54 protein-coding genes, 6 tRNA genes, 1 other RNA gene and 3 pseudogenes (1 of these 64 running past the window's edge) are annotated in these 57,671 nt (G+C 29.6%); 33 read left to right on the top strand and 31 right to left on the bottom strand.

The window, feature by feature from the left end; all coding sequences use genetic code 11:
• On the top strand, positions 1-523 hold the final stretch of the coding sequence (locus E2O22_RS02175; RefSeq protein WP_133319034.1) for an HD domain-containing protein. It extends 701 nt beyond the left edge of the window; the window shows 523 of its 1,224 coding nt (coding positions 702-1,224); its start codon lies off the left edge, out of view; the stop codon is at positions 521-523.
• 3 nt (positions 524-526) lie between these two features.
• On the opposite strand, the gene ffs is transcribed toward E2O22_RS02175, so the two are convergent.
• Positions 527-624, bottom strand: an RNA gene (gene ffs, locus E2O22_RS02170) — signal recognition particle sRNA small type.
• Positions 625-676: 52 nt separating this feature from the next.
• Between ffs and E2O22_RS02165 the strand changes: the two genes are divergently transcribed.
• Entirely contained in the window at positions 677-1,120 is a 444-nt protein-coding gene (locus tag E2O22_RS02165) for a hypothetical protein (protein ID WP_133319033.1), read from the top strand.
• A 10-nt stretch (positions 1,121-1,130) separates the two neighbouring features.
• Here E2O22_RS02165 and E2O22_RS02160 read toward each other — a convergent pair whose 3' ends face one another.
• The 4 genes from E2O22_RS02160 to E2O22_RS02145 are packed head-to-tail and all read right to left on the bottom strand — an operon-like array spanning position 1,131 to position 5,834.
• A complete protein-coding gene (locus E2O22_RS02160) occupies positions 1,131-2,756 on the bottom strand; it encodes a flagellar hook protein FlgE (RefSeq protein WP_133319032.1) in 1,626 nt (541 codons plus the stop codon).
• A 4-nt stretch (positions 2,757-2,760) separates the two neighbouring features.
• Positions 2,761-3,768, bottom strand: a complete 1,008-nt coding sequence (locus E2O22_RS08180; protein ID WP_165955262.1) for a flagellar hook capping FlgD N-terminal domain-containing protein — start codon at positions 3,766-3,768, stop codon at positions 2,761-2,763.
• A gap of 50 nt (positions 3,769-3,818) precedes the next feature.
• Positions 3,819-5,492 (bottom strand): flagellar hook-length control protein FliK, encoded by a 1,674-nt coding sequence (fliK, locus tag E2O22_RS02150; protein WP_133319031.1) that lies wholly within the window; start codon positions 5,490-5,492, stop codon positions 3,819-3,821.
• Between the two features lie 3 nt (positions 5,493-5,495).
• Positions 5,496-5,834, bottom strand: coding sequence for a hypothetical protein (locus tag E2O22_RS02145; protein ID WP_133319030.1), 339 nt, complete (start codon positions 5,832-5,834; stop codon positions 5,496-5,498).
• Between the two features lie 127 nt (positions 5,835-5,961).
• Between E2O22_RS02145 and typA the strand changes: the two genes are divergently transcribed.
• Positions 5,962-7,770, top strand: coding sequence for a translational GTPase TypA (typA, locus tag E2O22_RS02140; RefSeq protein ID WP_133319029.1), 1,809 nt, complete (start codon positions 5,962-5,964; stop codon positions 7,768-7,770).
• Entirely contained in the window at positions 7,770-8,402 is a 633-nt protein-coding gene (locus E2O22_RS02135) for a poly(A) polymerase (RefSeq protein ID WP_133319028.1), read from the top strand. The genes typA and E2O22_RS02135 overlap by 1 nt, the downstream gene beginning before the upstream one ends.
• Before the next feature lie 11 nt (positions 8,403-8,413).
• On the opposite strand, the gene E2O22_RS08115 is transcribed toward E2O22_RS02135, so the two are convergent.
• Together E2O22_RS08115 and E2O22_RS08110 are read right to left on the bottom strand one after the other, a co-directional pair.
• Complete coding sequence (locus tag E2O22_RS08115) at positions 8,414-8,725, bottom strand: carbonic anhydrase family protein (RefSeq protein ID WP_133319027.1); 312 nt, start codon at positions 8,723-8,725, stop codon at positions 8,414-8,416.
• Positions 8,658-9,155, bottom strand: coding sequence for a carbonic anhydrase family protein (locus tag E2O22_RS08110; RefSeq protein ID WP_133319026.1), 498 nt, complete (start codon positions 9,153-9,155; stop codon positions 8,658-8,660). Before E2O22_RS08110 ends, E2O22_RS08115 begins: the two co-directional genes overlap by 68 nt.
• Before the next feature lie 141 nt (positions 9,156-9,296).
• On the opposite strand from E2O22_RS08110, the gene E2O22_RS02120 reads away from it, so the two are divergent.
• Entirely contained in the window at positions 9,297-9,611 is a 315-nt protein-coding gene (locus tag E2O22_RS02120) for a GNAT family protein (RefSeq protein WP_165955261.1), read from the top strand.
• A gap of 46 nt (positions 9,612-9,657) precedes the next feature.
• Here E2O22_RS02120 and E2O22_RS02115 read toward each other — a convergent pair whose 3' ends face one another.
• From E2O22_RS02115 to E2O22_RS02075, 9 genes are all read right to left on the bottom strand, one after another.
• Complete coding sequence (locus E2O22_RS02115) at positions 9,658-10,287, bottom strand: protein-L-isoaspartate(D-aspartate) O-methyltransferase (protein WP_133319188.1); 630 nt, start codon at positions 10,285-10,287, stop codon at positions 9,658-9,660.
• 91 nt (positions 10,288-10,378) lie between these two features.
• A complete protein-coding gene (gene dsbI / locus E2O22_RS02110; protein ID WP_133319024.1) occupies positions 10,379-11,896 on the bottom strand; it encodes a disulfide bond formation protein DsbI in 1,518 nt (505 codons plus the stop codon).
• Positions 11,897-11,906: 10 nt separating this feature from the next.
• Positions 11,907-12,074 (bottom strand): disulfide bond formation protein Dba, encoded by a 168-nt coding sequence (gene dba, locus E2O22_RS02105; RefSeq protein ID WP_133319023.1) that lies wholly within the window; start codon positions 12,072-12,074, stop codon positions 11,907-11,909.
• Positions 12,075-12,198: 124 nt separating this feature from the next.
• On the bottom strand, positions 12,199-13,221 hold the full coding sequence (locus E2O22_RS02100; RefSeq protein WP_133319022.1) for a ribonucleotide-diphosphate reductase subunit beta: 1,023 nt from the start codon (positions 13,219-13,221) through the stop codon (positions 12,199-12,201).
• A complete protein-coding gene (locus E2O22_RS02095) occupies positions 13,218-13,634 on the bottom strand; it encodes an RDD family protein (protein WP_133319021.1) in 417 nt (138 codons plus the stop codon). Before E2O22_RS02095 ends, E2O22_RS02100 begins: the two co-directional genes overlap by 4 nt.
• Positions 13,634-14,242, bottom strand: coding sequence for an orotate phosphoribosyltransferase (gene pyrE / locus E2O22_RS02090; protein ID WP_133319020.1), 609 nt, complete (start codon positions 14,240-14,242; stop codon positions 13,634-13,636). Before pyrE ends, E2O22_RS02095 begins: the two co-directional genes overlap by 1 nt.
• Before the next feature lie 2 nt (positions 14,243-14,244).
• Positions 14,245-14,802: a ribosome recycling factor gene (gene frr, locus E2O22_RS02085; RefSeq protein ID WP_039668941.1), complete on the bottom strand. Its 558-nt coding sequence runs from the start codon at positions 14,800-14,802 to the stop codon at positions 14,245-14,247.
• Positions 14,803-14,816: 14 nt separating this feature from the next.
• Positions 14,817-15,161 (bottom strand): preprotein translocase subunit SecG, encoded by a 345-nt coding sequence (secG, locus tag E2O22_RS02080; protein WP_133319019.1) that lies wholly within the window; start codon positions 15,159-15,161, stop codon positions 14,817-14,819.
• A 102-nt stretch (positions 15,162-15,263) separates the two neighbouring features.
• Complete coding sequence (locus E2O22_RS02075) at positions 15,264-15,965, bottom strand: Bax inhibitor-1/YccA family protein (RefSeq protein WP_133319018.1); 702 nt, start codon at positions 15,963-15,965, stop codon at positions 15,264-15,266.
• Between the two features lie 160 nt (positions 15,966-16,125).
• Between E2O22_RS02075 and E2O22_RS02070 the strand changes: the two genes are divergently transcribed.
• Positions 16,126-16,764 (top strand): carbonic anhydrase, encoded by a 639-nt coding sequence (locus E2O22_RS02070; RefSeq protein WP_133319017.1) that lies wholly within the window; start codon positions 16,126-16,128, stop codon positions 16,762-16,764.
• Positions 16,761-18,632 carry a mechanosensitive ion channel family protein gene (locus E2O22_RS02065; protein WP_133319016.1) on the top strand — a complete coding sequence of 624 codons (1,872 nt, stop codon included), beginning with the start codon at positions 16,761-16,763 and terminating at the stop codon, positions 18,630-18,632. The genes E2O22_RS02070 and E2O22_RS02065 overlap by 4 nt, the downstream gene beginning before the upstream one ends.
• Here the strand turns inward: E2O22_RS02065 and E2O22_RS02060 are convergent.
• Complete coding sequence (locus tag E2O22_RS02060) at positions 18,629-18,943, bottom strand: hypothetical protein (RefSeq protein WP_133319015.1); 315 nt, start codon at positions 18,941-18,943, stop codon at positions 18,629-18,631. The two genes, E2O22_RS02065 and E2O22_RS02060, sit on opposite strands and share 4 nt — an antisense overlap.
• 31 nt (positions 18,944-18,974) lie before the next feature.
• Positions 18,975-19,337, bottom strand: a complete 363-nt coding sequence (locus E2O22_RS02055; protein WP_133319014.1) for a hypothetical protein — start codon at positions 19,335-19,337, stop codon at positions 18,975-18,977.
• A gap of 101 nt (positions 19,338-19,438) precedes the next feature.
• Between E2O22_RS02055 and E2O22_RS02050 the strand changes: the two genes are divergently transcribed.
• Both E2O22_RS02050 and pbpC read left to right on the top strand, forming a co-directional pair.
• Positions 19,439-24,724 (top strand): Ig-like domain-containing alpha-2-macroglobulin family protein, encoded by a 5,286-nt coding sequence (locus E2O22_RS02050; RefSeq protein WP_133319013.1) that lies wholly within the window; start codon positions 19,439-19,441, stop codon positions 24,722-24,724.
• Positions 24,721-26,925 carry a penicillin-binding protein 1C gene (pbpC, locus tag E2O22_RS02045; protein ID WP_133319012.1) on the top strand — a complete coding sequence of 735 codons (2,205 nt, stop codon included), beginning with the start codon at positions 24,721-24,723 and terminating at the stop codon, positions 26,923-26,925. Before E2O22_RS02050 ends, pbpC begins: the two co-directional genes overlap by 4 nt.
• A 16-nt stretch (positions 26,926-26,941) precedes the next feature.
• On the opposite strand, the pseudogene E2O22_RS02040 reads toward pbpC, so the two are convergent.
• Positions 26,942-27,394: pseudogene (locus E2O22_RS02040) on the bottom strand (Cj0814-related protein); the annotation flags it as partial.
• 141 nt (positions 27,395-27,535) lie between these two features.
• On the opposite strand from E2O22_RS02040, the gene E2O22_RS02035 reads away from it, so the two are divergent.
• Positions 27,536-28,039, top strand: coding sequence for a hypothetical protein (locus E2O22_RS02035; RefSeq protein WP_133319011.1), 504 nt, complete (start codon positions 27,536-27,538; stop codon positions 28,037-28,039).
• A 1,195-nt stretch (positions 28,040-29,234) separates the two neighbouring features.
• Positions 29,235-29,615: pseudogene (locus E2O22_RS08175) on the top strand (methyl-accepting chemotaxis protein); the annotation flags it as partial.
• 25 nt (positions 29,616-29,640) lie between these two features.
• Here E2O22_RS08175 and E2O22_RS02025 read toward each other — a convergent pair.
• Positions 29,641-30,624: an MnmA/TRMU family protein gene (locus tag E2O22_RS02025; RefSeq protein ID WP_133319009.1), complete on the bottom strand. Its 984-nt coding sequence runs from the start codon at positions 30,622-30,624 to the stop codon at positions 29,641-29,643.
• Positions 30,625-30,689: 65 nt separating this feature from the next.
• Positions 30,690-32,477 (bottom strand): DNA primase, encoded by a 1,788-nt coding sequence (dnaG, locus tag E2O22_RS02020; protein WP_133319008.1) that lies wholly within the window; start codon positions 32,475-32,477, stop codon positions 30,690-30,692.
• Positions 32,478-32,551: 74 nt separating this feature from the next.
• Between dnaG and E2O22_RS02015 the strand changes: the two genes are divergently transcribed.
• From E2O22_RS02015 to E2O22_RS01990, 6 genes are read left to right on the top strand one after another with little or no spacing between them, the layout of a single operon-like run.
• Positions 32,552-33,514: a hypothetical protein gene (locus E2O22_RS02015; RefSeq protein WP_133319007.1), complete on the top strand. Its 963-nt coding sequence runs from the start codon at positions 32,552-32,554 to the stop codon at positions 33,512-33,514.
• Positions 33,511-33,951, top strand: a complete 441-nt coding sequence (rnhA, locus tag E2O22_RS02010; RefSeq protein WP_133319006.1) for a ribonuclease HI — start codon at positions 33,511-33,513, stop codon at positions 33,949-33,951. The genes E2O22_RS02015 and rnhA overlap by 4 nt, the downstream gene beginning before the upstream one ends.
• A complete protein-coding gene (gene rnc / locus E2O22_RS02005) occupies positions 33,944-34,612 on the top strand; it encodes a ribonuclease III (RefSeq protein ID WP_133319005.1) in 669 nt (222 codons plus the stop codon). The genes rnhA and rnc overlap by 8 nt, the downstream gene beginning before the upstream one ends.
• Positions 34,609-35,697 carry a chorismate synthase gene (gene aroC, locus E2O22_RS02000; RefSeq protein WP_133319004.1) on the top strand — a complete coding sequence of 363 codons (1,089 nt, stop codon included), beginning with the start codon at positions 34,609-34,611 and terminating at the stop codon, positions 35,695-35,697. Before rnc ends, aroC begins: the two co-directional genes overlap by 4 nt.
• Before the next feature lie 54 nt (positions 35,698-35,751).
• Complete coding sequence (locus E2O22_RS01995) at positions 35,752-36,795, top strand: Cj0069 family protein (RefSeq protein ID WP_133319003.1); 1,044 nt, start codon at positions 35,752-35,754, stop codon at positions 36,793-36,795.
• 29 nt (positions 36,796-36,824) lie between these two features.
• Positions 36,825-37,451, top strand: a complete 627-nt coding sequence (locus E2O22_RS01990) for a trimeric intracellular cation channel family protein (RefSeq protein ID WP_133319002.1) — start codon at positions 36,825-36,827, stop codon at positions 37,449-37,451.
• Between the two features lie 190 nt (positions 37,452-37,641).
• Here the strand turns inward: E2O22_RS01990 and E2O22_RS01985 are convergent.
• From E2O22_RS01985 to folE, 10 genes and pseudogenes are all read right to left on the bottom strand, one after another.
• Positions 37,642-37,716, bottom strand: a tRNA-Glu gene (locus E2O22_RS01985).
• Positions 37,717-37,770: 54 nt separating this feature from the next.
• Complete coding sequence (nhaA, locus tag E2O22_RS01980) at positions 37,771-38,925, bottom strand: Na+/H+ antiporter NhaA (protein ID WP_133319001.1); 1,155 nt, start codon at positions 38,923-38,925, stop codon at positions 37,771-37,773.
• Positions 38,922-40,082 carry a Na+/H+ antiporter NhaA gene (nhaA, locus tag E2O22_RS01975; RefSeq protein WP_133319000.1) on the bottom strand — a complete coding sequence of 387 codons (1,161 nt, stop codon included), beginning with the start codon at positions 40,080-40,082 and terminating at the stop codon, positions 38,922-38,924. Before nhaA (E2O22_RS01975) ends, nhaA (E2O22_RS01980) begins: the two co-directional genes overlap by 4 nt.
• An 85-nt stretch (positions 40,083-40,167) precedes the next feature.
• Complete coding sequence (locus E2O22_RS01970; protein WP_133318999.1) at positions 40,168-41,139, bottom strand: iron-sulfur cluster assembly scaffold protein; 972 nt, start codon at positions 41,137-41,139, stop codon at positions 40,168-40,170.
• 10 nt (positions 41,140-41,149) lie between these two features.
• A complete protein-coding gene (locus E2O22_RS01965) occupies positions 41,150-42,328 on the bottom strand; it encodes a NifS family cysteine desulfurase (protein ID WP_133318998.1) in 1,179 nt (392 codons plus the stop codon).
• Positions 42,329-42,454: 126 nt separating this feature from the next.
• Positions 42,455-43,600: a Cj0814-related protein gene (locus E2O22_RS01960; RefSeq protein ID WP_133319187.1), complete on the bottom strand. Its 1,146-nt coding sequence runs from the start codon at positions 43,598-43,600 to the stop codon at positions 42,455-42,457.
• Positions 43,601-43,679: 79 nt separating this feature from the next.
• Entirely contained in the window at positions 43,680-43,859 is a 180-nt protein-coding gene (locus E2O22_RS01955; RefSeq protein ID WP_133318997.1) for a putative motility protein, read from the bottom strand.
• Positions 43,860-43,912: 53 nt separating this feature from the next.
• Entirely contained in the window at positions 43,913-44,401 is a 489-nt protein-coding gene (locus E2O22_RS01950; RefSeq protein WP_133318996.1) for a hypothetical protein, read from the bottom strand.
• Positions 44,402-44,457: 56 nt separating this feature from the next.
• A pseudogene (gene fliI, locus E2O22_RS01945) lies at positions 44,458-45,764 on the bottom strand (flagellar protein export ATPase FliI).
• Positions 45,764-46,336, bottom strand: coding sequence for a GTP cyclohydrolase I FolE (gene folE, locus E2O22_RS01940; protein WP_133318995.1), 573 nt, complete (start codon positions 46,334-46,336; stop codon positions 45,764-45,766). The pseudogene fliI and the gene folE overlap by 1 nt, the downstream one beginning before the upstream one ends.
• A gap of 109 nt (positions 46,337-46,445) precedes the next feature.
• On the opposite strand from folE, the gene tig reads away from it, so the two are divergent.
• From tig to E2O22_RS01860, 16 genes are all read left to right on the top strand, one after another.
• Entirely contained in the window at positions 46,446-47,765 is a 1,320-nt protein-coding gene (gene tig / locus E2O22_RS01935; RefSeq protein ID WP_133318994.1) for a trigger factor, read from the top strand.
• Complete coding sequence (gene clpP, locus E2O22_RS01930) at positions 47,765-48,355, top strand: ATP-dependent Clp endopeptidase proteolytic subunit ClpP (RefSeq protein ID WP_133318993.1); 591 nt, start codon at positions 47,765-47,767, stop codon at positions 48,353-48,355. The genes tig and clpP overlap by 1 nt, the downstream gene beginning before the upstream one ends.
• 12 nt (positions 48,356-48,367) lie before the next feature.
• Entirely contained in the window at positions 48,368-49,408 is a 1,041-nt protein-coding gene (locus E2O22_RS01925; RefSeq protein ID WP_133318992.1) for a GGDEF domain-containing protein, read from the top strand.
• Positions 49,405-49,929: a peptide deformylase gene (def, locus tag E2O22_RS01920; RefSeq protein WP_133318991.1), complete on the top strand. Its 525-nt coding sequence runs from the start codon at positions 49,405-49,407 to the stop codon at positions 49,927-49,929. The genes E2O22_RS01925 and def overlap by 4 nt, the downstream gene beginning before the upstream one ends.
• Entirely contained in the window at positions 49,926-51,434 is a 1,509-nt protein-coding gene (locus E2O22_RS01915) for a YifB family Mg chelatase-like AAA ATPase (protein ID WP_133318990.1), read from the top strand. The genes def and E2O22_RS01915 overlap by 4 nt, the downstream gene beginning before the upstream one ends.
• An 8-nt stretch (positions 51,435-51,442) precedes the next feature.
• Entirely contained in the window at positions 51,443-52,129 is a 687-nt protein-coding gene (locus E2O22_RS01910) for an NYN domain-containing protein (protein WP_133318989.1), read from the top strand.
• A 2-nt stretch (positions 52,130-52,131) separates the two neighbouring features.
• On the top strand, positions 52,132-53,472 hold the full coding sequence (locus E2O22_RS01905) for a DNA recombination protein RmuC (protein ID WP_133318988.1): 1,341 nt from the start codon (positions 52,132-52,134) through the stop codon (positions 53,470-53,472).
• On the top strand, positions 53,456-54,802 hold the full coding sequence (locus E2O22_RS01900) for an NAD(P)H-hydrate dehydratase (RefSeq protein ID WP_133318987.1): 1,347 nt from the start codon (positions 53,456-53,458) through the stop codon (positions 54,800-54,802). Before E2O22_RS01905 ends, E2O22_RS01900 begins: the two co-directional genes overlap by 17 nt.
• The gene (gene purN, locus E2O22_RS01895; RefSeq protein ID WP_133318986.1) at positions 54,793-55,365 is read left to right on the top strand and encodes a phosphoribosylglycinamide formyltransferase; all 573 of its coding nucleotides are present in this window, start codon (positions 54,793-54,795) and stop codon (positions 55,363-55,365) included. The genes E2O22_RS01900 and purN overlap by 10 nt, the downstream gene beginning before the upstream one ends.
• A gap of 42 nt (positions 55,366-55,407) precedes the next feature.
• A complete protein-coding gene (locus E2O22_RS01890; protein WP_133318985.1) occupies positions 55,408-56,130 on the top strand; it encodes a TerC family protein in 723 nt (240 codons plus the stop codon).
• A 90-nt stretch (positions 56,131-56,220) separates the two neighbouring features.
• Positions 56,221-56,298, top strand: a tRNA-Pro gene (locus E2O22_RS01885).
• 12 nt (positions 56,299-56,310) lie between these two features.
• Positions 56,311-56,387, top strand: a tRNA-His gene (locus E2O22_RS01880).
• A 3-nt stretch (positions 56,388-56,390) separates the two neighbouring features.
• Positions 56,391-56,467: transfer RNA gene (locus tag E2O22_RS01875), tRNA-Arg, on the top strand.
• A 27-nt stretch (positions 56,468-56,494) separates the two neighbouring features.
• Positions 56,495-56,571, top strand: a tRNA-Arg gene (locus E2O22_RS01870).
• A gap of 5 nt (positions 56,572-56,576) precedes the next feature.
• Positions 56,577-56,661: transfer RNA gene (locus E2O22_RS01865), tRNA-Leu, on the top strand.
• A gap of 195 nt (positions 56,662-56,856) precedes the next feature.
• Entirely contained in the window at positions 56,857-57,540 is a 684-nt protein-coding gene (locus tag E2O22_RS01860) for a hypothetical protein (protein WP_133318984.1), read from the top strand.
• Positions 57,541-57,671: the final 131 nt, after the last annotated feature.

The raw sequence follows: 57,671 nt of genomic DNA, 5'->3' as shown, positions 1-57,671 counted from the left end.
GATAGAAAGCAATTTTTATTGTGCTTTGTTTCATGATTTACCCGAAAGTTTAACTAGAGATATTATCTCTCCGGTAAAATATGGCATAGATGGTTTAAATGAAATCATCAATGAGTATGAAATGAAACTTATTAATGAGAAAATTTTACCTTTTATACCACTATCTTTTAGAGAAGAATTTAGTTATATACTTGGTATTAGAGAAGGACAAAATGAAGAAAGTGCCTTTGTAAAAAATGAATTTGAAAATCGTATTTTTAATAACAAGCCAAGTGTTTATAGTGGTAGTTTAGATGCGGTTAATGAGGATCGTTTTAAGGCTATTGATGGAAAGGCTTTGAAGTATTGTGATAAGCTAGCAGCTTTTATAGAAGCGGCTTTATCGATTAGCTATGGAGTAAAGTCTAAAGAGCTTGAAAGTGGTTTTGTGGGAATGTATGAGTATTTTAAAACAAATCCGACTATTAATGGGGTAAATTTCTTTAGAATTTGTGAGGATATTAAAGGGTATTTTAAACTTTAAAACCCTCTCCCAGATGACTGCGGCACACACTAAGTCTAAGTGCTCTGCTGTGTTCCCACCCTGAAGCGGTGCTTAAAAATAGCATTGCACAGGTCTAAGAGAAGGCAGTTGAAATAATATCTTAAAATATCTTAAAAAACATTGAGGTGAAGTATGTTGAGTATATTTGCAAATTTTTTATCTAAATTTAGAGAATTTTTTGTTCCTAGTCATCTGTCTTTAGAATTTAGAGCAAAATCTTTTGCGGCTATTATTGTGGCAAATAAAAATATAAAAGCAGAAATTTGGCAAGTTTTGGCTGATATTGCTAGTGAAATTTATCCAAAAGATAAAAGCAGGCAAGCAATTTTGGTGCAAACTTCTAAAGAATATGTAGATAGAGTTTTAAAAAGTGAGCTTAGTTTGGATACTTTACTTAAAAATATTGCTTTGCTTTTGAAAAAAAATCCAAGATATATACAAAAGATAAAATTTGATAAACTTGAGCGTTTAATAGATAAAAATGAAGAAGAATCTTTGGTTCAGCTTAGGGTGTATGAATTTTTTGAGCAAGAGGTAAAATATATCTTAGAGCAAAAAAATATAAATAAAACATGAAAAGCTAAAATTAGCGTTTCATGTTGATTGCTTTTTGTATCATTTGATCGGCTGTTGTGATACTTTTACTACTTGAATCATAAGCTTTTTGTAGAGTGATTAAGTTAGTAAAAGCTACCGATAAATCTACATTAGATTGCTCTAAATAAGAACCTTTAAAAGTTGCTGTGCTGAAATTTCCATTAGCATCAAGTAAAAAAGTTGGATTACCGCTATTTCCTGTTTGCCCATAAAGATTTTCCCCTAGCTTTTCCAAACCTTGTTCGTTTGTAAAATTAAACAAAGCAAGTTTTGCCATAGCTATTTGATCTCCATTGGTAAAAGTGGCGATGATAGTACCATCTGTGTTAATAGAATAATTATTTAAAAACCCCTCGCCCTTACCATCTGTTTGTGTATGCACTGAAGGTTGTTTGTTTTGTAAAGCATGAAGCCCATCATAGCCTGAATTTGGTATATTTGGATCATAATAAGAACCAAGATTTATATTAACCCTTGTGCCATTATTATCTACTGAATTTAAGGTGTTAGATACTAAAGCTCCAGATTCGTTAAAAGTGATTAAACCTTCAGTTGTTCCACCTATTTTATTGCCATCATTATCATACACTTGTGCAACAGCTTTGTATTCTAAATCTGTACCATTTTGCGGTAAAACTCTATCTAATTTAACTTTTACCCAACTAATAGATCCATCAGGATTTATTAATTTTGCAGAAAGTTCTGTGCTATCAGCTACTTCTTTTTCAACACTTAAGTGAGATGATTCTAATTTGGCTGTTTCTAAATCGACTTTATCTAGTTTTTGATTGTCGATACTAAAAGCTAAATTTTCATCTAAAGTAGCTTGTAATGTTTGACTAGCACCCTTTTCATCAGTGATTTTAAAATATATAGTATCGCCAGGTTTTATACCATAAATTTGTTCATCTTTTACACTACCTGAAATTTTTACACTACCATCTTCATTTTTACTAAATTCAAATTTAGAAGCATCTACATCTACATTTACTGCTTCTGTTTTGGTGCTTGTGTCTAAATTTCCACTCCAAGTTATATTTTGCGTTGGTTGAGGTGGTAAGTAAAGATTTTTAGGTACAGAAATAGGTCCTTGAGTATTAACTCCACCCATTTGTAAATTCTGTCCAGGTGTTCCACTCCAAGCTGTAGTGACTTTTTGTCCCATAATCTGACCAAACATATTAGAAACTCTATCACTTAGTTGAATTTCTTGTAATGATGGATTCATAGTTCCAAGTACATAATTTCCATTTGAATCTACTAAAAATCCATTTGCATCAGGTTTAAAAGCACCATTTCTAGTATAATAAACCCCATTGGCATTACTTACACCAAAAAAGCCTTTTCCAGCAATTGCTACATCAAATTCATTATCAGTAGAAACTAACGGACCTTGTTCAAAAATATCATTAGTAGCTCCTGCTACACTACCATAACCAGTTTGACCTTTGTTATATGATTGTGTTGTTATGGTGCTATAAAATACATCTTTAAATGCCACATCAGAGTATTTAAAACCGACTGTATTGACATTGCTTATATTATGAGCGGTATTGTCTATACCATAACTTTGGGATTTTACTCCATTTACTCCATTGTAAAATGCTGTAAACATGACTTTATCCTGTAATCTCTTTAATATCTTCCCATTTAACCCAACTACCGCCCATACCAACTAGAGCTTCACCTTCTTCAAATTTAACTCCAGTGATAGGATAAGCACCATAAGTTGAATTAACGGTTGTGCCATCTTCACCTATATAGCTTGCTCTTACATAGTATTTTCCAGATGGTACAGGACTTCCACTATCATCTGTTCTATCCCAAACGATTTGTTTCATACCAGCACTCATATCTTTAACACTCATTGTTCTTACAGGATCTCCTGCTTCATTATAAATAGTAAATGTTACAGGTGTGCTGTCTGATTTATAAGCTGAATCAATTTTTGCTGTTTTGATATCAACACTTGGGGTATGTCCTACTATTTTAAATGTTTGATCTTCTCCAACTACTGCTTGAACCGTTTCTTCTTGACCTTTGTCATCTTTTAATTTTATATGTATAGTTTCTCCAGGTTCAGCTATTTCTTTATCTACCTTACCTGTTATATCTAGTTTATCTTCGCCATTTTTCTTAAGCTCAAAACCTTCAATATCAATATCAGTCTTTTTACCTTTTTGTGGTTCTTGTGGTAAATACATATTAATTTGAAATTGTATATCATCATCTGCCACTACAAGGTAATTATCTTTAACTGTTGCAAGCTTTCCAACTGCAGCTAGTGCGCTCATACCTGTGCTTGCTGCAATAGAATTTTGTAGTTTTGTCATCGCAGCTACAAGTTGAGTCATGGTTTTATTAGTATTATCTTGCATTTCAAGTGCTGAAAGTTGTGCTGTTTGGGTAAGCATTTTTTCAGTATCCATAGGATCTGTTGGATCTTGATGTTGGAGTTCTATTAAAAGAAGCTTTAAAAACGCATCCTTGTCAAGTTCTGCCCCAGGGTTGTAAATCAACCCGCTATCACCTTCACCGGCTCTAGTGCTTCCTTTAGCATTTGGCATATCTTTAGCATTAAGCGTTGCTAAAGGACCTTGAAGGGTTTGTGTGTTTATATTTGACATAAAAATCCTTTTTTATATATTTTTAAAGCTCAAAGCAAAAAATATTCCATTTAAAAATATTTTGCTAAAACCATTTCTAAGCTTGGTTTTTCTTGAATTTCTTTTTCAAAATTCACCTTATCTTCTTTACTATTGTTGTTTTTTTGTCTTTGCGGATTGCTTTGTTCTTTTCTTTCTTGATTACTAAAATTCATTTCTAAATTTGTAAATCCCATATTTACAAGAGCATTTTTAAACTCAGCTTGATGTTGTATAAAAAGATTTAGGGTATTTTGATTAGAGTTAAAGCTAATATTTAAATTTGAACCCCTTTGGACTAAAGTTACTTCTACTTCTCCAAGATTATGTGGATTAAGAGTTATACTAAAGCGAGTTATAGGTGCTTTGTAGCTTTCTAGTTTTTCTTTAAATTCTTGGGCAAAATCATTGAAAGTTTCTTTTATAGGAATATTTTGATTTTTTATAAAATTATTAGAAACCCTATTCATTTCCCTTACATAAGAATTTAAATTCTCTTCACTATGATCATTTTCATCTTTTGAAAACTCTTTTGTGTGTTTAAAAATATCACTAAAATTATCTATATTTTGATTATTTTTATCTATTTTTAAATGTTTATCTTGAGGGGCTAATAGATTTTCTAAGTTAATTTTTAAATCTTGATTTTGATTTTGTATATTTTGAGTATTTTTTATATTTGTTAATTCAGTTTTTAAATCTTTTGAATTTTCTAAAACAGAACTTATTTTTTTACTAAAGCTATCTTCGCTAGTAGTTAGTTTTTCATTCTTTAATATTTCTTTAAAATCTAGCTTTTCTTTTTCTTTAATATCTTTTTTTAGGTTTGTGTTTTGAGTAAGATTAATTAACTCAATATCACTTAGTTTTTCATTGAATTTTGTTGTTGTATTTTGGATATTTTTTGCGTTTTTTATTTCTTTTTCATCTTGAATTTGAATTTTTTCTACTAATTTTTCTTTAAAATCTATATTTTGAATGTTTTCTTTTGCTTGTGTTTTTATATCTTTTTTTGGAAGTTCTATATTTTTTAAAGCAGAAGAAAGCAAAGACACACCTTCGTTTTCTTTGCTTTTTATATTTTTGCTTGTATTTGGTTCTTCTTTTAAAAGCTTGGTAATTTTTTGATTGATTAAATCTTGAAAAACATTAGTATTATTATTTTGTTTTGGTATTTCAAAAAAACCTTTTTTATCAAGATTTGGAAAAGCTTCTTTTAAATCTTTAATTTGTTCAAATTTTATATTTTTGATGTTTAATCCAAGCTCTTTTGCCACATTAAAAAGCTCATTAATATTTTTTATATTTTTTAGCTTGTGTAGGTTTTTTTCAAGAGCTAAAATAGCAGTATTATCTTGGACAAGTTTGTTTAGTTTTATATCCTTGCTATCGCTTTGTAAAACCTCCAATAAAGAAAGAATTTGCATAAAATTTGCACCCTCAAAAAGCTTCAAAGCATCTTTTTCATCCAGCGGTATTTTATCTTTGACATCATCTTTTAAAATTTTATCATTAACTTTATCATCTTTTTGTGGAGTCTTGAAATCTTTTGGTAAACTTCCATCTTTTTCATTTATTGCTTGCAATAAGGAATTTAAAAATTCCTCGCCATCACTTTGTGAGCTAGTGTTTTCTTTACTTGGGTTTTCATTCTGTGGAGTGATGCTTAGTAAGTTTAAAGCATCACTAGCTTGGATATTAGACATTAATTAACCTACTAAAAAATTATTTTTTGCTAAATTTGGAAATAAATTTTGTAATTGTGCTGCACAATCAAGTTTTAAATTTTCATGAGTAAGATTAAAATTTTTAAATATCACTAATAATTCTTCTATGTTTTTAGCATTTAAAACCGCATTTTCATTTTGCGCATCATCTAAAATTTCACTTACTTTGCTTGAAAGTTTTGCATAATTTAATTCTTTTTCTTCATTTGAATTTATAACTTCTAAATAATTTAAAAGTTCCATAAAATGCTTACTATTTAAAACTGAAGTTCCTTGTTTTTCTAAGTTAGCGTTAAAGATTTGAGTATTTAGGTTTGACATATTTTTCTCCTTAAAAATAATTCTTACTCAAGACAAAAGCAACAAGTGTTCCAATTTTTAAATCTTAATTTTTAAGCATTTTTTTTATATAATATTAGATTTTAAATTTAAGACTTTGGAGAAAAACTTGGATAATATTAGAAATATAGCTGTTATAGCTCATGTTGATCATGGTAAAACAACAATGGTAGATGAGCTTTTAAAACAATCAGGAACTTTTAATGAGCGTGAACAAATAGCAGAGCGTGTAATGGATAGTAATGATATAGAAAAAGAAAGAGGTATCACTATACTTTCTAAAAATACTGCTATTAATTATAAAGGCACAAAAATAAATATCATAGACACTCCAGGCCATGCTGATTTTGGTGGTGAAGTTGAGCGTGTGTTAAAAATGGTTGATGGGGTTTTGCTTTTAGTTGATGCACAAGAAGGGGTTATGCCTCAAACTAAATTTGTGGTAAAAAAGGCTTTATCTTTAGGGCTTAAACCTATTGTTGTTATTAATAAAATCGACAAGCCAGCTGCTGATCCTGAAAGAGTGATCAATGAAATTTTTGATCTTTTTGTGGCTTTAGAGGCAAATGATGAACAACTTGATTTTGCAGTAGTATATGCGGCTGCTAAAAATGGTTATGCAAAACTTGCACTTGAAGATGAAAGCACTAACATGGAACCATTGTTTAAGACTATACTTGAGCGTGTGCCTGCTCCAAGTGGTAGTGATGAAAATCCTTTACAGCTTCAAGTTTTTACTCTAGGTTATGATAATTTCGTTGGTAAGATAGGGATTGCAAGAATTTTTAATGGTAAAGTAAAGAAAAATCAAAATGTTATGCTTGCTAAAGCAGATGGCTCTAAAATCAATGGAAGAATTTCAAAACTTATTGGTTTTATGGGTCTAGAAAAAATGGATATTGAAGAAGCAGGGACAGGCGATATTGTAGCGATTGCAGGTTTTGAAGCTTTAGATGTAGGAGATAGCGTTGTAGATCCAAACAACCCTATGCCACTTGATCCTTTACATATAGAAGAACCAACTTTAAGTATAGTATTTTCAGTAAATGATGGCCCTTTAGCGGGTACTGAAGGCAAGCATGTAACTTCAAATAAAATCGCAGAACGCTTAGAAGCTGAAATGAAAACTAATATTGCTATGAAATATGAAAGCACAGGTGAGGGTAAATTTAAAGTAAGTGGAAGAGGTGAACTTCAAATAACTATTTTAGCCGAAAATATGCGTAGAGAAGGTTTTGAGTTTTGTATGGGTAGACCTGAAGTTATCGTTAAGGTAGAAGATGGAATTAAAACAGAGCCGTTTGAGCATTTAGTAATTGATGTGCCTGATGATTTTACAGGAGTAGTGATTGAAAAACTAGGTAAAAGAAAAGCTGAAATGAAAACTATGACACCAACTGGAGATGGTCAAACAAGACTTGAGTTTGAAATTCCTGCGCGCGGGCTTATAGGATTTAGATCACAATTTTTAACAGATACTAAAGGCGAGGGTGTTATGAACCATAGCTTTTTAGAGTTTCGTCCATTTAGCGGGGCAGTTGAAAAAAGAAATAATGGCGCGTTAATTTCTATGGAAAATGGTGTTGCACTAGGATATTCTTTATTTAACTTACAAGATAGAGGGGTATTATTCATTGATCCTCAAACAAAAGTATATACAGGTATGATTATAGGTGAGCATTCACGCCCAAATGATTTAGATGTTAATCCTATTAAAGGTAAAAATTTAACTAATGTTAGAGCAAGTGGTAGTGATGATGCGATTAAGCTTGTACCACCTAGAAAATTAAGCCTTGAAAGAGCGTTAGAGTGGATAGAAGAAGATGAACTTGTAGAGGTTACTCCACAAAATATTAGAGTTAGAAAAAGATATCTTGATCCTACTCAAAGAAAAAGAATGGAAAAGGCTAAGTCTTAATGGATTTTGAAGCCATAAGACAAGCTTTAAATAAAAGACTCAAAGCTTTACAAATTTTAGCATTTGCTGAAGCTTTGGTTATATTTTTTCTTGCTTTTCAATTTAGCAAGGATGTGATTATAGCTTTGTTTTTTGCTGTTTTAGCAGGAGTTTTGTTTTTTAGAATTTTAGGAAGAAAGCTTATGTGGGGACGCAATGAGCTTGTATTTAAAATGTGTGAAGAATTTTTAAAGCAAAACAATGCTAAATTTGACAAACAAGGCTTTTATCAGAAAGATTTTGAAAAAATTGCTTTTGACTTTTCTTTAAAAACTTATCATTCTCAAAATTCTTTTATTTTTGATGATTTTATTCTTTATGATGTGAAATTTAAAGATGAATTTGGGAATTTCTTTTGTGGAATTTTGCTTTATAGTAAGAAATTAAAAGAAGATATTAGCTCAAGTGAAAGTATTTTTGAAAAAGTAAAGGATAAAGAATTTTCTACACAAAGAGTTTTGAAAAAAGATGATTATTTACTCATAGCAAGTTTGAAAAATCCTTTTTTTGCTGATTTAAAAATTTCAAGTGAGTTAAATTTTAAACTTTTTAGAGCTAATTTAGAAAAAATTCAAACTTTTATACATGATTAAGTTTAGCTTACTTAATCATTTTGTTCTAAATTATTAATTTCTTGTATTTTCAAATTCTCATTTTTTCCCATTAAATTTTGTATGATTTGAATTTGCTCTTTAGAGGCATAGCTCATATCTTTTAAAACTATCCAAGTGATTTTTTGATTACAAGGCTTGTTGAGTTTATTTTTAAAGATATAAAAAGATTGAAGATTGTTTGGCAATAACTCATTAGCACTTAAGCTTTGAACATAAAGCTTATCGCCTTCTTTTTTAGGAAAAGCACGGATGATTTTTTTTAATAAAAGGATTTTCCGCGCCTTCTTGTAAAAACAGCACAACCACTACTATATCGCCTTTTTGACTTACATGGCTAAAATGAATTTCTAAAGGATAAGATTTTTTATCAATAGAAATCTTTGATGGGCTATGAAAGTGAAAATGCGATAAATTATAAGCTGTATTATCTAGCACGATATGGCTTCCATTGCTTGCAAAATACATTTTTATGGTATAACCATCATTTATTAAACCAAAAGAATCATTTGAGTAGTTAAATTCTAAAGAATGATTTTTGTTTGTAGCCTTTTTACTATTTATATTGATAAAATCTTGATTTAAACCACTTTCACAATAAATCCAGTTTTTATCTAAATTTTTCCATTTGTCTTTGTCTATGAAATTTCCATGTGAGGCATTTTGAGGCATTTGCTCATAGGCAAAAAGCATGCTAGTAGTAAATAAACCAAAAAGTATTCTTTTAAAACTCATAATATTCCTTTTTTAATATAATTATAAAAAAATAAATCCTACAAGAAGCTTATGTTTAAAAATAATTATATTAAAATTAAATATTTTTAAGAAATTACAGATAATATTAAGGATAAATTGATCGATATATGGGAGGATAGTGTGAAACATTCCCATGATTTTTTATCTGATTTTGATAGAGAAAAGATTAAAAATGATCTTTTAAATTCTCAAGTATTCTTTAGTTTAAATTATTTGATTTGTTATAATAAAGACAAAATGATTGGATTTTTAGCATTTGTGGATGATAAAATTGAAATGTTGTTTTTAAGTTCAAAATATTTTAACAAAGGTATAGACACTACTTTAATATCTAAAGCCATAAATGATTATCATTTGAAATATGTTGAAGTAAATAAAGATAATTATAAGGCGTATAAATTTTTATCAGAAAAATGGTTTTTTACAAGAGGGTGAATATAAAGATGAATATGGTTTTATTATTTTAAAAATGAAATTTTAACTATTCTTTGCCATCTTTGATAGGCACAAAAAGACATTCATCTAAAACTTCTTTGCTAATCTCGCCATCTTTTTTGGTAAATTTAGTGATGAATTGTTGATTTCCTATAAGTAAAGGAGCTACCAAAATTCCGTTATTTTCAAGTTGATCAAATAATACATTTGGAATATGCTCTATATAAGCTGAGAGTAAAATTCTATCATAAGGTGCATAATTTTTCCAGCCATTTTGCCCATCATCAAATTTTACATGAATATTAGCATAGTTTAGTTTTTTAAATTTTTCTATAGCACTAATTGCAAGTTTTTCGATGCGTTCTATGGTAAAAACTCTTCTAATAAGCTTACTTAAAATCGCAGCTTGATACCCGCTACCACAACCTATTTCTAAAACACTATCAGCTTCTTTAAAATCAAGCGCCATAGTCATTTTGGCCACAGTTAAAGGTGAGCTTATCCATTGATTACCCATTAAAGGAAGTGCATCAAGTCTATAAGCATGCATTTTTAAAGGTGAAAAAATTTCTCTTGGAGTAGAACAAAAAGCTTCAAATAATTCTTCATTAATGAAAGTGTTTTTGCGAATTTCTTCTGCCATAGTTTGACATTGTTTTTGTTCAAATATATGAATCAATAAGCACTCCTTGATAAAAAGTGTTATTTTATCTTAAATTTTATTTATCTAGCTTTAAAGTCTTTAAGGCGTAAAAACGCCTTAAAGATTAATCAAGTGCATAAAGGATGTTTGATCCATCTTGATAAGATAAGATGTGTATTTTGCCATCTTTGAAGAATAAGCTTCTTGCGTTAGTTATATTTTCTGGATACGAAATAGTTTTTACAACTTCTTCTTTGTCTAGATCAATTACAGCAATAACATTATGCTTTTTACTTAATGCATAAATTTTACCATTTTTAAAAGCCATTGAAGTTATATAAAGATTGCCCAAAGTTTTTCCTTCTTTTAACTCAGCTTTAGGAGTAAATTCAGCTGAAAGAACTCTATCTGCTAAAGAAATTTTAGAAATTACAAAAGTTTTAGTATCCTTATTGTTTGGAACGGTAGCAAGATACATGTATTTTCCATCAGTAGTTGTGCTTAAAATATGATGGAATTTAGCTCTAACTGTGTCAATTCTACCACGACCAAGGTTTTCACCTTGTCCTTCAAAATTATTTGCCCCTCTAATAAAATCAGCATATTGTAAAGCTTCATCTGCATTAGGATTTTGAGCAAATCTTAAGAAAGTTTTATTAGAGCCCATTAAGATGTATTTGTTGTCCAAATAAGGAATAATTCCTATGATAGGATTAATTGTGGCTGAAAAATATGGGTCTAATAGAAAATCTGTTTTAGTGCTAAAATTATCATCTAGGAAAAATACTTCCCATTTTGAACTTGCGACATACTCTCCATTGATATAATCAAGTGTATTGATAGCTTTAGGAAAATCAATTTTTGTTTCATTTACGATTTTTAGATTATCATCGATATTTGCAAATGGAGCATTACTGATATTATTATCAAATTCAATACCTAGTTTTTCATTAGCAGGAGCAAAAGCAAAATCAGGTTCTTTAACATCGCGTTTTCCTAAGAAAGAAATGCTTTTCCAACTTTTATTCCAGCCTGAATCATCCCAAATAATATATTTTGGATTTAAACTAAAACGAACTGGATCACCTTGTCCGCTATATGGGATAGGACCAGTGCTTACGAAAGCTTGGAAGACATTTGAAGCTACGATAAAAGCAACAATAACCATAGCAGCTAGGTTAAATTTAGTTAATTTTCTAAAACTAACTCCTTCCATTTCTTTTTCAAAAGAACCAAATTTTGGAGCAAAGGCAAAAATAACACCAAGCAATAAAACCACAGCCCAAAATACTACTTCAGCCCAAAAATAAGTATGCAAACCAAAAATAGGCAAACCAAAACCTTGATCAAGATCACGGTGTGCATGGCCACTTATATGATTAAATGATTGCCATAAACCAAATGCAGTCGCGATTAAAAGGAAAGCTAAAAATTTACCTTTCATACCATAACGCACAATAAATAAAGCCGCTACGCCAATGAAAATCATTGATTCTCTTTGGCCCCAGCAAGAAGTACAAGGGCTATCACCTAGCATATAACCAAAAATCAAATTTGCAATTCCAACAGGCATTAAAATGATTAAAAAACCTGCCAAGCACATTAAAAAATAAAAGAATTTAGTTTTGTTAATATCACACATATTTGCCACCTTATAGATTCATTAGGCCTAAGATTGCGCCTGATTTGCGACCTAAATAGTCAAATACCATAATAGCCCATGAAATTACAAGTATAGAAAAAGCTAGTTTTTCTTTTTCAGGCTTAATTATCATGAGAACTATGGCAATAAAGACTAGCAAAAGTTCTAAAAACTCCATAATTACCCCTTTACTAATAAAATAAAATGGCGGATTTTACAATAATGAAATAAATAAAAATAAAATATTAAATAAAAAGAGAATTTTAGTTTAAAAAAATGTAAAATATGGGTAGTTTTGTGACTTAAAAGTCATCAAAACTCAAACTCCCTTTAGAATAGTTTGTAACCTTGCTTTCAAAGAAATTGCTTTTTTGATCATTAAATTTAGAAAAATCATCTACCCATTTAATAGGATGTTTTGCATTATAAATTTTATCAAGATTAATAGCTATTAGTCTTTGATCAACAAGATAGTGAATGTACTCTTCTATAATATCGTCTGTAAAACCCATGATTTGATTTTGAGTGATGTATTTACCCCATTTGATCTCAAGTTCACCTGCTTTTTTAAACATATCATAAATTTTGTTTATATTGATATCATTAAACAAATCAGGTCTTTCTTTACGCACAGAATTAATCATATTTTGAAATAATAATAAATGAGTAATTTCATCTCTTTGTATAAAGCGTATCATTTGTGCTGAACCTAGCATTTTTCCTGCACGCGCTAAAGCATAAATAGCAGTAAAACCACTATAAAAATACACTCCTTCTAGAATTTGATTTGCTACCATTGCAAGTAAAAGTTTATTATCATCTACTTCGCCAGCTAATTCTTCATAAATACTTGAAATGAAATCATTTTTTTCTCTTAAAGTCTCATCGTGTTTTTCCATTTCATAAATTAAGTCTGTATTTTCACAGATTGCTTCAACCATCACTGCATAAGATTTTGAGTGATTTGCTTCTTCATAAGCTTGTCTTGCTAAAACCGCATTGATTTCAGGTGCTGTGATATAAGGGTTGATATTATCAGCAAGATTGTTTGTTTGAAAACTATCCATTGAGATAAGTTGAGACCAAACTAGATCATACATTCTTTTTTCTGCTACGGTTAGATTGCAACGATAATCTAGTGCATCTTTTGTTGTATCTACTTCTTTTGGAAACCAAGTATTTGCTTCCATTAAATCCCAAAGTTTTAAAGCCCATGTGTATTTTGCTTTAGTAAAATTTAAAATACCATGTGGGTTGCCGTTAAATACTTTTCTATCATTTAAAGTTTCGTTTGATTTTGGATTATAAATTCTTTTTCTATTCATTTTTCCACCTTTGTTACAATAGCGCTTTGGCTTAAAATATCATGCAAGGCTAAGGTATCCTTTCTTAAAAAGCTTACCAAAAAGCCAATCAACAAGCCAAAGCTTATAATGAAAATTACATAGCGTAGGATTATTCTAAAAAAATTAAGTTTGTGTCCATTTTTAATATCAATCAAGTATAAATCATAAGCTTTAAGTCCAGGACTTTGAGCTTTTTTTACTAAAAATAATGCTTGTAAAAATCCAAAAAGCAATGGGCACAAAAAAATTATAAGTTGATTGTTTAAAAAAGCTTCTTTAGAGCCAAGAGTAAAATAAAACAAATACAAAATGGGCACATAAAGCAAAAATAGATCAATCAAAAAGGCTTTAAATCTTAAAAAGCGAGTGGCTATTTTTGCTTTAGTTTTCATTAGTTACCACGACTACCAGGTTTGATAGCTTTAGTGCCTTTTTCACAAAGTGGGCAAGTATTTGCATCATAAATATCAAATTCAAAATTTCCTAGTGCAAAAAGTGGTAAATTTTGTGGTAATTTTGCATTTTCTTTTCTTGGATTGTTTAAATTTTTTACAGCACAAAAACCACGATTTGCTAAAGCTGCAAAACCTACTACTTCTCCACCTAAATTCTCGATGATTTTTGCACTCTCAAGTGCTGAGCCACCTGTTGTAATAATATCTTCACAAACGATAAATTTTTCACCTTTTTTTACTTCAAAACCGCGTCTAAGACTCATCACTCCTTCTACGCGTTCAGTGAAAATAAAGCGTTTGTTGCAAGCTCTAGCAAGCTCATAACCTGCTAAAATTCCACCCAAGGCAGGCGAGCAAATACTATCAAATTCAATATTAAAACTGGCAATAACTTTCGCAAGCTCATCACAAAGCTCACCTGCTAGTTTTGGATTTTCTAAAACTTTAGCACTTTGAAGGTAAAACTCAGAGTGTTTCCCTGAGCTAAGTAAAAAATGTCCTTGTAGGTATGCTCCACAATCTTTATAAATTTGTTCTAAGTTCATTTTTAAACCTTTAAAAGTTCCGCTTCTTTGTTTTTAACTAACTCATCTACTTTTGCTGTATAATTATCGGTTTGTTTTTGTACTTCATCATAAGCTTTTTTAGCTTCATCTTCTGAGATTGCTTTATCTTTTTCTAGTTTTTTTACCGCATCATTTGCATCTTTTCTAATATTTCTAATAGCAACTTTAGCCTTTTCACCCATAGCTTTAGCATTTTTAGCATTTTCTTCTCTTTGTTCTCTTGTCATAGGAGGAAAAAATAATTTAACACTTTCGCCATCATTGTTCGGATTTACTCCAATGTTTGCCGCAGCTATAGCACTTTCTATGGCTTTTAGCATTGATTTTTCCCAAGGAGTAATGCTAATAGTTGAAGCATCGGTTGCTAAAACTGTTGCTACTTGATTTAATGGAGTTGCACTACCATAATAATCTACATGAATATGATCAAGTATATTTATATTTACTTTGCCAGTTCTTATGGTAGTAAAATCTTTTTTTAAGGCCTCTAAGCTTTTGTCTGATTGTTGTTTTTGCTTGGTATAAATTTCATTTAGCATGGTATTTCCTTTTTTTATTTGCTAGTATTACTTTCGCTAATTGGAGCACTTGGTGCAACTGGAATGCTAGTTGTGTTTGTTTCAGGTGCCTTTGGTAAAATTTGTTCTGCTTTTTCAGCAAGTGAGTTAGAATTAGCATTATTATACATATAACTTAGAGCAATTGTATTAGCGATAAGTAAAACACCCATCACAAAAGTAAATTTAGCTAAAAACCCTGCAGGACCCTTTGCTCCAAACAAGCTTTCATTACTTCCGCTATATGCTCCAAGTCCTATGCTTGAGCTTTTTTGTAATAAAACAGCAATACAAATAATCACAACAATTGCAAATTGCAAAATAATTAAAAGAGTAGTCATGAATTTTCCTTATTGAAAATAAAATGAGTATTTTAACTTAAAAAGTTTGATAAAAACTTGAAAGAGGTAAAGAAAATTTGCGAGAATTTTTCTCGCAAATTTTTATCTGCTATTAAAGCTTCTTAAAATATTAAGAAGAGAGATGAAAAGATTGATAAAATCAAGATAAAGCGCAACTGCACCTTCGATTGGTGTTTCATAATTTCCTCTAATGATGTTTTGAGTATCATAAAGAATGTAAAAAGAAAATAAAATTGCACCAATACCAGAAATTGCTAAGCTTAAAAGTGAACTTTGAAAAAAGATATTAATTAAAGAAGCTACTACGATAACAATTAAAGCTATAAAAAGCATTTTTCCCATCATAGTAAAATCTTTTTTTGTATTCATAGCAAAAACGCTTAAAGCACCAAAAGCCACTGTTGTTAAAGCAAAAGCTTGAGCGATAATGCTAGCTCCTGCAGGAAGTGCTAAAACAGAATATAAAAGTGGTGTTAAAGTAAGTCCTGAAACAAAAGTAAAGGCAAAAAGTAAAACTAAATTAAGCGGAGCTTCTCTTTTTTTCCATTGTAATGCAAATAACAAGCCAATTTCTACGATAAATAAAATCCAAAAAGTTGCTTGAGATTGTGCAAATAAATGTGCTAAGGCAAAAATTCCTATGTAAGCACCTGCTGTTGCAGCTAATAATGAAGCAGCAAAAAGCTGATAAGTTTGTTTTATAAAAATGCTCAAATCACTTCTAGCATAACCTTCAAATTCTTGAGTTTTAGAGTTAGAATAATCTCTATCATAAAGACTCATTAAAATCCTCCAATAATTTTTAAAAATTAAAATTTACAAAAAAAAGATAAATAAAAGATTAAAATTGTATAAAAATATAACAAAAAATAAATTTATAGATTTATTTTAAGTAAAAATAATTTAGTATAATGCTTTATTAAAATGCAAAAAAGGACTTTTTTTGAAAGACTTGATCGAGGGTGCTTTAAAATTTATGCAAGAAGATTTTAAAGAGCATGCAGAACTTTTTGAAAGTTTAAAAAATAAACAAAATCCCCACACGCTTTTTATAGGATGTGCTGATTCAAGAGTTATACCAAATTTAATTACTAATACAGGCCCAGGAGAGCTTTTTGTTGTAAGAAATATAGGCAATATAGTTCCACCTTATAGAGTAGGAGATGATTTTTTGGCAACTACTTCAGCTATTGAGTATGCTTTTAGTTCTTTACATATAAAAAATATCATAGTTTGTGGACATAGTAATTGTGGTGGCTGTGCGGCTTTATATGCAAATGAAAATGAGCTAAAGAGTATGCCGAATGTGAGAAAATGGCTTACCTTGCTCGAGCCTATTAAAAATAAGGTTTTAAAAGTTGCAGGCAGTGATTTAGCCATGCGATCTTGGATGACTGAAAAAATGAACTTGGTTAATTCTTTGCAAAATTTATTAACCTATCCAGGTATAGAAGAAGCTTTAAATAAAAAAGAAATAGAACTTCATGCTTGGTATTACATCATAGAAACGGGTGAAATTTATGAGTATGATTTTAATTTTGAAAATTTTGTTTTAATACAAGAGAGGGTGAAAAAAGTATGAAAAAGATTGTTAATATTATTTTATTATTTTTATTTATCAGCACTTTGAATGCACAGGAAAAAAATGCTTTAGAGGATAAGAATAGTATTTTTGCTTTGGTACAAGATTATATAGAGCTTAATTTACTTTTGGAAAGTTTTAAAACTGGTGATACAAATAGCACCGAATTTCAAGATAATATCAAAGAAATAGAAAAACAAAAAACAGCTCTTTTGACTACTTTACCTTTAAAAATGGTATCTCAAAAGATTGATGATAAAGAAGCAAAAGATTTTTTAAAAACTAAGAATGCTTTACAAAAAAGTGTTGAAAATGCCCAAGCTAAAAAAAGATATTATGATTATGTGGATAATAAAATCAAACTTTTAAATTTAACCTCTGCAGAACATTTTTATCTTTGTATATTTGAATTAGAAAAAGTTTTTATCGAAGGTGCTCAAAGTCAAAAAATAAAAAAAATTATTGATGAAAGCATTGACTCATTAAAAGAAGATATAGTTTTTAATTTTGCTTTAGATAAAGAGAAAATTAATGATATTACTCAACTTAGAACTTTAGAGCTTAGTGAAAATAATTTAAGAAATACCATCAAGTCATATAATGAAATTTTGGTATATCTAAGAAATAATGCAAATTTGCTTGAAACTAATTTTTTATTTACGGGCTTGGGCTTGCAAAATGCCATTAATTATATTAATAAACAAACCTCTATTAGTAGTGTAAATGTTGGAAAAATAGTTATTTCTATTATTGTCATTGTTTTGTTTTATTCTTTGAAATTTTATCTTGCAAAAATTTTGTATTTTGTATTGATACATTTATTTGGAAAAAATTCAGAAAATGTAGAAATAAAAACTCACTTTTTAGAAAAGCTCCAAGGACCAGTGGGTTGGTTTTTGTTTGCTTATGCTATTGGAATTTGTTTTACTATTTTTTACTATCCTGCACCTGTAGATATAAGAATTAGTAATATTTTATCAATTGTTTATGTTATTTTAACTGCTTGGCTTGTGATAAATATTTTTGATAGTTATGGTATGGTAATTGTGGCAAAGCTTGCTGAAAAAAGTGGCAAACGCGAAGTGGTTAATTTAATTATTAAAATTTTATATTTTATTATTATAGTAATAGCTGTTTTATTTGTTTTATCACATTTAGGATTTAATATTTCAGCATTGATTGCATCTTTAGGTATTGGTGGTTTGGCTGTGGCATTGGCAGCTAAGGATATTATTGCAAATTTCTTTGCTTCTGTGCTTTTGCTTTTTGATAACAGCTTTAATCAAGGCGATTGGGTTGAAATTTCAGGTATAGAAGGAACTATAGTAGAAATTGGGCTTAGAAAAACTACTATTAGAACTTTTGATAATTCTTTGGTATTTTTACCAAATTCAACTATTATGGGAACTAATATAAAAAATTGGAGTAAAAGAAAAATAGGACGCCATGTAAAATTATTTATAGGTGTAACTTATGATGCAAGACCTGAACAACTTGAGCAATGTGTAGAAGATATAAGATATTTATTAGCTACTAGTCCTTTGATAGCTCAAGTTGATGATAGTGCGCTAAATCATGGTGGAACCCGCGCTAGATATAGACAAAATTTAGTTTCAGTGAATGATTTAGAAGGATATAAAAATAATACTTATGTGGCTGTGAGTGGCTTTAGCGCAAGTTCTATTGATATAGAAGTATATTTTTATACTAAAGCAGTTGATGCTGCAGGTTTTAGAGAAGCAAGACAAAGTATTTTACTTGAATTAATGAAGATTGTCGAAAGAAATAAACTAAGTTTTGCATTTCCTTCACAAAGTCTTTATATAGAAAAAATCAATAAAGACGATAAAGAAGAGTTATTATCTTAATAAGCTCTTCTTTGATCATCACACTCTACTATAATTTTTTCAGCAATGATAATGCTTCCATTTTTACTGCCTTTAACTTTAACAAGACTTCCTTTTTTTAGATCTTGTACATTGGCTTGTTTTTTATTGCTACCAAAAATTCCGCAGTTATAAATATCTATATGTGTTTGGGGTAAAATGGTAATAATTAAGTTATTATCAAAACTTGTTTGAATACTTATTGTATGTGTAGTAGTGTTTTTTAAAATACCTTGAATTTTATAAGCAAATGCAAAAGTGCTAATGCAAATTAATATAAGAAAAAAACGCATTAAAATAACTCCTTTTTAGGAGTTATTTTGCTTAATAAGCTCTTTTTTTGCATTCTATTTTAATTTCTTTAGCGGTTATATTTTGAATTTGATTTGGCGTTTGTGGGTTTGGTGTTGTTTGAGCATAGCCATGGAAAACTTCAGCTTCTATAAAAGTTCCTACTTTTAAATCTCTAAAAGTGCCATATTTATCCATACCAAAAATACCACAATCATCCATGTCAATTTCTGTATTTGGTAGAATTTTTATATTCATTTTTTCTCCATAGGTAGTATCGATTAAAATAGTCTTTGCACCATCATTTACATCTACTATCACACCATAAATTCCATCTGCATAAGCAAGACTTGAAAGACTTAAAGTTGTTAATAATGCAGCGATTTTCTTTTTCATTTTTTTCTCCTTTATTTTTATGTAAGAATTATATAATTTTTTGAGTGAAGCAAGAGTGAATTTAGATATAATTTGAAAAATTTACCAAAAAGAGGATACCCATGAAAGGATTTTTACATTATTTTTTTATTGTTTTGCTTGCAAGCTTGTTGTTTGCATGTTCTAAAAATGAAGATAAGAATTCTATTATAAGATCTTATGGTTTTAATGAAAATACGCATAGTATTTTTATAGAATTTAATACCAATATCATTACAGAAAACATAGGTGTTGTAAAAGAAAGAGAAATTGTTATTAATAATCAAAAAATAAAAGCAAAGTATGAACTTGAAACTTCCACAAGATTAAACATATACACTTCTTTAAAAGCAAATCAAAATTATGATATTTTTATAGACTTAAGTGATATTGTAGCTGATGAAAAAATACAATTAAAAGTAAAAACTCCTTTTGAAAAACTAGATGTCAAAGGATATTTTCAAAATATATCAAATGATGAGAGTGTGTTGATTTTAAATGTTCAAAGTTTTTATGCTTTTGATAAAGATGAGTTGTTAAAAGCTGTAAAAATTAATACACAAGAAAAAGAAATTCAAATAGATAAAATTATCATCCAAGATGATATAGCAAGTGTGTATTCTAAGCCATTAAAAATTAAAAATACAAACACTAATATAAAAGTAGTTTTTGATAAAGAAATTTTAGGTTTAGAGAAAAATATAGATTTAGAATATATTTTACTTGCAAAGAACGAATTTGTATTTCAAAATGCAAATATAATCAATAAAAACATAGAATTACTTTTTTCTCAAAGTATTTCGCAAGATCAAAATTTAAAAGAGTTGATTTTTATTACACCCAAAGTAGATTTTAAAGCATTGGTATTTGGGAATAAAATCAAGCTCACAGGAAATTTTACTCCAAATAAAACTTATGAAATTCAACTTGCTCAAGGGATTAAAAGCGCTGATGGAATTAGTACAAAAGAAAGCTATAAAACTCAAGTGAGCTTAAAAGACTATGAGCCTGCTATAAGTTTTACAAATCAAGGGGTATTTTTATCTAGCAAAGCGAGTAAAAAAATAGCTTTTAAAAGTTTAAATATTAAAAAGATCCATTTAGAAGTTCATCAGGTATTTTCAAATAATTTAAGTGAATATTTAAGATATAAAAATCTTCAAGGTGCTAAAAATTTAAGTGATTATGATAGTGATATTTTTTCAGAGAGTGATTATACTAGTGAAGTAGTATTAAAAAAAGACTTTGATATTAAAAATGTTAAAAATCAATGGCAAGAAAATGAGATAGCTTTAGATGGTTTAAAAGATTTAAGTGGTGTGTTTATAGTTAAGCTTTATTTTAAAGAAGAAGATATTGATTATGTTTTTGATGAGGGTATGGAGAGTTGGAAAAAGCAAAGATTTTTTGATCAAAAAGCAAAGATTAGTAAAAATTTGATTTTTTCAGATATAGCTTTAATTGCTCAAAATTTAAATAAAAAACTTTTTGTCGATGTAAGAGATTTTACCACACAAAAGGCTTTAGGTGGGGTTAGGGTTGATATAATTAGCAAAAGCAATCAAATTTTAGCTTCTAAGACAAGCGATGATAATGGTTTGGCTGTTTTTGATGATATTGATGAGTCAAGAGCTTTATTTATCATTGCTTCAAAAGATAAGCAAGCTTCTATTTTACGCTTAAGTTCGCCTTTATTATATGATGGTTTTGATGTAGATGGTTTAGAGCAAAATTCTCAAAACAAAGTGTTTATTTACACAGAAAGAGGGGTTTATAGACCAGGTGATGATATACATTTAACTATGGTTGCAAGAAATGATAAAGGAGCTGTTAATCACCCTATATTTTTGAGTTTTTTTGATCCACGCAATAAAAAGTTTTTAGATAAAATTAAACTTGATCCTTTGAGTAATGGAACTTTTTATAAAAAGATTTCACTTGATCAACAAGCTTTAAGTGGAGTGTATTTAGCTAGAGTAGAATTTGCAAATGCTATTTTTGATAAAGAAATTTTAGTGCAAAATATAGTGCCAAATCGTATAAAAGTATCTATACAAGCTCCAAAAAGTATAAAAGAAAATGAAAAATTAGATTTTAATATTAGCTCAAAATATCTTTTTGGAACACCAGCAAGTAATTTGCAATATCAAGCTGATTTATTTGTAAGTAAAAAAGAATATAAAAATTCAAAATATCCAGAATATATTTTTTCAAATCCTAGTGTTTTAGTGCAAAAATATCAAGATAATTTAAAAGGCATTTTAGATGAAAGTGGCTTTGTAAAGCAAGAATTTGCTTTAAAAGATTTTTTTAAAAATACTCCATATAATCTTGAAGCTAACATAAGGGCTAGGGTTTTTGAAAAAGGTTCAAGATCAGTTGAAGCGCTTGTGAATTCACAAGTGATATTACATGAGTATTTTGTGGGTATTAAGCGTTTAAAAAATCACTATTTAAGCTCGGGTTCTACAATTAATTTTGAAGCTATTGTGAGTGATTTAGATGAGAATTTGATAGCAAATAGGGAGATTAAATATACTATTTATGCAAATGATTATTCTTGGTGGTGGGATTATGATAATTATGATGATTTTTTAAAATCACTCAAAAAAGATAAAAACACACAAATCATTACCCAAGGAACTATTTTAAGTAAGGATAAACCGGTTAAAATAGAATTTGATCCCAAAGAATACCATGGTGAAATGTTTATAGAGCTTGAAGATACACAAAGTAAAACAAGCGCAGGAGAGTTTTTTTATATTAGTAGTTTTGGTGCGCCAAGTAATGCTGATATAGTGAGTTCTTTAAAAATAAAAAGCGATAAAAAAGAATACAAACCAAACGAAACAGCTTTTATTGAATTTGAAAGTGTTAAGGGTGCAAAAGCCATCGTTACTTTAAATGATAATGTAAAGGTTTTAAAACGCTTTGTGATAGATACGCATGAAGATATTACAAAGGTTGAAATTCCTATTCTTAAAGAATATAAGCCAAATGTGTATGTGAGTGTGATTTTGCTTCAAGATTATAATCAATACACTAACGATAGAGCCTTAAGACTTTTTGGTGTAGTGCCTTTGAATGTAGTAGATGAACAAAGTAAAATCGAGCTTGATTTAAAAGTACCGGATAAAATCATGCCAAAACAAGATTTTGAAGTAGAAATTCAAAGTAAAAACAAGCAAAGTTATACTTATACCATAGCTATTGTAGATGAGGGATTGCTTGATGTAAATGCTTTTAAAACTCCAGATATTTGGGGATATTTTTATCAAAAAATTCGCTTTAATATGAGCATATATGATACCTATGATAAAATCATTGCTAAAAATATTTCTAATGCTTCCAAGGTATTAACTACGGGCGGTGATGTTTTCTTAGAAAGTAGGGCAAATAAAAGTAAAAACGATGAAAAAGCAAGACGATTTAAACCTGTTGTGTTGTTTCAAGAGCCAGTGCAAAGTGATGAAAATGGTTATGCAAAATTAAAATTTAATATGCCTTCGTATCTAGGTTCGGTTAGAGTTATGGTAGTGGCGAACAACTTAGCAGGTTTTGGCAGTGCTTCTAAAGATATCCAAGTTAGCGCACCTGCTGTAATGCTTGAAACTTTGCCAAGGGCTTTAAGACTTGATGATGAGTTTAAGCTTTTGGTGCAGGTATTTAAAGTAGATGATGATGTAAAAAATGCAAAACTTAAACTAAAAACAAAAAATTCACTCATAAATTTTGAAAAAGATGAAATTTTAATTGATTTTGGTAATGAAAAAACAAAAGATATTTATATTAACACAAGAGTAAATTCAAGCAAGCTTGGGGTGGAAGAAATAGAGTTAAGTTTAAATGCAAAAGATTACACCTATACTCAAAATACTCAAATTGACATAAAAGCACTAAATACGATTACTTATGAGGGAAAATCTTTTAAAATTCCTGCAAATACTTCTATGGAGTTTAAAATCACACAAGATTATATCAACCCAGTGGCGTTTTTAAGTGTGAGTTCTAAGCCTATTTTAAATATAAATCATAGATTAAAATACTTGCAAAATTATCCTTATGGATGTATAGAGCAAAGTACTTCAGCAGTTTTACCGCAACTCTTTTTGCAAAAACTTGATCAAGGGGCAAATGAACAAAAAAATATTAACAATATCAATGCATTGTTAAGTAAATACGCAAATTTTCAAACTGCCAATGGTGGCTTTGCTTATTGGCAAGGACTTAAAGATTCTGATGCATGGGGAAGTAATTATGCGGGTATGTTTATGATTTTAGCCAAAGAAAGAGGCTATTATGTGAGCGAGGGAATGTTTAAAGCATGGCTTGATTATCAAAAACACTATGTTTTAAAAGCTCAAACAAATAAAGAAATTAGAATAAATTCTTTATATCTTTTAGCTTTAGCCAAAGAACCAAATTTAAGCATAATGAATGCTATTTATGAAGATAGTGCTTATTTGCAAAGCTTAAACAATGTAAGTCTTTGGCAACTTAGTGCAGCTTATAAATTAGCAGGTTTTGATGAGGTAGCTTTAAATATAGCTAAAAATTTAAGCACAAAGCCTGATGAAAAAGCTAATTATACTCATACTTATGGATCTTTTCTAAGAGATGAAGCTATTATTGCAAATGCGTATAAAATAATTTATGGTAAAAATAATGATGAATTATTAGATGATATTAAAAAAACTTTAGAAAGCCAAGCTTGGCTTAGCACTCAAAGCACAGGCTATGCTTTATATGCTTTGGCAAATAGCTTTAGTGATGAAAATCCTAAAACTATCAATGCAAGTGTAAAAATTAATGGTGAGAGTAAAAAGCTCAATGCAAGTTTTTCTAAATTTGAGTTTAATCAAGGCAGCGCTTTGATAGAAGCTAAAGAAGATACTTATGTGCATTTTGGAGTAGAGGGAATTAAAAAAGGCATTGTCGAACCTTTTGCGCAGCGTATGTATATAGAAAGAAGTTTTTATGATGAAAATGGAAATGAAATAGATGAAAGTGCTATAAAAAGCTCTCAAATTTTTTATATGAAATTAAAAATATCAAATAAAAATTATCCGGGCACTTCTAATATAGCTTTAACTCAAATTTTACCAAGTGGATGGGAGATAGTACATGATCTTTTAGATGATGAAACTCCTGATTTTGTGAAAAATTCTTATTATGATTTTGTAGATATAAGAGATGATAAAATCATGTATTTCTTTCCTTTATACTCTGATGAGTCAAGAGAATTTTTTGTGAAATTAAGTGCTGTTACTCCAGGTGTTTATACTTTGAGTGGAGCTTATGCTGAAGCAATGTATGATAATGCTTATAGAGCTTTAAGTGAGAGTAAAAGAGTCAAAGTAGTGCAGTGAAAATCAAAATAAGCCTTGCAGTATGCTTTTTAAGTCTATGTCTTTACATAGGCTTAATTTATTTTAGCTTTGATAGTAAGGATTTATTTAAATGCACTTATAGTAAGGTTTTGTTTGATAAAAATAAAGAAATTCTTAGTGTATTTTTAGATTCTAACGAACAATGGCATTTAGAGAGTGGGTTTATACCGCAAAAATTAAAAAGCGCAGTTCTTTTATATGAAGACAAAAATTTTTATTCTCATTATGGAGTAGATTTTTTAGCGATTATAAGAGCTTTTAAAAATAATCTTTTTTCAAGTAAAAGAAGTGGTGCAAGTACAATTTCTATGCAAACAATCAAACTTCTAGAGCAAAACAAACGCACATATTTTAATAAATTTAATGAAATCATCAAAGCTTTTGCTTTAGAAAGCGTTTATGATAAGGAAGAAATTTTAAGACTTTATTTAAATAATGCTCCTTATGGAGGAAATTTAGTAGGTGTTGCAAGTGCGGGTTTATTTTATTTTGAAAAAGATTTAAAAGATCTTACTTGGAGTGAAGCAGCCTTGCTTGCTGTGCTTCCTAATAATCCAGGTTTAATTAATCTTGAAAAAAACAAAGATAGACTTTTAAAAAAACGCAATGCTTTGCTTGATAGGCTTTTTGAAAAGGGATATTTTTCTAAAGATATTTTAACTCTTGCAAAGGCTGAAAAACTTCCTAGCTTTAAAACAAGGAAAAACTTGGCTCCACATTTAGCGCGTAGGCTTTTAGCGGATAAAGAAAAAATCGTTTCTAGTATAGATAAAAAAATTCAAATCAAATTTGAAGAAAAAGCTAAAGAATATTCTTATAAACTACAACAAAAAGGCATAAAAAATCTAGCTATATTGTTAGCAGATACCAAAACAAATAAAGTTTTAGCTTATGTAGGCTCTAATGATTTTTATGATTTTGCAAGTTTTGGTCAAGTTGATGGGGTGATAGCAAAGCGTAGTGTGGGTTCAACCTTAAAACCTTTGCTTTTTGCTTTTGCTATAGATGAGGGACTTATAGTGCCTGAATCTTTAATGCTTGATGTGCCTACATTTTTTTCTAACTTTGCTCCACAAAATGCAAATAAAAAATACCATGGTTTTATTAGTGCAAAAGAATCTTTGCAAAAATCACTTAATGTTCCTTTTGTAAGCTTACTTGCAGAATATGGGTATGAGAAGTTTTTTTATAAGCTCAAAGATATTTTAGATTTTGAAGATGAAAATTTTAAAAAATACGGACTTTCTTTGATTTTGGGCACAAAAGAATTTAGTTTAGAAGATATGGTAAAAATCTATCTAGGACTTGGAAATTATGGAAATTTTAAAGAGCTTTTATATGAAGAAAATGCATTTACTAAAGAAAATAAAAAGCTTATTAGTGATGGAGCAAGCTTTTTAACCTTACAAACCTTAAAGGATTTAGATAGAGTAGGTTTAAGACAATATGATTTTAATACTATTATTTCTTGGAAAACAGGCACAAGTTATGGTAGAAAAGATGCCTGGGCTATAGGAACTTCTCCAAAATACACTTTAGGAGTGTGGGTTGGAAATTTTAATGGCGAGGCAAATGCAAATTTATATGGTGTAAGCATAGCAGGGGAATTGTTTTTTGAACTTTTAGCCTTACTTGAGAGAGTTAATTTAGAATTTGAAAAGCCTAATGATTTAGTTTCTATCAAAATTGAAAATCAAACAGGATATAGATATGATTATAAATTTGACTTTAAAGAAGTGCTTTACCCACAAAGTGCAAATGTCTTAAGAACTTCACCATTTTTAAAAGAAGTTTTTATGTATAAAAATAAAGAAGTTAATTCTTTAGATGAAAATTTCATCCATGCAAAGAAAAAGATTATATTAAATTTACCTTCCAATGCACAAGCATTTTTTGCAAAAGAAAAGCAAAATTTACAAAGTTCTAATCAAAATTTAAAAATCATATATCCGCTAAATAATCTTAATATCATTTTGCCAAAAGATTTAAAAAGTAAGCAAAAATTGTTAATTAAACTTATAAACCCTAAAAAAGAAAAACTTTTTTGGTATTTAAATCAAGAATTGATTTTTGAAGGAAAAGAAGAAAGTTTATCTTTAGATTTAAAAAAAGGTAAATATGTTATTAATGTTATTAGTGAAAATGGCTCTAATGATTTTATAAAATTTAATATATTTTAATATTATAAAAATATTTTTAAACTTTAATATCTATAATTTTTGGAGTGGTATTTTGAGAAAGAAATTGGTTAAATTCTCCCACATCATCATTAAATTTCATACCAAAAAGAATTTCTAATTCTTCTCTTGTGCTAAATTTATTTTTTAAAAGTTTTTTTATAAGTTCATTTTTTGTATTATTATCTTTGTAGGTTTCTTTATTTTTACTTTCACCTTGTATAGGTTTGAAAGATTTCTCTTTGTCTTTTTCTAAAGTTTCCTGAGGTTTATTAATCTTTTTACTAAAATCAACAAAGTATGTATTTTGAAGCCCAAGGTATTTTTCTTTAAACTCATCTATGCTTTTGCTTGTGTGAAAAATTTTAACATAAGCTTCATCATAATCTATTCCATTTACGCTCAGCCAACGAGGTGATTTGGCATTTTCATTCATCCATTTAAATAAATCTTCAACTTCTTTTCTTTGTAAAAACTACTCAATTCTTTAGCTTTAACTTGATAATTTTTATTGTTTATAAAATATTTAATATTTTAATAAATTTTAATTTTTATTTAATGAAAAGTTTTTATAATTATAAAAATTTATAATTTATTAACTAAAGGAGAAAAAATGCGTAATTGGAGTCTTGGTGCTAAAATAGTTGCAATAGCTATTATAACGGTTGTTTTAATCTTAAGTATTTTATCTTTTTTGATTATAAACAGATCCACAGCTATTTTAAATACACAAATAGAAAATACACTCACAGCTTCTGTGCATCGTTATGGAAATCAAGCTGAAGCGAGCATTAGGTCTTTATTCGTCAGTACTATTGGTACACAAAGAACTTTAAACAATCTTATTTCAGAAGGTGCTATAAACCCAAAAAGGATAGAAAATATCCTCGGAGAAGCCATTGATGCAAATGGAGATATAGCTTATGGTTATTATTATTTAAAAGACGGAACTGCATATAAAAATTTGGGTGTTGATGTAAAATATTTTTCAAATAATAATGAATTTATGGTGTTAATGAGAGATGTAGATATTAACAATGCTGGCGGTATGCAAACTTTAGCAGCAAGTGAAGAGATTGCTAAAACGAATGCTATAAAAAATTTGATGGGGGGGTAAGTTATATTTTGGAGAACCAAGATGGTATAACATACATGGAAATAAATTTCTAGGTGTTCATGTAGCTGCACCTATTGCAGATAAAAAAGGAAAGGCTATAGGTGTTGTTGGTATGCTTTTTGATCTTAAACCTACGGCTGATTTTTTAAATGATTCTTCAAGATCTATTTATCAAGGAGCAAGAAGGATTTTAATAGCAAGTAATGGTGTTATAGCTACGCATCCAAATGCTGAATTTGTTACAAAAAAGATTACAGAGGTTAATAAAAATACAGCTCATATAATAGAAGCACAAAAAACTATCCATGCAGGAGCTATTGATTATAAAGCAGATGATGGTAGTGAATATCATGGTGCTATAAGAGTATTTGAAATATGGCCAAATACGGGAATTTATTGGGCTATGTTGGCTATTGTCCCAAATGAATCTGTATATGCTTCTATTGTGGATTTAAGAAATATTATTTTGATTAATTCTATTATAGCGATAATTGTTATAGTAGTTGTGATTGGTACTTCAGTAAAAAGAATAGTTTCTATAAGAGTACAAAGACTTCAAGATCATTTAATGAAATTTTTTAGATACTTAAATCATGAGCTTCCAACCGTTGAGGTTTTAATTCCTAGATATAATGATGAACTTGGAAAAATGGCATTAATGATTAATGATAATGTTCAATATATACATACTTGTTTAGAAAAAGATGACATAACTGTGCAAAATATCTTAGAAGTATCTTGTGATATAGAAAAAGGACATTTTACTCAAAGAATAAAAGCAAATCCTGTTAATCCAAAACTTGTGGAATTAAAAGAAGTATTAAATAAAATGCTTGATGATATGCAAATGAAAATTGGTAAAGATTTAAATGAAATAGAAAGAGTTTTTAAAAGTTTTAAAAATCTTGATTTTTCAGATAAACTTGAGTATGCTGATGGTGAGATAGAAAAATCGCTTAATGCAGTCGGAGAAGAAATAAGAAAAATGCTTCAAGCTTCATTAAAACAAGGGGAAATGCTTCAAACTAAAGCTGATGCTTTAAAAGAGAGTGTTTTAAAGCTTAATGATGGCGCGCAAAAACAAGCTGATTCTTTACAAGAAAGCGCAGCTGCTGTTGAAGAAATGAGTGCTTCTATGAACGCAGTAGCAGCAAGAACTGAAGAGGTTATTAAACAAAGTAGCGATATTAAAGATGTAACTGATGTTATTAGAGATATTGCTGATCAAATTAACCTACTTGCATTAAATGCTGCTATTGAAGCAGCTCGTGCAGGAGAACATGGTCGTGGCTTTGCTGTTGTTGCTGATGAAGTTAGAAATCTAGCAGAAAGAACTCAAAAGTCTTTAGGTGAGATTGAAGCTAATACTAATATCTTAGTTCAATCTATTAATGAAATGGGTGAGAGTATTAAAGAACAAGCTTTAGGAATTTCACAAATTAATCAATCTGTTTCAGTAATAGATGGTTTAACTAAAGAAAACTCACAAATTGCACATGCAACTAATTCTGTAGCAAATGAAGTTGATTCTATGTCGGCTGATATTGTAGCAGAAGTTAGAAGAAAGAAATTCTAAAAAAACTACCCTTTTTAAGGGTAGTTTAATTTATAAAATACTCTTGAATTTTATTTTTATCTTCAAAAGCCATACTTTGGAAAATTTTATCTTTAAAACCTATTTTGTATTTTGTATTATTTTGAGTTTTAGCATAAGTTAGTGCTATGCTTAGAGCAAGTTCAAGATCTTGCGGATTGATATTTTCATCTACCAAAGAATAAGCACCGATTAAATCAAAGAGTTTTAATTCTTCATATTTTTGAGTTTTTAATTCTTTTAAAAATTGATTTTCTAGCTCATTTCTACCTACTATCATTTTAGAGCCATTTGGAAGTCTTAAGTGGCGTCCATATTTTAAAAGTTGTGCATCATTAACTTGCATATTTTTATCAAATTTAATAAAATCTTTGATTTTATTTGAAAAACTCTCAAGTGTGAGTAAACATCCACCACCCGGACTTTCAAAATCTTCAAAACCAAATTTGGCAGCTAGTTCAAGTTGTCTTTTTCTACTTCTTCCGCTGATGTTTTCTAACTTTTCTCTATCAACCCAACCTTCACGCTCAGGTTTGGTTAAAGGTAAATTTTTAGCACACATTGGACGCAAGATTAAATCTTCTTCATCAAGTGCTAGTTTTTTAACCTTAGCCATAGCATCATTTCTTTGACTCATAGGGCGTTGACCAACTACTTCTCCTGTGATGATAAAACTTGCGTTTTCATCTTTTAACATAGAAAGAGCGGTTTTAAACATAAAAGCATGACAATCTATACAAGGGTTAAAATGTTTTCCATAACCATATTGAGGATTAAATAAAACTTCTTGCAAATATGCATTTCTTACATCTATCATTTCAAAACTAGCCCCTGCCATAGCAGCGCGTTTTGCCATGAGTTCGCTTTTATCGCTTGTGCTACCAAAGCCTATATTGATATTTAAAGCTTTTACCTCTATGCCTTGAGAGCTTATAAGTTTTATAGCAAGCATAGAATCAAGACCACCACTAAAAAGTGCTAATGCTTTCATTTTTTCCTTTCGAAATTTTTGGCATATTGTAGTGAATATTTTTTAATTTTTATGTAAGTTTTTATTTAAAAAACTTCTTCTTCAAAGTTATAATGAATTGCTTTTTTATCTTTTATATTTTTTTGTAATCTACTTAAAAATAATTCTAAACTTCCCTCATCATCTAAAAATTGGACATTTTTTAAAACTTCCATTAAATGATTAAAAAAATTTTCATCATTTTGATAGTTTTTTTTGATTTTTTCTAAATTTTGATTGAGCAAATTATAAATTTGCTTTTTAAAGGCTTGTTTTAAATTTAAGTTTTTTAATTTGTTAAAATGAGCAAAATTAATTTTGCAAATAGCATATAAAAATTCTTCTAAATTGTTTAAAATTTTAATATTTTCGATCTCATAAAGTTCTCTTATGCTAGGATCATTAAAGTCTTTTTGTTCTAAAATAGCCTTAGCAATATCTTGATGTAAGAAATATTCTTTTGCACTTAAAAGTTTAAAAAGTCCTATGGCTTTTTGATTTTCATATAAAAATTTCAAAAGCTCCAACTCGCTTATGTTGTTGATTTTATTTTGTTTTGTAGGAGTAAAAAAATTTATATTTTGTCTAGTATTTTTAGAAAGTTTTATATCATTAACATTTACACCCAAAAGATTTGCTACTAAGGTAGTGTAGGAATTTGCTATTAAAGGTTCAAGGTTAAAAGTGTATTTTTGTACCTCTTCTAAAGCCTTTTGCTTACTAAGTGCTGAGCTTAAATCAAAATTTGTGATCAAATTTCTTATATAAAATTCTCCAAGTTCTATACCTTTTTCTAAAATATTAAAAAGCAATTTTTCTTGATGAGCGGCCACTAGTTCAGCCGGATCTTTCCCGCCTTCTATTAAAACTACTTTTCCATCAATTTTTGCTAAACTTAGTAAATGTGTTGAACGCACGGCAGCATTAAGTCCTGCATTATCATTATCAAAGCACAAAATCACTCTCGCCTCTAATCTTTTTATCAAAGGTATGTGATTTTCACCTAAAGCTGTTCCTAAAACTGCTACAGCATTTTTAAATCCTGCCTTATGAAAGGCTATGGCGTCCATATAGCCTTCACAAATTATCATTTCTTTTTGTTTGTAAATGGTATCTTTTGCTAAATTGAGTGCATAAAAAACGCGTGATTTATCAAAAAGTTTGCTTTGAGGTGAATTAACATATTTTGCCATATTTGCTTCATCTAAAGTTCTACCACCAAAGCCTATGAGTAAATTTTTATGATCATAAATACTAAAAGTAATGCGGTTGATAAAACTTGCATAAGCACCATTTTCATTTTGTTTTATTGCGCCAACCTCTAAGGCTTCTTCTTGAGTGATTTGCTCATTTTGTAAAAGTCTTAGTGTTTCATTAGAACTTGGTGCAAAGCCTAGCTCAAAGGTTCTAATATCCTCATCATTTAAACCTCTTTTATAAAGATAAGTTAAAGCTTCTTTGTTTTTAGCTAAGTTTTGCTTATAAAAAGCATTAAGAGTAGGTAAGATGTGAGTGATAGATTTTTTATTATCCTGTTTTTGTGAGGTGTAAGTAAGTGAAAAATTACTCCACGAAGCAACCTTTTCTACCGCTTCAACAAAGTTTAATTTCTCATAATCCATTACAAATTTAAAAACATTGCCCCCAGCTTTACATGCAAAACAATGATAAAATCCTTTAATAGAATTAATATGCATGCTAGGATTTTTATCATCATGGAAAGGACAAACGCATACATAGCCTGAACCTTGTTTTTTTACTTCAACATAATGAGCTATAATATCAACAATATCTGTTTTTTGTAAAAGTTGTTCTATACTTGCTTGTTCTATCATATTTAAACCTTAAAGAAAATTATATAAGCATTTAGCTATAATTGTTATAAATTTGAAAGTTAAGTTGCAAGATTATGGATTTTTTCTTTGTAGAATACCGCGATCCTTTATTCGGTCTTATTGTTTTGACGGCTTTGATTTTTATCGTTGCTAGCTCACATTATATATGGCGGTTTTTTGCAAGCAAAGATCAAAAAAGCAAGCTTGATCGTTTTGTAAAAAAATTTGAAATCAATTCTACCCATCAGCAGATTTTAAAAAATGCCAATTTAAGTATAGAAAATTTAAATTTCCTAGCTCAAATTTTTACCAAAAGTGGTGAATTTGAAAAAGCTGTGGGAATTTATCTTATAGCTTTGCAAAAGACAAATGAGGCTAACCAAAAAGAATTTATCTTTTTTTCATTAGCACAAGTTTATCTAAAAGCAGGATTTTTAGAGCGTAGTGTAGAAGCTTTGCTAAATGCTTTAAAAATTAAAGCACGCAATAAAGAAAGCTTAAAACTTTTAAAAATTGTGTATTTAAAACTTAAAGATTATGATAAGGTTTTAGATGTTTTAGAATGTTTGTTTGAGCTTGGAGAAAATATATATGCAGAAAAAGCTTTGATAAAGGCTTTAAAAATTCAATCAAGTTCTAAAGAGCAAGAGCAAAAGATTAAAGAAATTTTAATTTTTAGCAAAGATAATGAGTATGTTTTAAGATTTTGTTTTTTACACTATAAAGATAAGCTTACTCAAATGCCTAAATTTGAAAATGTTATTGATTTACTTAATGAATGTAAAAGCCCACTTAATCTTGAAGATGAAAAATACCATGAGTTTTTTTATGCAAAAAATTTAAGTACAAAATCTATTCCTATAAAAAATCATAAACTAAAAATTTTAAAAATTTTAAATGATAATAAGCTAAGTGCTAATCTTAGCTTTACTTATGTGTGTAATAATTGCAAAAATCAAAGTCCTTTGTTTTTTTATCATTGTCCATTTTGTTATGAATTTGGAAAATGTGAGATTTATTATGAGGTAAAAGCTTGAAAAATATTGAAATTTATACAGACGGATCGTGTTTAAATAACCCTGGTTTTGGAGGGTGGGCTTATGTTTTAACTTATAAAAATCATCAAAAAGAACAAAGTGGGGCATGTGAGAATACAACAAATAATCGTATGGAGTTAATGGCCATTATACAAGCTTTGAAAGCTTTAAAAGAGCCATGCGAGGTAAAATTATACACAGATTCAAATTTAATGGTGCAAAGTATTAATGAATGGCTTAAAGATTGGATAAAAAAAGATTTTAAAGGTAAAAAAAATATTGATCTTTGGAAAGAGTATTTAAATGTTGCTAAAGATCATAAAATAACTGCTTTTTGGATCAAAGCACATAATGGCCATGAATTAAATGAGCGTTGTGATGAACTAGCAAGAAATGCAGCTTTGAAACTCCAAGAAGAAAGGTTGATAAATGCTTAAAAAACTCCAAGAAAGATTAAGTTATCATTTTAAAAATGAGCAATTGCTCATCGAAGCTTTGACACATAAAAGCTATAAAAAGCCTTATAATAATGAAAGATTAGAGTTTTTGGGTGATGCTGTAATGGATTTAGTAGTAGGGGAGTTTTTGTTTTTTAAATTCCAAAAAGACTCAGAAGGAAACCTTTCTAAGCTTAGGGCAGCTTTGGTAAATGAAAAATCTTTTGCAACCTTAGCACAAAAACTTGATCTTGGAACATGTATTTTTATGTCTATTGCAGAAGAAAATAATGATGGACGCAATAAACCTTCTATACTTTCTGATGCCTTTGAAGCTTTAATGGGAGCTTTGTATTTAGAAATAGGTTTTGAAAAAACTAAAAACATAGCATTAAATTTACTCAATGAAGTTTATCCGCATATTGATACACAAAGTTTATTTAAAGACTATAAAACAAGACTTCAAGAAATTACACAAGCACATATGGCAGGCACACCCGAGTATGTAGTGATGAAAGCTTTTGGACCTGATCATAAAAAGCAATTTGAAATTGCAGTAAAAATTCAAGGTATAGAAGTAGCAAGATCTATAGCAGGTAGTAAAAAAGAAGCCCAACAACAATGTGCCAAAATAGCACTTGAAAAATTAGGAAAACTATGAATAGCTTTGGAAAAAGATTTAAATTTACAAGTTTTGGCGAATCTCATGGTCAAGCTATAGGTTGTGTGATAGATGGTATGCCAGCAGGGGTGAAGTTTGACTTTGATTTTTTGCAAGAAATGTTAGATAAAAGAAAACCAGGTCAAAATAAATTTAGCACTCCTAGAAAAGAAGAAGATAAAGCTCAAGTTTTAAGCGGGGTTTTTGAGGGTTATACAACAGGAACTCCTATAAGTGTTTTGGTGCATAATGAAAATACACGCTCAAAAGATTATGAAAAAGATGTGTTTCGTCCTGCACATGCTGATTTTACTTATTATCACAAATACGGCATTAGAGATTATAGAGGTGGTGGAAGAGCTAGCGCTAGAGAAAGTGTAGCAAGAGTGGCAGCAGGGGCGTTAGCTTGTATGCTTTTAAAAGAGTTTGATATAGAAATAATGAGTGGAGTTTTTGGGGTAGGAAGTATTGATAGCAAACTTAGTAATGATGAGTTCGATTTTAATTATGCTAAAAATAGTGAAATTTATGCTTTAGATAAAAATTTAGAGCAAAACTTTAAAGATGAAATTTTAAAGGCTAAAAATGCTAAAAATAGCGTAGGTGCAAGAGTTTTTACTAGAGTGAAAAACCCTATCATAGGCTTAGGTGAGCCTTTGTATGATAAGCTTGATTCTAAACTTGCTCATGCGATTATGGGTGTAAATGCAGTTAAGGCTGTAGAAATAGGAAGTGGCATTCAAAGCAGTTATATGTATGGAAGCGAAAATAATGATGAGTTAAAAGATGGAGTATTTTTAAGTAATCATAGCGGAGGTATATTGGGTGGAATTTCTAATGGAAATTTTATCGATATAAAAACATATTTTAAACCAACCCCTTCTATATTTTTACCCCAGCAAACACAAAATATTCAAGGAAAAAATATCATATATGAGTTAAAAGGTAGACATGATCCTTGTGTGGGTATAAGAGGTAGTGTTGTAGTAAATGCTATGGTAGCCATATGCATGGCCGATGCTTTACTTTTAAATGCAAGTTCAAATTTGCAAAATTTACAATGTATTTATGAAAAAAATAAATAAAAATTTAATACTTATTTTGATATGATGATAAAATATCTTTAAAAAGGGAGCAATATGAAAAAAAATATCGTATTTTTTGAAGTTAGAGGTGGTAGCGATAAAGGTGAAGATGGCCATAGAAAAGACACCATGCCTATGGTAAATGCTTTAAAAGAGCAAGGTTGGAACGCTGAGGTTATCTTTTTTGAGGTTGAAAAAAAAGACGAAATTTATGAATATGTAAAAAACAATGCTGATGCTTATGTTTCTAGAATTAACCCAGGAAATTTAAAAGAAGAAAATGAATACTTTGATATGTTAAGAAAACTTTGTGCAAATGGTGTTATAGGTATGCCTCATCCTGATGCGATGATAGGATATGGCGCTAAAGATGCACTTACTAAGCTTAATAAAACAGCTTTAGTGCCTGAAGATACTTATGCGTATTATGATATTAAAACTTTTAAAGAAAGTTTTGTAAAAACCTTAGCAAAAGGCGAGAGGGTTTTGAAGCAAAATCGTGGTTCAACAGGTGAGGGAATTTGGCGTGTGAGATTAATAGATGAACTGCCAGCAGGGACTACAAGTGTGCCATTAAATGCAAAAATCAAATGCACAGAAGCAAAAGACAATCATACAGAAGAAAGAGAGCTTGGTGAATTTATGGATTTTTGTGAGCAATACATTGTGGGTGATAATGGTATGCTTGTAGATATGACTTTTTTACCGCGTATTAAAGAAGGTGAAATTAGAATTTTAATGCTTTATCATACTCCAATTTATGTAGTGCATAAAAAGCCTGCAGAAGGTGCTGATGCATTCTCTGCTACACTTTTTTCAGGTGCAAAATATAGATATGATGAGCCAAAAGATTGGCAAGAATTGATAGATTGGTTTTTAGCAACCTTACCAGAAATTCGTTCAAAGCTTGGAAATTACGATATTCCTTTAATTTGGACTGCCGATTTTATCTTAGATACAGATGAAAATGGTAAAGATAAATATGTTTTAGGTGAGATTAACTGCTCTTGCGTAGGATTTACTTCTCCTGCTGAATTTGTTGAGCCTATTGCTAAAAAAGTAGCTCAAAATATCATTAATATCGTGAGTAAAAATTAACCCTTGTTTAACAAGGGTTTTAACTCATTATGCTTTTAACTATACTTTATATTATCGGAATTACTGTTGATGCAATGACGGGGGCTATTGCTGCAGGACGGCACAAAATGGATCTTTTTGGAGTGATATTTATAGCTTTGGTAACAGCTATTGGTGGAGGTTCTATCAGAGATATTTTACTTGATCATCATCCATTAACTTGGATTAAAACTCCTGAATATGTCATTTTGATTTGTGTTGCGGCTATGATTACAACAAAAATTGCTAAATATGTTATAAGACTTGAAAAACTTTTTTTAATTTTAGATGCTATAGGTTTGGTTGTTTTTAGTGTTTTAGGTGCACAAATTGCAATAGAAATGGGGTATGGTTTTATAGTGGCTGTGAGTTCAGCTGTGATTACTGGTGTATTTGGTGGGATATTAAGAGATATATTATGTGCTAGGATACCACTTGTATTTCAAAAAGAAATTTATGCAGGTGTGGCCATATTAACAGGAGCTTTGTATTATATATTGCATATTTTAGGCATAGATGAATTATGGGTAATTCTTGCTTCATTGATTGTAGGAACTATAGCAAGACTTTTAGCGATATATTATGGTTTAAGTTTGCCTATATTTTCTTTTAAAGATGGAGAAAATAAAGAAAGCTAATTTTATTTTTTAGATTTTAAAATGCAAGTTTTGTTATTTATAATGTTTTTATAAAATCCCTGCGAGCTCTGCTAGTAAGCAATATTTATTTATATTTTATTTTAGAATATATATTTGATATATTAAATTTATATTAAGCTTAAATATTGAAACTATTGTTTATGCTATTTTTATTTAGGAGCTAAAAGAGTGGTGACCCATACGAGACTCGAACTCGTGTTACCGCCGTGAAAGGGCGATGTCCTAACCGCTAGACGAATGGGCCAAAACATTAAATAAGAAATGAAATTATATCTTATTTAATTTAAAAAAAGCTTAATTATTTAATAAAACGCAGGTAAAAATAGCCAAATACACCAGAAGCTAATGAGGCTAGTAAGATTGCAAAGTTATCTACAAAATTAAATATATCACTCACTTCATAAGCAAGAGCATCTATAAAAAAGCTCATGGTAAAACCTATACCTGTGAGTATGCAAACTCCATAGAGTTGTTTAAAATTTGCATCTTTTGGTAGTTTTGCAAGTTTGAATTTAATCGCCATATAGGCAAAGCCAAATACACCTAGTTGTTTTCCAACAAAAAGTCCCAAAAATATACCCATGCTTACACCACTAAAAAGCATATGAAATTCTATTTTAGAAAGATCAACTCCTGCGTTTGCAAAAGCAAAAAGTGGCAATATTATAAAAGCTATCCAAAATTTTAACCCATGCTCAATTTCTTCTAATAAAGCATGATTGTTTTTTGTATATACAGGAATGAATAAAGCAGTAATAATACCTGCTAAAGTCGCATGTACTCCGCTTTTTAATACACTAAGCCAAAGCAGAGCACCAAGTATATAATAAAATGATTTTCTTTCATTACCTAAGCGATTAAGTAAAAACAAGCCAACAATGCAGCAAAAGGCAACAAAAAAAGCCAAAGTTGAAAGCTCACCTGTATAAAAAATAGCAATGATTAAAATAGCTCCTACATCATCAAAAATCGCCAAAGAAACTAAAAATATTTTTAAAGAGCTTGGTATGCGTTGTTTTAGCATTGCAAGTATAACTAGAGCAAATGCAGTGTCAGTTGCTGTTGGTATAGCCCAACCTTTTAAAACATAAGTATCATTAAAATTAATAGCACAAAATATCAAAGCAGGTACTACTATACCACCTATAGCAGCTATTAAGGGTAGAGTAATATTGCTAAGAGTTTTAAATTCTCCTTGAACAAATTCTTTTTTTAATTCAAGTCCTATTGCAAAGAAAAAAATTGCAATCAGCCCATCATTAATCCATAACAAAGAAGGTTTAAAAAGCTCCCAAGCTCCTATTTTTATACCCATTTCTACACTTAAAAAGTCCATATAATGTTGCCCGTAAGGACTATTTTTAAGTAGTAGGGCAAAGATTGTTGCTATTAAAAGCAACAATCCTCCTAAAATTTCAAGAGATAAAAAGCTTTGGAGGTTTTTAAATTTCATTTTTTGAAACTATAAATGAGTTTTAAATAAACATAGCCAATCACAGCACTTAACAAAGAGGCTATTAAAATAGCAAGCTTGTCCGAATATGCAAAAATATCACTATTTTGATAAGCTAAGCCATCTATAAAAAAGCTCATGGTAAAACCTATACCTGTGAGTATGCAAACCCCATAGAGCTGTTTGAAATTAACATTTTGCGGAAGTTTTGCTAAGCCTAGTTTTATACTAATATATGAAAATAAAAAGACACCTATTTGTTTTCCTAAAAATAAACCTAAAATAATACCTAAGCTAACCGAAGAAAACATAAAGCTTGGATCCATATCTTTTAAATCAACACCTGCATTTGCAAAGGCAAAAATAGGTAAAATAAAATAACTTACCCAAGGTGCTAAATCATGTTCGATTTCTTTTAAAAAAGATTTTCCATTTTTTGTTTCAAGTGGTATAAACAAAGCAGTAATCACACCCGCTAAAGTTGCATGCACTCCACTTTTTAGCATGCTTATCCAAAATACTATAGCTATAATGATATAAAAGGATTTTTTAGTAACATGAAAATGATTTAATAAATAAAGTGCTAATATACATACCAAAGCAGCAATCATAGCAAATACTGAAAGCTCGCTTGTGTAAAATAAAGCAATCACAATAATCGCACCCAAATCATCAAAAATAGCCAAGGAAAGCAAGAATAATTTTAATGAAGTAGGTACTTTTTTACCTAAAAGCATTAAAATTCCTACTGCAAAAGCCACATCAGTTGCTGTTGGTATAGCCCAACCTTGCAAAGCAAAAGCATCTTTATAATTAAAAAATGCAAAAATCAATGCAGGTACTATCATACCACCAAGTGCAGCAAATACAGGTAAAGACATAGCTTTTATACTATTTAGCTGTCCTCTTGTTACTTCATACTTTAATTCAAGCCCTATGGCAAAGAAAAAAATCGCAATAAGTCCATCATTAATCCATAAAAGCAAAGGTTTGAAAATTTCTAAACTTCCTGCTTGAAACCCAAAAGGAATATTTAAAAAGTTGGTGTATTGATCTGTTAAAGAGCTGTTTTGTAAAATTAATGCAAGTAAAGTGAAAAATATTAGCAAAACACCCGGAAAAGTTTCGCTTTTAACAAAGGTTTGAAGTCTTTGCATATAAATAGCCTTTTTAAATTTTTAATTAATGCGTTATTTTAACATAAAAAGGCTTGAAATTTAAAAGTTTAAGCAGAAAAACTGCTTAAACAGGTATAACGCGTATATTTGGACTAAGTTCTTCTTGTAAGATATTTTCTATGGCATATAAAGTTGCGCCACTTCCGCTTGAGCAACCACTGCAAGCTCCAAGATAGCGTATATATACATCTATATTTTTACTTTCACTTTTTTGTATATCAATTACTTCCAAATCCCCACCATCTCCGTGTAGCATCGGACGCACATCGCTATCTAAAACAGCCTCTACTGCTTTTAATTGTTTAACCATGGTCATATCATCAAAAGCAATATCTGCTTTACTTTGATCTTTTAATCTCTCTCTTTCCATTTCAGCTCTAGTTTCAGCTAAAATATCTATAAGGTAATAATCTTTTTTCTCATGTCCTCCAGGTTTAACACAAGATTTACAAAAAGCTCCTGCTTTTGTAAATTGTGTGATTTCTTCTACTGTATGTAAATCATTTAGTTTAATTACCTCTTTGATAGTTCCAAGGCTTACCCTAGCACATTCACAAACTATAATTTGATCTTCAAAGTCTTCAGGATTGACTCCTTTATAATGTGCTGCTGCTTGTTTGATAACATCATAAGCCATAACCGAACAATGCATTTTTTGAGGTGGAACCGCAGGAGTTTGCGGATTATCTCTCATAGCAAATTCAACATCTAAATTTGTAATTTTAACAGCTTCATCCACGGTTTTACCTATGCAAAGATCAACCATAGTATCACTACTTGCTATTGCTGTTCCACAGCCAAAGCTTTTAAATTTAGCATCAATGATTTTATCTGTTTTTTCATCCACTAGCCAATAAAGTCTAACTGCATCACCACAGCTTTCAGCTCCAAAATCTGCAATAATAAGTTTTGCATTTGCTTTTTGTGCATCTTCTTGTGTAAATTCGCCCATATGTTGAGGGTTATTCATTCTATCTTGTACTTTTTGAGAATACTCATCCCAAATTGATCCGCCAATTAAATTATTCTTTGCCATTTTTTATCCTTTAAATATTTTCAGGCTTATATGCATAAGTACTTGAGATTGCTCTAAGTCTTTGCGTTGCTTTTTTTATTTGCTCTGCTGCATAATCAATTTCATCTTCTGTGTTAAATCTTGATAAAGAAAGTCTTAGAGCAGTATGAGCTAAATCATTTTCAGCACCAATTGCTTCCATGATAGGATTGCTCTCAAGTGCTTCGCTAGCACAGGCTGAACCAGTGCTTGCTGCTATACCATTTTTGTTTAAATCCCAAAGCATAGCTTCGCCTTCTACACCTTTAATACTTGCTAAGATGGTATTAGGAACCCTTCTTGATCTATTTCCAACTACACTTGTATCAGGCATAGCTAAAATTAAATCTTCTAATTTATCTCTTAATCTTCTAATGTGTGAATTTTCAAAGTCAAGCATAGTATTTGCAATTCTTAAAGCTTCTGCCATTGCTATAATATATGGCACATTTAAAGTTCCACTTCTTCTACCACCCATATGCTCACCACCATGTAAAAGTGGAGTTAGTTCTATATCTTTTTTAATATAAAGCCCACCAACTCCTTTTGGACCATGGAATTTATGTGCAGAAAATGAAGCAAAATCAACTCCAGCTTTTGCAAAATTAACTTTGATTTTCCCAACAGCTTGAGTTGCATCAGTATGAAATAATGCTCCATATTCATGAGCAATTTGAGCCATTTCTTCTATAGGAAAAATCATACCAGTTTCATTATTTGCCCACATAATACTCACTAGGGCAGTTTTATCTGAAATAACTTCTTTTAAATCTTTTACGCTAGAAACACCCTCATGATCAACACCAAGTTCTATAACTTTTACCCCTAAAGATTTTAAAAACATAGCACTAGCAGCTACTGCGGGATGTTCCACGCTAGAAATAATTACTTCATTTCTATCGTTATTTAAAATTTTATCAAAATACACACCTTTTAACACCCAATTGATACTTTCTGTAGCACAGGAAGTGATAATAATATCATCTAAATCACTTGCTCCTACACCTATATAAAGTTTATCCATAGCTTCTTTTAAGGCAGGATGGGTTGCACTACCCCATTGATGAAGGCTATTTGGGTTTCCAAAATGCTCTTTTAAAAAAGGCTTCATAAGCTCGTAAGCTTCTGGTGCAAGTTGTGTTGTTGCGTTGTTATCTAAATATACTTTCAAATTATACTCCTTTAATTAGGATAATTTTTATCTTTTTTGTTAATATACACTAAAATATTAAATTTAATATTAAATCAAGTAAGTTTTTAACTTGTGTAATAATTTACATTATTATTTTAGCACAAGTTAAGCCATAGCATTTAAATAAGAATGTAAAATTTTGTTAATACTAGCTTGTTTTTTTCTATTTTCTAAAAATTGAGTATCTAAAAGTTCTTTTTGAGTATTGATTTTTTCAAGATCAATATTAGGATTGTTTTGATTGAATTCTTCTTTTAAAACTTCAATTTCTTTACTAACTTGCTCGCTATAAAGACTATAAATAGAACTTGAATTGGCAAATTCTTTCATGTTAATGCTATGTTGATAGTTAATATATTGTTGAAAGAAAACTGAAAGCTTATCTTCTGAAGTGTTGTTTTTATCTACTCCATTGATATATAAATATAAATCAAAACTCATTTTTTCTTTGTTGTTTTCATTAATATAATCTTGCATACTCATTTGACCTCTCATGAGTTTTTGAAAATTTACACTAGAGGACATATCCAACTCAATAGGCGATAGAAAAAAATTAGCTTTATTGTGATTTTGTTCTTTTAAATCATGATAAATATAATTGAGCAGCAATCCACTTTTAGAAACCTCCCCTTGTTTATTTAAATAAGGTTTGATAACAGGATTACTAGCTGTATTTTCTATGCTTGCGTTAAACGCAAAATCACCTATTTTATTATCAAGCATTAAGGTGTTTAAATTTTTATTTGATTCTTTTGCATTTTGTAAATTTTTAGCATTTTCATAAACTTTTAAAATTTTACCCTCATAAGTATAACTATAACCTTGATTTAACTCTGAAATTTGAGCTTTACTTAAAAAATCATTGTCATTGTTTTGAAACTGTGGATTTATAGTTTTTAATGTGTTGTGATAAGTGTTTAAAAGTCTTGGTAAATCTATTTTGTTATAATTTAAATTCTCATCAAGCTTTATAAGTTGTTTTGAAATTTCTCTTATACTTTTTATATTAATATCATAATCAAGAGGCAAAGCAGCTGCTTTATTAAGATCTTTTTCAAAAAAACCTTGCTCATTGATTCTAAAACCAAATTCACTTGCATAAGTAATTTTATAGTCTAAATTAGAACCATTGATATCAAGTAAATCACTTTTAATATTAGTATTTTCTTTTTTTTCTTCTATGTGTCCAGTTTTTGCAAAAGGATAATTTGCAAAATTCTGATACGGATTAACATTAGAATTTACAAACATAACTCTTCTCTTCAAAAATATTGCTTAACTTTTAAAAAGCAAAAGCTATGCCAAAATTTTTGAATTGAAGAGAAAAATTTTAAGCGTAAATGTCAAGTAATCCTGAACTAGCAGTAGGAGTAGTAGTTGGAGCAGGGTTTGCATTTACGCCTTCAAGTACTTGCATTACTGCATTTTCATTAACTTCTATGGTTTTTTTCATCATAGTAGTTGCAATGTTAAGCATTAAGTTTGCTTGATTGTTTGTAACTTCGCCCATAACATACTCCTTTTGTTTGGATCAAAGGTATTATCGGCAAAGTTTGGTAAATATTAAGCTATATTATAAATTTTTGATAAGTAATGATTGTGGGTGTTTTCTTTTGCTTCAAGCATATCGATATAATTTTTAAATTCATCCATATCTTTAAAAAGATTTTTCATTGTAGTGCTAATTTCATTAGAAAAATTTTGAAGATTATTTTGGGCTTTTAAATATCTTTCGATTTGATAAATTCTCGCCACTTCTCTTTCATATTCATCTTGAGTCATTCTTTTTGCACTGAATTCTTCATTTAGAACTTTTTTATTATTAATAATAAAAGATTTTTTTTGATTATTGATTTTAAATTCGATTATAAAATCTTCTTTTGAAGCGATAATTTTTAAATATTTTAATTTTGCTTTATCTTCTAGTAAAACAAAACTTATGCATTCTAAAAACATATGTGTAAAAATTTCTCTTTCAAAAATATTTTGACAAATATCGGTATATTTTAAACCTAAGCTTTGTTGATGATCTAAAAATGCTATATTTGACATGATCTATCCTTTTTTCATGACTTTTTTATCAAAAAAAGCAAAAAATATTCCAACTATTATGTATCAATCATCTTAAGCATATTAATCGTATCTTCAAATTCAAAACTTTCTTCAGGATTTTGACTTAAAAATTGCTGCATAAAATCTTTTTTAGCAATAGCTTGATCGAGTTCTTTATCGGTGCCTTTTTGATAAGCACCAATACGCAATAGCACTTCATTTTCTTTAAGCAAAGAATTTAAACGCTTAAATTTTCTAGCAGCTAGCTTATGTTCATCACTGATAATATCCCCCATAACCCTTGAGGCTGAATTTTGTATATTTATAGGTGGATAAATTCCAAAGTCAGTGAGTTCGCGACTAAGCACTATATGCCCATCTAGGATAGATCTGCTTTGATCAGCTATTGGATCACTCATATCATCCCCATCAACCAACACGGTAAAAAAGCTGTTATGGTGCCTTTACCTTCTTCCTTTCCTGTTCTTTCCATAAGCTGAGGTAAAAGACTTAAAACGCTTGGCGGATAACCTTTTGTTGTAGGTGGTTCACCTAGGGCAAGACCTATTTCTCTTTGAGCCATAGCAAAACGCGTTACGCTATCCATGATAAATAACACATCTTTACCTTGTTCTTTAAAATATTCAGCCACACTCATAGCACAAAATGCTCCGTATTTTCTCATCAGCGCGCTATCATCACTTGTTGCAACGATGATGACAGTATCATCAAGTTTACCACCAAGATTTTTTTGTATAAATTCAGGAATTTCTCTACCGCGCTCTCCTATTAAAGCTATAACTTTAATAGGAGCTTTGGAATTTTTCACTATCATACCCATAAGAGTTGATTTACCAACCCCACTTCCTGCAAAAATCCCAAGCTTTTGTCCTACCCCGCAAGTTAAAAGTGCATCTATTGTTTTAACACCTACTGGAAAAACTTCTTCTATCAAACCTCGCTTCATTGCATCAATAGGTGCTCGCATAATAGGCATAAATTTACTTGCCTCAATAGGTCCTTTACCATCTTTTGGTCGCATAAAAGGATCGACTACTCTTCCTAAAAGTTCATCACTAACTCCTATTTGCATACCTGCATCGTTAATAAAAGCACGATCGCCTATTTTAAAACCTTCCACAAAACCAAAAGGACTCAAATAGCTTAAATTTTCATCTACTTCTACCACCATAGCCATAGCTTCTTTACTCTCATCTTCACTAGAAACTATTTTAATGATATCACCTATGCTAGTTTTTAAGCCATTTATTTCTATACTAGTACTTGAAATTTTAGTAATCTGACCAAAAACACTAGCAAGATTTTGTGAAGCAATTTTACTACGAAGTTTTTCTAAACCCATTAAAATCTAACCTGTTTTGCCGAGTTAATTAAAGTGAAAAATTCTTTTCTTGTTTTTTCACTTTTTAAAAAGCTACCTCTTAGTGCTGAAGTGCTAGTAGTAGAATTTGCTTTTTGCACCCCACGCATTTCAACACACATGTGTCTTGCTTCAATAACTACTCCAACACCTTTTGCACCTACATGTTCCATTAAAGATTCTGCGATTTGTTCTGTGAGTTGTTCTTGAATTTGCAAGCGTCTTGCAAAAACTTCCACAAGGCGTGGAATTTTACTAAGACCTACGACTTTTTTATCCGGTATATACGCAACATGTACGCGCCCAAAAAAAGGTAAAAGATGATGCTCGCAAAGACTATAAAATTCTATATCTCTTACTAAAACCATTTCGTTGTTTGAGCTTTCAAATAAGGCATCATTTAGTATTTGTTTTGGATCTTGTTTATAACCACTATTTAAAAATTCAAAAGCTTTAAAAACTCTTGTAGGGGTTTTTAAAAGTCCTTCTCTTTGCGGATTTTCCCCGATAATTTCTAACATATTTTTTACTGATTGTTCAAATTTTTCTTGCATTTTTTCTCCATCAAAAATTAAAATTTTAACATATTTTTATTTTTATATAAAGTGATAAGGAAAATTTTGGTATATTATCAAGAAATTTTATTTAAAAAGGGAAAATATTATGGAAGTTACAGCAAAACTAATTGATTTTGCAAATGCAAATGCTACTGTGAAAATTGCTCAAGGAGCTATTAAAGCAGAAGTTGAAAAATTAGCTAAAAAAGCGTCTAAAACTATGAAAATGGATGGTTTTAGAGCAGGAAAAGTTCCTGTTGCTGCTATACTTAAAAGATATAAAAAAGAGCTTACAAGAGATGCGGAGCAAGATCTTTTAAGAAATGCTGTAGATGGTGCTTTAAAAGAAGTTAAAAAAGAGGCTAAAGATTTAGTAGGTGAGCCATATTTTGAAAAATTTGATAGAAAAGATGGCGATATTGAAGCTCAAATGGTATTATCTTTTAAGCCAGAAGTAAAATTAGATGGATATGAAGAACTAATTCCAACTTATAATACACCAAAAGTAACTCAAAAAGAAATTGATGCAAAAAAAGAAGAATTATTAAAAAGATTTGCTACTCCTGAAGCGATTAAAGAAGCAAGAGCTTTAAAAGAAGGCGATTTTGCTAAATTTGATTTTGAAGGTTTTGTTGATGGTAAAGCTTTTGATGGTGGAAAAGCTCAAAATTATGTTTTAGAGATTGGTTCAAAACAATTCATACCAGGATTTGAAGAAGGTATGATTGGTTTAAAAGCAGGTGAAGAAAAAGATATTAATGTAACTTTTCCAAAAGAATATGGTGCAGCACATTTAGCAGGAAAAGATGCGGTATTTAAAGTAAAAATTCATGAAATTCAAGAACTTAAATTACCTGAATTAAATGAAGAGCTTTTAAAAAACTTACTTCCTGAAGAAAAAGAGCCAAGTGTTGAAAAATTAGACGCAAAATTAAAAGAACAACTAAAAAATGAAAAAATCTTTAAACTTATTAATGATGAGCTTAAAAATCAATTTGCAGAAGCTTTAGTAGCTAAGTTTGACTTTGTTTTACCAAGAAATATAGTAGAGCAAGAAACAGATATGCAATTTAGAAGCTCTTTAAGAACTTTAAGCGAAGAGGAATTAAAAGAATTTAAAGATGAGGCTAAATATAAAGAAAAAAGAGAGAGTTTCAAAGAAGATGCGCAAAAAAGCGTAAAATTAACTTTCATTATAGATGAGCTAGCAAAACTTAGAAATGTTACAGTAAGCGATCAGGAATTAATCCAAGCAATTTATTTTGAAGCTTATAGATATGGTTTTAACCCACAAGAACATTTAGATAATTATAAAAAGCAAGGTGCATTACCTGCCATTAAAATGTCTTTAATTGAAGAAAAACTTTTTGCTGATATTTTTAAAAAAAATGATAAAAAGAAAACCGAAAAAGAAAGTGAAAAATAATGAGTTCATATATACCCTATGTAGTTGAAAAAACAAGCAGAGGCGAAAGAAGTTATGATATATACTCAAGACTTTTAAAAGATAGGATTATCATGCTAAGTGGCGAGATCAATGATGATCTTGCTGCTTCTATCGTGGCACAGCTTTTGTTTTTAGAAGCTGAAGATCCTCAAAAAGATATTTATCTTTATATTAACTCACCAGGCGGGGTTGTGACAAGTGGATTTAGTATTTATGATACGATGAATTATATTAAAGCTGATGTAAGTACTATTTGTATTGGTCAAGCTGCTTCTATGGGTGCATTTTTGCTTAGTTGTGGTACTCCAGGGAAAAGATTTGCTCTGCCAAATTCAAGAATTATGATCCACCAACCACTAGGTGGTGCAAGAGGACAAGCAACAGATATAGAAATTCAGGCAAAAGAAATTCTAAGATTAAAAGCGATTTTAAATGATATTTTGGCAAAAAATACTAAGCAAAAACTTTCTAAAATAGAAAAAGATACCGATAGAGATTTTTTTATGAGTGCTATAGAGGCTAAGGAATATGGTTTAATAGATAAGGTTTTGGAAAAAAGTTTTAAATAAGGAAACAAAGCAATGCTAGATGATGATTTATTTGCTGATTTAAATTTAAATAGCGATCCAACTCCAGCCAAAGAAGCTCCAAAAATTCAAAAAATTAGTGGAGGCGAATTTGAGAAATTTGCGAAATCTATTTTAACTGAACTTGTAAAAGATAATGTGCCTCCAACTCCTACTAATTATGGGGTTTATTTTCAAAAAATGCTTGAAGAGCGTCCAGGAGCTTTTAAGAAAAAAGTTGGTGAGATTATGGAATTTGAGCAAAATGATGATGGTCTTAAGCGTGCAAATATAGAACAAGAAATAAAGAAAAGTTTTAATTCTACTTCGGCATTATTGCAATATATTGCCATGATTTATAGGCATCTTGAAACAGTTAAAGATATGCTAAAAAGGCGTAATTCAGAACTTGCTATTAGTACAGGAAATTTAGCTGTTTCTAATGTAATCCATGCCCTTGAAACAGACCTTTCAAGATTTTCTAGCATTTTAGATAAGTATTCAGATGAGATTAAAGAAAATTTTGATGAGGTTAGACAGACTTATAAACATATAGAAGAGCAGAGTGATTTTGACTCTAAATTTGGAGTTTTTAATAAAAAATATTTTTTAGAAAATTTGGAAAAAAGCATAGAGAGTAATGCTAAATATAATTATTATACCTCTTTGATATTCTTTAGAGTAAAAGAGGAAATTTTAGAGCAAACTTATACTCAAAAAGAGAAAAATGCCTTTTTAAAAAGTGTTTGTAAAATTTTTAGTAAAAATGTTTCTTCAAGTGATATAGTAGCACATTGTGGAAATAATATTTTTGCTATAATGATCTCTCATACTAATTTAGAAAAAGCACAAGAAATATGCAATAAAATTTTAGAATCCTTAGAAAATTCAAATTTTTTCTTAGCAGATAAAGAAATAGAGGCAGATGTGGAGGTTGCTATTAGTGCAGTTAATAGTGACAGCAAAGGTGAAGAATTAATAGAAAAATGCATTGAAGCTTTAAAAGACTCGGGAAAAAATTTAGAACCTTTTGTAATAGTGGAAAAAGAAAAATGATAAGAAAGATAATTACCTATCCTAATCCAAGATTATTTTTAGAATCAAAAAAAGTAGAAAATTTTGATAAAGATTTACATATACTTTTAGATGATATGTATGAAACAATGATAGCTAATAAAGGTGTGGGTTTGGCAGCTATCCAAGTTGATGTGCCAATTAGAGCTTTGCTTGTAGATATTGGTGATGAAGAAGGTGAGCAAAAAGAAGACAAGCAAACTCTTTTAGAAATCATCAATCCCATTATAACACCTTTAGATGATGAAAGAATTTCTTGTAATGAGGGTTGTTTAAGTATACCAGGTTTTTATGAAGATGTAATGCGTTATAAAAATATACAACTTGACTATCAAGATAGGTTTGGAAAGCCACAAAGTTTGCAAGCGCATGATTTTTTAGCAGTGGCTATCCAACATGAAGTTGATCATCTTGATGGACATTTATTTATAGAAAAACTTTCTTTTTTAAAGCGTCAAAAATTTGATAAAGACTTTAAGAAAAAATCCAAAAAGAATAAATGAAAAAGCTAAAATGTGCAAGTTTTTCTACAGAACTTGATATCATCGATGTAGAATCAACTTTCACAAGAGGCTTGCCAGGCTTTAGCATAGTGGGTCTTGCAAACTCTACCATCAAAGAAAGCACTGAAAGAATTAAAGCAACTTTGTTAAGTCAGAATTTTAGCTTTCCGGCACAAAAAATTACTATCAACTTAAGTCCTTCGGATATTCCTAAAAATGGTTCTCATTTTGACTTAGCTATTGCAATTTTGATTTTATTTCAAAAAGAAATTTTAGATGATTTTTTTGTTTTTGGAGAACTTGGATTAGATGGGAGTATAAAAAGCACTGCTAGTTTATTTTCTATCTTGCTTTTTTTAAGTACAAAAATACAAAATGCCAAAGTAGTAGTGCCAAAAGCCATAGCACAAAAAGCTTCAATGATACCTAATTTAACAATTTATGCTTTAGAAAATTTAGCCCAGGCTGTAGATTTTTTTAAAGAAAAAAAATATGAGAATTATCATATATGCAATGCGCATCCTTTATTTGAAAATGCTATAAAATTTAATGGGGAAAAATATATAAAAAACACTAGCTTTCCTTATGATTTTAAGGAAGTTAAAGGCCAAGAAAATGCTAAATTTGCTTGTATAATAGCAGCTTTAGGAATGCATAATATTTTATTTGAAGGTAGTCCAGGTAGCGGTAAAAGTATGTGTGCTAAAAGACTTCCTTTTATCATGCCACCGCAAAGCTTGAAAGAAATTTTAGCTCAAAACGCTTATAAGTCATTAAATTCTTTAGATGATGATTTTAGCGCTAGTAGGGTTTTTAGAAGTCCTCATCATACAAGTACTAGAGCTAGTATTTTTGGCGGAGGAACTAAAAATGCCAAGATAGGAGAAATAGCACTTGCAAATGGAGGAGTTTTATTTTTTGATGAGTTTCCTCATTTTTCAAAACAAATCATAGAAAGTTTAAGGGAGCCATTAGAGGATTTTAAAATTCTTATTTCAAGAGTTAATACCAAAGTGATTTATGAAACTAAATTTTTATTTGCTTGTGCGCAAAATCCTTGTCCTTGTGGAAATTTATTTTCTAAAAATCAAAATTGTCGTTGTCAAGAAATAGAAATAAAAAAATATAAAAACAAAATTTCATCTCCAATTTTAGACAGAATTGATCTTTATGTAGCTATGGATGAAATTTCATATAAGGATAAAATGAGTTTAACATCAGAGCAAATGAGCGAGATGGTATTTAAAGGATTTTTATTTCAAAAACAAAGACAGCAAGAAGAGTTTAATGCTAAATTAAATGATGAGCAGATGAAACAATTTTGTATTTTAGAGTCTTCTGCTAATGAAATTTTGCAAAAGGCTATAAATTCATATAATCTTTCTCAAAGAGGGGTAAATAAAACTATAAAAGTAGCAAGAACCATTGCAGATTTAGAGCAAAGTGAGTTGATTTTAAAAACTCATATTTTAAAAGCATTAAGTTTTAGAATGAGAAATATTTAGGAGCAAAAATGGAAAATAAAAGCATAGCAATTTTTATAGATGCGGAAAATATTCCTTCAAAATACGCAAAATCGATTTTTGGTATTGCTTCTGATTATGGAGAAATTGTTATAAAGCGAATTTATGGAGATTGGACTCAAAAAAATATACAAAATTGGAAAGAACAAATCGCACAATATTCTATCATTGCTATGCAACAATTTAATTTTTTAGCTAATAAAAATTCAAGTGATATGTATTTAATTACTGATATTATGAGTGTTTTTTATGAAAAAGATATTGATATTTTTGTTATTGTATCAAGCGATAGTGATTATACTAGTTTGATACAGAAGCTAAAAGAAAATAAAAAACAAGTTATAGGCATGGGTTTAAAGCAAGCTGTAAAATCTTATGTGAATTCCTTTAGTGAATTCTTTTATTTAGATCAAGATAAATCAAAAACAAAAGTCATAATTGAAAAAGAATATATCAAAGATTTAATCAATATCGCAGAGGCTTTGATAGAAGAAAAAGGTCGCGCAGAATATGCTCAAATTCGTACCAATATGAACAGAAAACATGCAAATTTTATTCCACAAAATTTCGGCTTTAAAAATTTCAAAGCTTTGATGAAAGAACTTTTACCAAAGATGAAACAATTTAAAGAAGCAAATGAGAAAAATATTTATTTCCTTGAAAAAGCAAAGGCTTAAAAATGGAAAATATCTTAATAGCTTTTTTGGCTGTTGTAATTTTAGCTTTTGTATGGGTGGTATTTAAAAGTCAGAAAGAAAAAGTAAAGTTAGAATTTTTAAATCAAAACAATATGACTTTGCAAAATCAACTTTCTAATTTAGAGTTTGAAAAAACTGCACTTATGGAAAAAAATTCCAAACTTTTAGATGAAAAAATATCGTATTTATCTAAAAATGAAGCTTTAGAGGCAAAATTAGCACAAAAAGAACAAACTCAACAAGAACTTTTAAATATGCATTTAAAAGAGCGTGCAAATTTAAAAGAAGAATACACTCAAACCTTAATAAAATTAGAAGAAAAATATAAACAAAGTTTGGCGGGATTAAAACAAGAGCTAGAGCAAAATTTTCAAAAACAAAATGCTAGTATTTTAAATCAAAACAAACTTATGCTCAATGAAGATACAAAAAAAATCTTAGAAGAAATTTTCTTGCCTGTGAAAAAAAGTGTTAAAGAATATAGTGAAAAACTCAGTCAAAATGAAGTTAGCATTAAAACACAAATTGATCATATGTTTAAATTTAGTCAAAATATGGGAGAAAATGCAGATAAGCTAGCTAAAATTTTAAAAGGAGATAAAAAAATTCGTGGTAATTTTGCAGAATTGCAACTAAAATCAGTTTTAGAAAATAGCGGTTTAGTAGAGGGTGTGCAGTATAAATTGCAAGAGAGATTTCAAGATGAGGGTAAAACTTACATTCCTGATGCGGTTGTGTTTTTAGATAAACAAAAAAGTATAGTTATAGATGCAAAATTTTCTCTACCAAGTGATTTTGCTTTTGAAGATATTAGTAAAAATACCTGTCTTGATTTAGCTTATAATCTAAAATCAAGAATTGATGAGTTAGCTAAAAAGCCTTATATGCAGTATGATAAACACACTTATGAGTTTGTTTTGCTTTTTATACCTTATCAAAATATTCTAGATTTGATTTTAAATGTAGATCTTGAAATTTATCAATACGCTTATAAAAAAAAGGTTTATTTAACTACACCAAACACTCTTTTTATGGCATTAAATACTATAAATATTTCATGGAAAAATATACAAAGTAATGAAAATATCTTAAAAGCTTTTGATGAACTGGGTAAATTTCATGATAAATTTGCAGGCGTTTTGGATGATTTTGAAAAAATCAAAGAAAATGTTAAAAGATTAAACACAAATGTAGATAATATGCAAACAAAGCTTACCCATGGAAGTGGAAATATCGCTTCAAGAGTGATAAAGCTTAAAGAGCTAGGCGCTAAAACTCAAAAATTTATAAAATGTGAGATGAGCGATGAAAGCAGTATTTAAAGATAATATTTCTTATGAAAAAAAGCTTATTGAAAAAGGTTTAGATGAGCTTTTGATGATGGAAAATGCAGGCATAGAGCTTGCAAATTTCATTAAGAAAAAAAGTAAAAACATAAAAAATGCCAAAATTTTATTTTTGCTCGGTACTGGTGGAAATGGAGCTGATGGACTTGTGGCTATAAGGCATTTAAAAAAAGCTTTTGCTTTTGTTATGCCATATAAAAAAAATACAATGTTTATCAAGCAAGAGCAAATTTTAAAAAATATAGGTTTTAAATTTTTTAAAAAAGAACCTAAATTTAAAGATTTTGACATCATTGTTGATTGTGTTTTTGGGAGTGGTTTAAATAAAGCTTTAGATGAAAATTTGCAAAGAATTTTTAAAAAAATTGCTAAAAGTAAGGCTTTAAAAATAGCTTGTGATGTTCCTAGCGGGCTTGGACAAGAGCTATGTTTTAAGGCTGATTACACTCTTTGCATGGGAGTGATTAAAGAAATTTTATTAGAAGATTTTGCAAAAGAATTTGCAGGTAAAATTAAAATTGCAAATTTGGGTTTAAAACCTTATATGCAAAATACTTCAAGTTTTTTACTAGAAAAAAAAGATTTAAAACTTATTACAAAAAAGATTAACTCAAATAAAGGCGATTTTGGCCATATTTATATTTTTGCAAATAAAAGTGCAGGTACTCTAGCTGGACTCGGTGCTTTAGAATTTGGAGCAGGACTTGTATCTTTAGTGGCTAAAGAAAGTTTTTCACCTTTGATTATGCTAAAAGATGATATTGAAAGCAAAATAAATGCGGCTGCTATAGGTATGGGACTTGATGATTTAAGTATTTTAAAAGATGAAAGATTAAAAAACATTCCTTTAGTCTTAGACGCAAATTGCTTTCAAAGTGAAAATTTACTTTCATATCTTGCTAGAGAAGATGTTGTTTTAACCCCTCATCCTAAAGAATTTTGTATGCTTTTAAAACTTTGTTTTAATGAGGATATAAGCGTAGAAGAAATTCAAAACAAACGCTTTTTTTATGCAAGAAAGTTTAGTTCTAAATTTCAATGTGTTTTGGTATTAAAAGGGGCCAATTCTATCATCGCTCAAAAAGAAAAATTTTTTATAGTAAATTGTGGCAATGAAGCTTTAGCAAAAGGTGGAAGTGGGGATGTGTTAAGTGGTATGATAGCAGCTTTGCTTGGAGCTAAATTTAATGCTTTAGAGGCTGCTAAAAATGCAGCATTAGCTCATGCTTTAGTAGCTAAAAATTATAAGAAAAACAAAATTAGTTTTGATGCTTTAAAATTGATAAAGGGGTTAAAATGCTTATAAAATTAGCAATTTTATTTAGTGGCAATGGAAGTAATTTGGAAAATATTTTAGAAAAATTACATAAAAAAACTTTTGGTAAAAATACCTTTGAAGTGGTTTTATGTGTGTGCAATAAAAAAGAAGCTTATGGTATACAAAGAGCTTTAAAATATAACCTTAATACTCAAATCATAGAGCATAAAAAATTTACTTCAAGAGAAGAATTTGACGCAGAGTTAGTAAAAATTATAAAAGAAAGTCAAGCAGATCTGACCATCTTAGCAGGATTTATGCGAATTTTAAGTCCTATTTTCACTCAAAATATAAAAGCTATTAATCTTCATCCTTCTTTGCTTCCTTTATTTAAAGGTGCTCATGCTATCAAAGAAAGTTATGAGAGCGATATGAAAGTTGCGGGTGTTAGCGTGCATTGGGTTAATGAAGAGCTTGATGGTGGTAAAATCATTGCTCAAAAGGCGTTTGAAAAAGCTAAACTAAGCTTTGAAGAATTTGAAGATAAAATTCATAAATTAGAGTATGAAATTTTACCTGCAACTATTGTTGAAATTTTTGAAAATGATTAATTTTTTATCATTATAATTACGCTTTTTGTTTAAGGAAGGTAAATGTTTGAGTGGATTTTTAGTGTAGATGCTTGGGTGGTATTGCTTACTCTTACAGCTTTAGAGATTGTGCTAGGGATTGATAATATCATTTTCTTGGCTATTTTGGTTTCTAAATTACCACCAGAGCATAGAGATAAGGGTAGAGTTTTAGGCCTTGCTTTTGCGATGATTACTAGAATTTTATTGTTATTGTCTTTGTTTTGGGTTATGAAGCTTGTCACACCTTTATTTAGTATATTAGGGAATGAAATTTCAGGTAGGGATTTGGTGCTTTTGCTTGGAGGATTGTTTTTGATAGTTAAATCTATCAAAGAAATCAAAGAAAGTATAACACATCAAGAGGAAAGTCAAAGTAATATAAAAATCAGCAATAAACTTTGGATTGTAGTTGCTGAAATAGCTGTGATAGATATAGTATTTTCTCTAGATAGTGTTATTACTGCTGTGGGTATTGCTCAAGATATAGAGATTATGATTATTGCTGTTATTATTGCAGTATTAGTAATGCTTTTTGCTTCTAAACCAATTGCAGATTTTGTAGAAAAATATCCAAGCATTAAAATTTTAGCTTTGGCATTTTTAATAATGATAGGTTTTGTTTTAGTATGTGAAAGTTTTGATATTCATATAGATAAGGCCTATATTTATGTAGCTATGGCCTTTTCTTTGGTAGTTGAAATTTTAAACATCATTTCACAAAAAAAGCAAACAAATAATTCTTAAAATATTTAGCATTTTTTTTATGCTAAATATTCTCATTTATCTTGACTTTTAATATTTTTTTATGTAGAATAACGCTTTATTTTTGTACATCGGGGTGTAGCGCAGTCTGGTTAGCGCACTTGGTTTGGGACCAAGGGGCCGAAGGTTCGAATCCTTTCACCCCGACCATTTTTATAAATGGTGAGTGTAGCTCAGTCGGTTAGAGCATCAGATTGTGGTCCTGAGGGTCGTGGGTTCGATTCCCATCACTCACCCCATCAGCGCTCGTAGCTCAACTGGATAGAGCGACAGACTTCGGATCTGTAGGTTATGGGTTCGATTCCTATCGGGCGCACCATAAGCCCATTGTTACTTTTATTTTTATGCGCTCATAGCTCAGCTGGATAGAGCAACGGCCTTCTAAGCCGTAGGTCAGAGGTTCGAATCCTCTTGAGCGTACCACTTTTGCGGATGTGGTGAAATTGGCAGACACGCCAGACTTAGGATCTGGTGCAGCAATGCGTGAAGGTTCAAGTCCTTTCATCCGCACCACTAATTTAGATTTTACTCAAATATGAAAACCTATATATAATTTATTTTTAGTTGCACAAAATAATATTTTAATTAAAATATATTGCAAATATTAGGAATATATCATGGTAAATATATCAAGTTAAAATTATCGAAAATTTTTGCAAGGATAAATTTAAAAAAGATACAAGGCTAAAGGATTTTTTTCATATCTTTTTGGCACAAAATTTAGAAATTTATACCAATATAGAAGACCAAAATTATGCCAAAGGTACAATACTAATATATAAAATTTTTGATATATGTATAAAAGATGGAGTTTTCGTAGGTCAAGAGTATTGTCAATTTAAAAAAAGTGTGATAGATTATATAGTTGCATATACTGATGAAAATATGAATGATGGTAAAATATCGCAACTATTAAGAGGTGGTTTTACATTAAAAATAGATAAATCAAATTGTTATGATAATCCAGATATTAAAGTTGTGTTTTCAGAAAAAGGCTTTTTGTTTCAGGCTAAATTTAACAATTGTGAAAGTAAATTTAAAGATACAATGACTATGTTTGCACTTTCTTTGGCTTATCGTGAGAAAATGGAGTATTATTTGAATTTGACTTCAAGTATTATAGATAAAGAAAACTACCATGATGTTATTGATATTAAAAAAGATTTTTATGTTTTTAATTTGAAATATTTTTTTAGCAACCCAATACATTATAACTACCAACAAAAACATACAATATGGAAAATTATATTTCATTATTATAATATTTTAGAGCAACATCAAGAATTAAAAATTCAAATAGAAAATCTTGTTGATATTTTGCATATTGAGCAAAATCAAGAAGAAGATAAAAAGGAAAAAATAAAAGAGAATAAAAGAAAAAAATTGAAATGATTTTTTTAATTATCGGTGCTTTTGTTACTTTAGCTTCGCTAGTTAGTGTATACAAAGATGCTATGGAATTACTTGGTTAAAGTTATAGTATCACTTGTTTTGTGTTTTACTAAAATTTAACTCTCTATCCC

The organism is Campylobacter lari (assembly GCF_004357905.1).
Lineage (GTDB): Bacteria > Campylobacterota > Campylobacteria > Campylobacterales > Campylobacteraceae > Campylobacter_D > Campylobacter_D lari_D.
This window is presented reverse-complemented; position numbering and strand designations above follow the sequence as displayed.

What these genes read in the sequence shown, in the direction of transcription:
- dba (WP_133319023.1), bottom strand. Translation starts at nt 12,074, where the DNA reads ATGGAGTTTTTAGAACTTTTGCTAGTCTTTATTGCCATAGTTCTCATG.
- E2O22_RS01950 (WP_133318996.1), bottom strand. Translation starts at nt 44,401, where the DNA reads ATGTCAAATATAGCATTTTTAGATCATCAACAAAGCTTAGGTTTAAAA.
- dsbI (WP_133319024.1), bottom strand. Translation starts at nt 11,896, where the DNA reads ATGTGTGATATTAACAAAACTAAATTCTTTTATTTTTTAATGTGCTTG.
- nhaA (WP_133319000.1), bottom strand. Translation starts at nt 40,082, where the DNA reads ATGCAAAGACTTCAAACCTTTGTTAAAAGCGAAACTTTTCCGGGTGTT.
- E2O22_RS02065 (WP_133319016.1), top strand. Translation starts at nt 16,761, where the DNA reads ATGAAAAAGATTGTTAATATTATTTTATTATTTTTATTTATCAGCACT.
- E2O22_RS01900 (WP_133318987.1), top strand. Translation starts at nt 53,456, where the DNA reads ATGAAAGCAGTATTTAAAGATAATATTTCTTATGAAAAAAAGCTTATT.
- E2O22_RS02035 (WP_133319011.1), top strand. Translation starts at nt 27,536, where the DNA reads ATGCGTAATTGGAGTCTTGGTGCTAAAATAGTTGCAATAGCTATTATA.
- E2O22_RS02100 (WP_133319022.1), bottom strand. Translation starts at nt 13,221, where the DNA reads ATGAATAGAAAAAGAATTTATAATCCAAAATCAAACGAAACTTTAAAT.
- E2O22_RS01955 (WP_133318997.1), bottom strand. Translation starts at nt 43,859, where the DNA reads ATGGGCGAAGTTACAAACAATCAAGCAAACTTAATGCTTAACATTGCA.
- E2O22_RS02165 (WP_133319033.1), top strand. Translation starts at nt 677, where the DNA reads ATGTTGAGTATATTTGCAAATTTTTTATCTAAATTTAGAGAATTTTTT.
- E2O22_RS02135 (WP_133319028.1), top strand. Translation starts at nt 7,770, where the DNA reads ATGGATTTTGAAGCCATAAGACAAGCTTTAAATAAAAGACTCAAAGCT.
- E2O22_RS01915 (WP_133318990.1), top strand. Translation starts at nt 49,926, where the DNA reads ATGAAAAAGCTAAAATGTGCAAGTTTTTCTACAGAACTTGATATCATC.
- E2O22_RS08180 (WP_165955262.1), bottom strand. Translation starts at nt 3,768, where the DNA reads ATGTCAAATATAAACACACAAACCCTTCAAGGTCCTTTAGCAACGCTT.
- purN (WP_133318986.1), top strand. Translation starts at nt 54,793, where the DNA reads ATGCTTATAAAATTAGCAATTTTATTTAGTGGCAATGGAAGTAATTTG.
- aroC (WP_133319004.1), top strand. Translation starts at nt 34,609, where the DNA reads ATGAATAGCTTTGGAAAAAGATTTAAATTTACAAGTTTTGGCGAATCT.
- E2O22_RS01995 (WP_133319003.1), top strand. Translation starts at nt 35,752, where the DNA reads ATGAAAAAAAATATCGTATTTTTTGAAGTTAGAGGTGGTAGCGATAAA.
- tig (WP_133318994.1), top strand. Translation starts at nt 46,446, where the DNA reads ATGGAAGTTACAGCAAAACTAATTGATTTTGCAAATGCAAATGCTACT.
- E2O22_RS02050 (WP_133319013.1), top strand. Translation starts at nt 19,439, where the DNA reads ATGAAAGGATTTTTACATTATTTTTTTATTGTTTTGCTTGCAAGCTTG.
- pyrE (WP_133319020.1), bottom strand. Translation starts at nt 14,242, where the DNA reads ATGAACTTAGAACAAATTTATAAAGATTGTGGAGCATACCTACAAGGA.
- E2O22_RS02025 (WP_133319009.1), bottom strand. Translation starts at nt 30,624, where the DNA reads ATGAAAGCATTAGCACTTTTTAGTGGTGGTCTTGATTCTATGCTTGCT.
- rnc (WP_133319005.1), top strand. Translation starts at nt 33,944, where the DNA reads ATGCTTAAAAAACTCCAAGAAAGATTAAGTTATCATTTTAAAAATGAG.
- E2O22_RS02145 (WP_133319030.1), bottom strand. Translation starts at nt 5,834, where the DNA reads ATGTCAAACCTAAATACTCAAATCTTTAACGCTAACTTAGAAAAACAA.
- E2O22_RS02160 (WP_133319032.1), bottom strand. Translation starts at nt 2,756, where the DNA reads ATGTTTACAGCATTTTACAATGGAGTAAATGGAGTAAAATCCCAAAGT.
- E2O22_RS01905 (WP_133318988.1), top strand. Translation starts at nt 52,132, where the DNA reads ATGGAAAATATCTTAATAGCTTTTTTGGCTGTTGTAATTTTAGCTTTT.
- folE (WP_133318995.1), bottom strand. Translation starts at nt 46,336, where the DNA reads ATGCAAGAAAAATTTGAACAATCAGTAAAAAATATGTTAGAAATTATC.
- E2O22_RS02075 (WP_133319018.1), bottom strand. Translation starts at nt 15,965, where the DNA reads ATGAGTCTTTATGATAGAGATTATTCTAACTCTAAAACTCAAGAATTT.
- E2O22_RS02060 (WP_133319015.1), bottom strand. Translation starts at nt 18,943, where the DNA reads ATGCGTTTTTTTCTTATATTAATTTGCATTAGCACTTTTGCATTTGCT.
- E2O22_RS01890 (WP_133318985.1), top strand. Translation starts at nt 55,408, where the DNA reads ATGTTTGAGTGGATTTTTAGTGTAGATGCTTGGGTGGTATTGCTTACT.
- E2O22_RS01970 (WP_133318999.1), bottom strand. Translation starts at nt 41,139, where the DNA reads ATGGCAAAGAATAATTTAATTGGCGGATCAATTTGGGATGAGTATTCT.
- clpP (WP_133318993.1), top strand. Translation starts at nt 47,765, where the DNA reads ATGAGTTCATATATACCCTATGTAGTTGAAAAAACAAGCAGAGGCGAA.
- dnaG (WP_133319008.1), bottom strand. Translation starts at nt 32,477, where the DNA reads ATGATAGAACAAGCAAGTATAGAACAACTTTTACAAAAAACAGATATT.
- secG (WP_133319019.1), bottom strand. Translation starts at nt 15,161, where the DNA reads ATGACTACTCTTTTAATTATTTTGCAATTTGCAATTGTTGTGATTATT.
- E2O22_RS02095 (WP_133319021.1), bottom strand. Translation starts at nt 13,634, where the DNA reads ATGAAAACTAAAGCAAAAATAGCCACTCGCTTTTTAAGATTTAAAGCC.
- E2O22_RS01990 (WP_133319002.1), top strand. Translation starts at nt 36,825, where the DNA reads ATGCTTTTAACTATACTTTATATTATCGGAATTACTGTTGATGCAATG.
- E2O22_RS01925 (WP_133318992.1), top strand. Translation starts at nt 48,368, where the DNA reads ATGCTAGATGATGATTTATTTGCTGATTTAAATTTAAATAGCGATCCA.
- fliK (WP_133319031.1), bottom strand. Translation starts at nt 5,492, where the DNA reads ATGTCTAATATCCAAGCTAGTGATGCTTTAAACTTACTAAGCATCACT.
- E2O22_RS02055 (WP_133319014.1), bottom strand. Translation starts at nt 19,337, where the DNA reads ATGAAAAAGAAAATCGCTGCATTATTAACAACTTTAAGTCTTTCAAGT.
- E2O22_RS02015 (WP_133319007.1), top strand. Translation starts at nt 32,552, where the DNA reads ATGGATTTTTTCTTTGTAGAATACCGCGATCCTTTATTCGGTCTTATT.
- def (WP_133318991.1), top strand. Translation starts at nt 49,405, where the DNA reads ATGATAAGAAAGATAATTACCTATCCTAATCCAAGATTATTTTTAGAA.
- nhaA (WP_133319001.1), bottom strand. Translation starts at nt 38,925, where the DNA reads ATGAAATTTAAAAACCTCCAAAGCTTTTTATCTCTTGAAATTTTAGGA.
- E2O22_RS08110 (WP_133319026.1), bottom strand. Translation starts at nt 9,155, where the DNA reads ATGAGTTTTAAAAGAATACTTTTTGGTTTATTTACTACTAGCATGCTT.
- E2O22_RS01960 (WP_133319187.1), bottom strand. Translation starts at nt 43,600, where the DNA reads ATGTTTGTAAATTCTAATGTTAATCCGTATCAGAATTTTGCAAATTAT.
- E2O22_RS01910 (WP_133318989.1), top strand. Translation starts at nt 51,443, where the DNA reads ATGGAAAATAAAAGCATAGCAATTTTTATAGATGCGGAAAATATTCCT.
- frr (WP_039668941.1), bottom strand. Translation starts at nt 14,802, where the DNA reads ATGCTAAATGAAATTTATACCAAGCAAAAACAACAATCAGACAAAAGC.